Genomic DNA, 55,050 nt, shown 5'->3' on the forward strand with positions numbered 1-55,050 from the left:
TGGCGACAGCACCCTTCTACTCCATCGGTGGGGCGTAGTCGCTGAACTGGGCGGCTACCGCGCTGGGATGACATCGCTTTGAAGCAGCGGCAGGCGAGCCTTGGTCGCGGTGCAGGAATGTGCCTGGGGTGGCGTCAGTGGCGTCAGACAGGCGCACGGATGCCGAGGGCGTCGTGGCGCGTCCCGCGGCTGTGGTCGACTCGTCGGCTCGTTCGGCCGCCCTATTGGAAGGCATTGAGACACCGTGCTGCAGGCGAGCCCCACGACCGCCGGAGGCGTGCGCGGACGATTCCGCCCACCCCGATGACCGGACGCATCAGGATGGACCGTGCCGAATGGCACCTCCTGCGGTATGCATGGCGGCAGGCTGGGTACTGACGCGGGCGTGAACCGGGAGTGAGGTGGGGTTGGTGGATTCCCATGCCGACGCGGACGGCTGTGGGGCGATGCATGAGCATCTGATGCGTGCCGGCTACGCCCTGGACGGGGACGACGGGTGCATCGCTGATGCTCGCCACTACGCCATGGCTTTCCTCGACCAGGCCCACGATATCCATCAGCTGTCGGTGCCTGCACGTGCGAGGGACCTCGTTCAGCTGGTGGTCAGCGAGCTGGTCACCAACGCCCGCAAGTACGCACCCGGCCCGGCTCTGATGGAGCTGCGCATCAACGCCGCCAGCGTGGACGTCTTCGTATGGGACAGCGACCCCACCGTCCCTGCGGCCCGAGCCACCGATCCCGGCAGGATCGGCCAGCACGGTCTGGAGATCGTCAAGGCGGTCGCGGAGGCCCTCTTCATCGAGCAGGAGCCGGTCGGTAAGCACATCACCGCCCGCATCGCCCTGACCGACACAGACAAACAGGCACGCCACCACCCGCACCCGACGTAGCCGCCGGCTCCGGGCCGGCATCCGACCTGCGTTTCGGCGCTGCCCTCCTACCGCCTCAAGCGACGTACAGACGGCAGGCAACGGCACATAAACAACGACGCGTGGGCGCGGCGCGTAAACAACGACGCGTGGGCGGCGGCGCGTAAACAACGACACGCAAACGGTGTAACGGTCAGCGAGACCGTCCGGCCGTTTGGCGAATCGGGCCGCCCCCCATACAGCGCACTCGTAGAGCTGGAGCTCAGCGGTAGATCCTGACCTTGCTGGTGGGTCCGGCCCCAGTCAGCTGCCGCAAGTATCGCATGAAGATCATTTGCGGTCGTTGGCTGGAGAGGGCAGCCCCTGACGGGCGGCCAGCCGGTCCAGCAGGCCGGTGAGTACGGCGCTTTCCGACGCGGTGAGCTCTGCGGTGAATTCGGCGTCGGTGGACTGCGCCAGTTCTCCGCAGACCGCGAGCAGCTCCCGGCCGTGCTCGGTGAGCGTCAGTACCTGGCGTCGGCGGTCGGCCGGGTCCCTTACCCGCTCGATCGCACCGAGCTTCTGGAGGTGGTCGGCGAGTGCTACGACCAGGCTGGGCGCGACACCCATCACCCCGGCGACCTCAAGCTGCGAGGAAGCCGTCCCGGCGTCCAGCACGACCATCAATCCGACGTGTTTGGGCTTGAGTTCATGGGGCTCGATGCGGGCCGCGAAGAGATCGGTTGCCATCGCCCCGAGCACGCCGAGGCGGAAAACGACGCTGGAGTTCACCTTGCTGAGGGCCACGAAGGGCATGCTACATTAGGAGAATCATTCAGATCTTGAATGATTCGTTGTGTGACTGAAACCGAAAGGGCCCGCCATGCTCAGCCCTGCCACCGTCCAACTGCATCTCGCCGACCTCCAGGAAGGCATCGTCGAGCTCAGCAGCACGACTCCACCGGCCACGATCCGGCGATCCGTCAGCTTCCTGGCCGAGCTGACCCAACTGTTGGACATCCCGGTCACTCTCTCGGTGGCGCCGCGTCCCGGCGGCCCCGCAGTCATCGAGGAGGCGTCCATCGCCGCAGCGCCCGTCTTCGTCCGCAGCGGGCCGTGTGCCTGGGACGATGACCCCACGCGCCAGGCCATCACCACCCAGCTCCGGAAGAGCCTCGTTCTCTGCGGCGTGACCAGCGAGATCGTCGTACTGCACACGGCGCTGGACGCCATCGCGGCAGGCTTCGAGGTCACCGTGCTCCTGGACGCCTGCGGGGGACTCTCGCCGCGCACCGAGCAGGCCGCCTTCCGTCAGATCGAGGCAGCCGGAGGCCGGATCACCGGCGTCGCCAGCTTCGCCTCCGACCTCGTACGCGACTTCACCACCCCGACGGGCCGCCAGGTGATCGCGGCCCTGCATGGCCTGATCCAGCAGCCTGCGACCGACCCGGCACGGTAGCGGCCAGCGCGAGAGACGGCCTGGCAGAGTTCCTGGCGGTCGTGAGGATCTTCGGGGGCCGGTGGGAGGCGGGCGCGCCCGACCCCGCTACTCGGCACTCACGGCCAGTCCATCGCTCAAGCAGGCCGCCTCACCGCGCTGCGTGTGCTCGCTGCGGGCCTTGAAGTCATCGCCGACGCCAACAGCACAGTGTCGCGCCCTCGGCAGCTCAGACGCTCGGGCGTCGTAGCAGGTAGAGGTCCAACGCTCACGTCCCAACTACCACGCTCAAGGGCCAACGGGACCTGACTTTTCGATCACGTGGTGTCTGGCAGCGCCCCTGGCAACCGTCGACGTAGCAGGCTGGCATGCTGGGTCCATGAAGATCGCGACAGTCCAGTTCACCTGCGTTCCTGCGGATATTTCGGCGAACGTGCAGCAGATGGCTTCCCTCGCCGACGAGGCGCGTGTTCAGGGAGCCGAGCTGGTGGTCTTCCCTGAGCTGGCGCTGACCGGGTACGAGCTGGAAGCCGTGCTTGCCCATCGCGACCTTCGGGTGCAGGCGGACGATCCGCGCCTGGATGCGGTTCGGGCGTCTGGTGTCGCCAGCGTCGTCAATTGTGTTGCGCCCGCCGAGGGAGAGCGGCCTGCCATCGAGACGTTGGTCTTCGGCGCTGACGGCGAGCTGATTACCACGTATCGCAAACAGCACTTGTTCGAGCACGAGCAGGACGTGTTCCAAGCAGGACGGCGTGACGGGCGATTTGAGCTCGGAGGGCTTCGTTTCGCTCTGGCCACGTGCTTCGACAACCACTTCTCCGAACTGGTCTCCCGTGGCGCCGCCGATGGGTGTCAGGTCCATCTGGCCAGCTCGCTGTACGGCACGGGCGGCGGCGTGGAAGAGCTGGCGACGGTGTATCCAGGCATCGCCAAGAACTTCAATCTGTACGTGGTGATGGCCAACCATGTTGGCCCGGCCGGCGAGTGGACTGGCTGTGGCCGCACCGCGCTGTGGGCGCCGGGCGGCGCCCTGCTCGCACAGGCCGATGCTGAGACGCCCATGGTGGTCACCGCGGAGGTCGGGTAGAGCGGACCTTCAGCGCCACCAAAGCCATCCAGTCTGTGGTGGCCGGGCTGGCCTTCGACGACGGGCTGATCCAGCTGGTCCAACCCGTGTACCGCTCGGTCGGCCGCATCGGTAGTGCCGCCTACTACGACGGCACCCATGTGATCGGAGCCAGGTAATCGGAACGACCAGGCGGCCGTCGGCATCGCCCTCGACCCCTGGTGGAGTCCCGACGGAGCGGTGAAGCGGGGCGGCGAGGAAGCACGGGGACCGGAGAGGGCACTCGTCCTGGACCACATCCGGGAGGTGCTGCGGCAGCCTCCCTCGCCGGCCGGACTCAGTCGCATGTACGGGCCCGAGGCCAAGCATCTCTCCGCGCTGTCGGCCTTGGATGTCGTGGCAGCGTAAGAGCCGTCCCTGCTGGCCGAAGTCGTGGAGACCGCCGCGGGCGAGCGGGTTCGCGAGCGGGTTCTCGATGCGGTGGAAGCGGTGTTCAACGACGCGGAGGAGGTCGACCCGGAGTTGAGCGCGCGAACCGGCCCATGGAGGACGCGCCGTGGGAGGTTACGCGGGTGCGGGACATGCGCAACACCGCCAAGAAGGAGGCCGGCCGCGTGCGCGTGCGGGTAATGCCTGGCTGATGCCTCCGCATCCCGTTGCTGAACCTGTCGCGGGAGGAGGAGCTCCGGGGCGTGCGCGGCTCGGCTGTCACCGGGCAGGGCCTCCCCTCTCGGAGTCAGCGGTTCTCCCAGCGTACGAGGACGTCACGGCATGCCTTTGCGTGCTCCTCGGCGACGACCAGGACGAGGTTGCCGGCATGGTCGCTGTATTGGACCAATACGTTGACGCCTGCATCGCCCAACCGCCTCGCCAGTGCGCCGAGTTGTCCAGGCGTCTCCTGGTCCAGCCGGGTCATGGCGACATCCCGGACGGTCGCCGGGCCGAGCTGGGCCTCGTTGGCAGCCTGGAGCGCGAGCGGGCCGTTGTCGATGAGGTAGTGCGCGAGGGCCTGGCCGTCATGGGTGAACACCCCGCCGCCTTCCAGGCTGACTCCGGCGCGGCCGAGAGCTTGGCCCAGGTCGGCCAGTGCGCCCGGCCGGTCGGGCAGGTGGACCTCAAGGTCCTGCAGGTGGGCGGTCATGCGGCCACCACCGTGGTGGCCACTTCGACGGGCACCGAGAGCGAGTTGGCGATGTAGCACTCACGGTGAGCCTGTTCAGCCAGCTCCTGGACTGCGGCCGCGTCGGTCCCGGTGGCGACCCGGACGGTGACGGCCAGGTGGATGACGCCAAAGCGGGTGGGCTTGGCCGTGAGGTCAAGGTGACTGGTTGCTTCGTCTTCGTAGGCCAGCACGTCGATGCCGGCGCGGGCGGCGATGCCGAGGAAGGACAGCATCTGGCAGGAGGAGGCGGCCATGACGACGAGCTGTTCCGGGTTGAGCCGCTCAGGGCTGCCCCGGAAAGCCGGGTCCGCGCTCAATGCCACTTCCGTGGCGGCGGGTGGTGCGAGGGCGACGTGGTCGCGGGAGTAGGAGCGGATCCCGGCGGCAGTGGAGCCGTTCCAGCGCAGGTGGGCGGCGTAGGTGTGCGTACTCATGGTGGGACCGTAGGCTCGGGGTGTTTCGGCGGTCGCCGACATGTTGCTGCCGTACGGTCGTGGCCGGTGCAACACCCGGCGGCTCGCTCATCGCCGGCATGAGCAGGCTCTCGTACTGCTCGATCGCCGCACGGAACCCTCGTAGCAGCCGATGCAGCCGATGCAGCCGATGCAGCGGAGTAGTGCCGGTGCAGAGGAGCAATTAGTAGCCATGTACATAGTAGCCATGTACCGTATGGCAGATGAGTTCAGCAACTGAGCGCGCCACAGCAGGGTTCCTGGTCTGGCGCTTGTCGATGAAGTGGCGGGTGGCCGTCGACCGGGCGGTCGCGCCGTTGGGTCTGACCCATGCGCAGTACGCGCTGATGGCGTCGCTTCACGGCATGGGGCGCTCCGGGCTGCGACCCAGTCAGCGTCAGCTCGCCGACACCACAGGACTTGAACCGCTGTACGTTTCCAAGCTCGCCCGCGCCCTGGAGGCCGCCGGGCTCGTCGCCCGCACCCGGGATCCGAACGACCCGCGCGCCATGCAGCTGACGCTCACCGAGCAGGGGCGCGACGTCACACGCCGCGCGATCAAGGTGGTTCAGGGACTGCTGGACCAGTTGCTGGAGCCGCTCGGGGGACAGGACAGTCCGCGCGCACGGCAGTTCACCCGCGAACTGGCGGCCCTGCTCGACACACCTCTTGATCCGCACACAGACAACGACGAGGAGCAGTCATGACCACCACCGCACCCACAGTCAATGGCCGGGTCATAGCCCTGGCGCACTACGCCGGGCGCGCCCTCGTGGAGCGCGTAATGGCCCGCCACGGCGCCACGTTCCACCAGAGTGTCGCCCTCCGGGCCGTCGTCGTCGCGGGCGAGTCCATCGGCACGGACCAGCTCGTCGGCGACGTCACCGGCTCGCTGAAGATCGACGAGTCGGTCGTGCGCGGCGTAATCGAGGAACTCACGGCCACGAAGCTGCTGGAAGAGGACCCGGCGGAGGCGTCCCGGTTGCGGCTCACGGACGCCGGACGCGAGCTGTGCGAGAGCACCGCCGCTGAGACCGCCGAGATCTCCGCCCGGCTGTACGCCGATATTCCGGTCGAGGAACTGGCGCTCGCCGGCCGCGTATTGACACTGGTCACGGAGCGGGCGAACGCAGAGTTGGCCGGCGCCTGAGGTCTGTCCGGCCGCTCACGATCGGAGCTTTGTGCTCCTTCTTCTCCCCTCTCCGGGCCCACTTTCCTCGCCGCCCTCGCGTGAGGAGGTGGGGTGGGGGCCTCGCATCGCCGAAAGGTGTTGAGATGCTGCCGTGCGTTGGGGAGGATCTGCGGTCATGGAGTTCTTCTGCTACCACCGTGACCGGGCCGATTCCGGGGCGCTGCGCGACAAGCTGCTGGAGGAGCACTGGTCCTACATGGACCGGTATGCGAAGGAGATCATCGCGCGCGGCCCGACCTTCGCCGCCGACGGCGAAACGCCCACCGGCAGCGTGCACATCGTCGACCTGCCGGATCCTGCTGCGGCCCGTGCGTTCGCCTTCGACGAGCCCAACTACCAGGCAGGCGTGTACCGGGACGTGCTGTTGCGCCGGTGGCGCAACATGCTGGGGCGCACCATGTGGGATTTCCCCGGCGGCCGGACCGACGGCAATCGGTACCTGGTGCTTGGCCTCGGTCCGGAGCAGACCGCCGACGTTGCGGTGCCGCCCCACCAGGACGAGCTGATCGCGTTCGGGCCGCTGCTGTCCGACGACGGCACCAGGTGGCTGGGCACGGCAGCGCTGGTCCGGGCCCCGGACCCGGATACGGCACGGGCTGTCCTGTCCCCGAGCCGGTACGCGGACATCGAGGTCCATGACTGGGAGTTCGGCGGACGGCGGTGACGAAGCTCGCCGGAGAAATGCCGTGCGCCACCAGCGGGCCCGGGTGGCGCGCACTGTGCTTCGTCAGGTGTCGATGATGCGGCGGAGCACACCGCGGACGAGTTCGGCGGCGTCGATGCTCGGGTACTCGAAGCGCATCCTGTCGAAGCCGAAGTCCAGTCGGCCTCCCTCGGCATGGAGCGGCAGGAAGACGCCGAAGGTGAGGATCGACCCGTAGTCGAATGCGGCCAGTTTCCCTTTCCGCTGGTACAGCTCCACCGTGGTGAGCAGCAGATCGGCGGTGACGAGCCCGAACGCGTCGGCGGTGAAGCGGAAGACGGGCTGGGCCGACAGCCCTGCCTCGGCGTTCAGGACCAGGCCGCGCGACCGCGTCCAGAGCAGGTGGACGTCCGCGGTGAGTTGTCCGGCGAGGCCGAGTTGACCGCCGAGCTCGATGCCCGCGGTCGCGCTCACGACGGGGATGCCGGCGCCGATACCGCCCTGGACGAACAGTCGCAGCCCGGCATCGGCCGGGATCACCAGCCGGGTGTCGCCCATGACCTGGGTGGCGTGGCGTCATCCCGGTCCGGGTCGTAGCTGACCTCAATACCGGTGCCGCGGAGCTGTCCGGCCCCGATACCGGCGACCAGGTCCAGCCCGCCGCGGATGGTCGCGAAGATCCCGATCCGCTGGCCGGCGACCGCGACACCCACGAGGGGATGTCGATACCGAGGGAGAAGACCCGCCGGTTGAGTTCGCGGCGGGGGAGCAGCTCGAAGGTGTCGGGCAACGCGATCCGGCCGGCGACCGCGATGGTGCCGTTCGGCCGGACGGTGACCCGTGCGGTGCCGATCAGCCAGGGGCCGACAGGTCCTCCAGTATCAGCTGCACCCCCTCGTCCGACTCCCAGTCACCGGACGGATCCAGCAGCGGACCGGACAGCACGGCAACGTTCTGCAGCACCTGCCGCGTGCGCCCCACCGTCAGGTGCTCATGCTCAGGGTCGTCCGCCCAAGCGGTCAAGAGATAGTGCAGGTCCAGCGGGAGACAGCTGCGACCGTCCGCCGCACCGCGTGCCGACCAGCTCGCCCGCATGCTCTTGTCGAAGTCCACGCGGTAGAGCAGCAACGAGAGTGCCGGGAACTGGATCGCCGGAGTGCCTGCCGGATTCCTTCCGCTACGACCTGCTGCCGGACTGGCCGGACGACTGGGTGACGATCGAACGGGAGCGCTTCCGGCAGATCCGACTGCCACGCCCTGGAAGAGCTGTGCGGCCGACTGTCGGAACGCGGCGAGCACCGCTCCGCCATCGACCCCGGACTGAGCGCAGTGGCCGCCGACCCGCTGTGCGAAACCGCCCAACGCGTCCTGATCCAGGCGCACATGGCCGAGGGAAACGTCTCCGAGGCCGTACGCCAATACCGCACCTACGCCCGCCTTCTCCGTCACGAACTGGGCGTTGATCCCACCCCCACCCTCACGTCTCTTCTTCCTTCGCCCACGCTCGGTCAGCCTGCGGGGAGGCGCAGGGTGGCCTTGTGGTGGGCCCGGGCACCATCTGACGGATTGCCGGCAACACTCGGAGTGTTCGACAACTCCCCGTGCTCAGACCGCTGCGACGACACTGATGCAGTTGAACGTCGTGTGCCCCACGCCGAGATCATGGGCCAGGGTGACGGTCAGCCTGTACGACCCGGCAGGAAATGGTCCGACCGAGGGGTTCAACAGAGGCCCGGGCTGGCCGGACACCAGATCCGGCTCGGAAAAGTCGCTCGGGTCGCCGTTCTGATCACTGTCGAAAACAGTGTCGTGATCGACGTCGTCGGATCCGGGACAGCCTTCGGGAATGCTCTGGATCAGCAGGCGGTCGACGAATGCAGGGAAGTCCTGACTGCTGTTGTTGAGCGCAGACCATTGAACCCGGAACGATTCATTGTCATGGATGATGGCCTTGTCCGGGGTGATGGGGTTTCCGCCGTTGGCGAAGATGATGTCTGCCATGGCTCGGCTCCTGTGATGCGGCGTTCATCTGCTGCCGTTCAGGCGATCCACCTCCATTATCGCGGTGGGGGAGAAAACTCGCCAAACTACAGCAGTAGCAGACCAAGAGTGCTGGCTGATCTACCGCACCCGGCCGCACCCGGCCGCGCCCGGCTGCCCTGTTTGGACATGCAGCAATAGACGGGCACACAGACCGCACCGCACCGCACCGCGCTAATCGCCACGAGCCTGCTAGGCCCATCTTCCCTCCACCCGGAGGACGCGCTCGGGCTCACTGTCTCGGAGCGTGAAGCGCAGGAACAGCCGTCGGCCATCTACCGAAACCGTGGGCGATAGCGTTCAGCGATCTTCCGACCCGCTTCGGAGCGCCGGTGAGTGACCCATACTCTGCCGCCCCGGAACTCAATTCCTCTGCTTCGCCTACGCCGGCCATTCCGGTTCGATCTATGCGCTCTGGCGCGTCGACGATCGCGAGGAACTGGCCACCCTGCCCGTGGTGGTCGTCGGAGACGAGGGCGGAATATGCATCGTCGCCAGAAACCTCCGAGACCTGTTCCGGCAACTCGGATGCGACTGGCTGCAATGGCCTTCGTGGGAGGGAGCCCAATTCATGGAGCCCGACAGCGACGATGAACCCAGCCCGCGCTATTGCGGAATGACCGGCTGAACTCAGGCGAGCTTCCTTAAATAATCCAGCGGTGAATCGCGATCACGCTGGACTTGCGTCGGGCAGTCGGGGCCAGTGCGCCGGCCCCGACTACGCCTCCGCCGTGCCGTGTGCGGGTCGGCTCAGCCGAAGATGTGGAGGTTCTCGTCGACCCAGGTGCGCAAGGTCAGCGGCATGGTGCCGGTGATCTTCTCGACGGAGTCGGAGATCTTCCAGTCCCAGGCGGCCGATTGGCGCTTGAGCTCAAGCAGGGCCTCAAGTCGCGGGCCGCCCCAGCCGAGGCGGTCGAACTCCGCCTGGGCTTCGGCAGTGGTGCGTTCGACGACCTTGACGTCCTGGCCGAGGGCCGCACCGATGATCGCGCCCTGCCGCTGCGGGCTGAGGGCCTCGCTGCCGGTCAGGGTGTAGGCATGGCCTTCGTGGCCGGAGGTGGTGAGGACGTTGGCGGCGACGGACGCGATGTCGCGCGGGTGGATCATGGCGGAGACCGGGTCGCCCTCGGTGACGTACATGGTCCGCTCCTTGCGGATGGTGTCGGCATAGCCGTAGAGGTAAACCATGAAGGTGCCGGGACGCAGGATGGTCCACGCCAGGCCGGACTCCTTGATGACCTGCTCGCCGGCGCGGTGGCCGGAGGTGAGAGGGTCGGTGGCGCCGAAGGCGACGCCGCTGGTGGAGAGCTTGACCAGGTGTGTGACACCGGCCTTGTGGGCGGCGGCGACCAGGGTGGTTTCCTGGACCGGGCCCTCGGGGCCGTAGCCCGGCGGGACGACGAAGACGCGCTCCACCCCGGCGAGGGCGGCGGGCAGGGTGTCCGGCTTGTCGAAGTCGCCAGCGATGACCTCGACGCCGGCGGGGAAGTTCGCCTTCTCCGGCGAACGGGTCATGGCCCGCACGGGTACGCCTTCGGCGGCGAGCCGGGCGACGAGTTCGCTGCCGACATTGCCGGTGGCGCCAGTAACCAGAATCATGCGTGTTTCTCCTATGGGGGTGTTCTGCACGGCGGACACCGTGCGGGGAATCCACTCGTCGAGTCGAGTCGAGTGGTGAGTCAGGAATTGCCGTGAGCGGCCGAGCCGGAATCGGCGCTCTCGTCTGCGGATGAACTTTCCGGCTCGGTCGGCGTCTGCGCACCGGCGAGCTTGTCGTCCGTGAGGAAGAACGCGGCCACCAGTCCGATGAGGACGATGGGGATGACCGCGTAGAAGACGCCGCGGAGCGAGTCCGCGTAGACCCCGGTGACTTCGAGCCGGAGGGGAGCGGCCAGCTTGCCGATGACCTCGGGCGAGAGCGAGCCGTGCTTGTCGATGTCGACACCGGACGTGCCGAGGTGGTGGAGTCCGGTATTGAGCCGACTGGTCATGAGGGTGGCGAAGAAGGAGACCCCGAGCGTGGTTCCGAGCTGGCGCATGAGGGTCGCGGTGCCCTGGACGGCGCCGATGTCTTGTGTGCTTGCGGTGTTGCGGGCGGCGAGGCTGAGGGCCTGTGAGTTGAGGCCGCCGGCGATACCGAACAGCAGCATGTAGACGACGGCGAGCAGGATGCTCGTCGAGGGCCCTGCCGTGGAGAACAGCACCGCGGCGACCGCGAAGACGACCATGCTGAGGACCGGGAACCAGCGGTACGAGCCGGTGCGCCCGATGACCTTGGTGCTGACGTAGGAGGTCAGTACGACGGCGAGCATCATCGCGGTGAGGACGAAGCCGGATTGCTGGACGTCGAGGGTGAGTACGGTCTGCAGCCACAGCACCAGGTAGTTGATGAGGCCGAGGCCGACGAATCCCGAGAGGAAGCCGAGGATGATGACGAGGGTGAAGGTCTTGTTGGCGAACAGCCGGAGCGGGATCACGGGGTCGGTGGCGCGGCGCTGCGAGTGGATGAAGAGCGCCACGACGACGGCGCATCCGGCGGTGAGGCCGAGGATGACTGGGGAGCTCCAGTCGTAGGTGATGCCGGCCTGGCCGGTGAGCACATTGAGGCCGACGATCGCGAGGACGAGGAGGAGGATTCCGACGTAGTCGAGGTGGGCCTTCTGGCGGCGGGCAGGTAGGTCGAGCTTCGAGGAGACGATCAGCAGGACGACCGTGCCGATGGGCAGGTTGATGAAGAACACCCAGCGCCAGTTGGCGAGTTCGGTCAGGATGCCGCCGAGGGTGGGCCCGGCGAGGGAGGCGGCGCCGAAGGTGAGGGAGAACCAGCCGTAGTAGCGGGCGCCTTCGCGCGGGGAGAACAGCTCGCCGATGATCGCGAGCACGGAGATGAACAGGCCGCCGCTGCCGATGCCCTGGACCACACGGCAGGTGATCAGCTGAGCCATCGTCTGCGCGAGGCCGCAGAGGGCGGATCCGACGAGGAAGACGATGATGGAGGCCATGAAGACGCGTTTGCGTCCGAAGAGGTCGCCGAGCTTGCCGTACACGGGGGCGGCCGCGCTGCCGCCGATGAGGTAACCGGTGGTGACCCAGGCGAACTGGTCGAGTCCACCGACATCGCTGATCACACGGGGCAGCGCGGTGGCGACGATCTGGGAGTCCAGCAGGGAAAGGAAGACCGCCACCATCAAGGTGAGGACGACCGCGGTGGTCTTGGCCGGCGCGGCCGGTCCTGTGGAGGCGCCGACGGCAGGCTCGGATGAGCGGGAAAGCATGAGGGGTCCTTGTAATCGAGAAGCGATGCCACGGTGTGGAGCACCGCCCGCAGTGGGAGTACGCGTAACGAACTCGGTGAAGAACGCTGCTTGGTTAAGCAGCGGAGATGGGGTGGTCGGATCCTGTGTCCGACTCCGGCCTTCCTCGGCCCTCTCAACCGTCGATCCGTCCTCAACGGACGTGTCGATCGCGGTCCTTCGCAAGTCGCTTAGCTTCTCGCCACTCCTCTGCGTCGATTACAGATGTCGAACACGGTAACGGAAGGTCCGCGAACTGTGCAACCTTGATCGTGATGCCGATGCCAGCGTGTCTGGCAGCCAGGACGACCTTGCCGGTTGGGTGGTGAGCACGCTGGCCGTGCCCGTTGCCAGCCCATGTGAGCGGCCAAACGTGGTCGCGGTCCGCCACCACGCGCTGCCTGATGATTTGATGGGAAAGCGGGAGACGTCGCCCCCGGAGGTTGTTGGTTCTGTCGAACCGCTGCACCGCCAGGATGAGTACGGCGACTCACGCGACAGCGGCGCCCAGCGGCGAGGATGAGGGTCTGTATCGTTCAGGAAACCGGGGGACCGCTCATGCTCAGCCGCATCGCCGACGCTCTGGTGCCCGTCTTCGGTCGTCTGTCGGTGACGGCCGACCCCGGCGCCGACTTCGCGCCGGGCACCTTGATCGTCGCCAATCACACGTCGTTGGCGGATCCCGCGGTCGTGCTCGCCGCCCTGCACCGCCTGGGCGCCGAGCCGCTCATCATGGCGGCGGCGGGTCTGTGGCGCATCCCGCTGCTGGGCCGCACCCTGAGTCGTGAAGGGCACATTCCCGTCCATCGTGGCGACCTGCGCGCCGTTGAGGCGTTGGAAAACGCGGCAAAGGCACTGGAGCGAGGACGGTTGGTCCTGATCTACGCGGAAGGTGGTCTGCCGCGGCGGCGGGATGCCGCCGAGGCGGCTCCGGCGGCGTTCCGCAGTGGGCTGGCCAGGCTGGTGGAGCGCACCGGCGCACCGGTGGTGCCCGTGGGACAGGCCGGTGCGCGCCGACTGGTTTCGGGCAGTGCCGCCAAGCAGCTCGCCGGCCTGGCCACCGCGCCGCTGCGGCGACCCTCGATGCATGTCCATGTAGGGGCGCCCGTGGAGCTGATCGGTGACCGCCTCGCGCGCACGGCCGTGGCGCGTACCGCGGTGACGGCCGCGTGGCGCACGGCGGCCTCCCAACTCGGGGAGCCCGCCGCCCTCGCCGCGTAGACCGTCGGTGGGAAGGGCCCGACCCCGTGAGGCGGCCCCGTTCAACCGTCGCGTTCAACCTTCGCGTTCAACTTCCGCTTTCAGTCGTCGAGTTCGTGCAGGTGACGTACGTTCCGCAGGGGTGAGCAGAAGATGACGAGCCAGCTGGTGGCGATGAGGACGGCGCCGGTACAGATCGCGGCGCGGGGGCCGAGCCAGGCGCCGATCAGGCCGGCCAGCAGCGCGCCGACGGACAGGGCACCGGTGAGCAGGAACCGGTAGGTGGCGTTCATCCGGCCCAGCATGGCCGGCGGCGTCACGGTCTGGCGGGTGCTGACGGCGAGGACGTTGGCCAGGCCGGTCTGGACGATGGTGAGCATCCAGCCGACCGCGGCCACCCACAGCATGGGGCCTCGGGCCATGAACGGAGTGAGCAGGGCGAAGGGGCCCGTCAACATGCCGACGAGCCACAAGGCGCGGCCGTGCCCGAGGCGTCGGCCGGCAACGGGTGCGAGGAGTGCGCCAAGGAAGCCGCCGATGCCACCGGCCGACAGCACCAGCCCCAACACACCTGCTGACAGGCGCAGTTGCTGCGTGCACAGCACCACGAACGACACCTGGCACAGTTGGATGGCGAGGTTGGTCACGGCACCTTTGACGGCGAGCGCGCGCAGCACCCGGTGGCCGAGCACGAAGCGCAGCCCGGCGGCCGTCTCCCGCCACAGCCGGGGCCGGGCCGTACGGTGCGGGCTCGGCTCGGTGGCCCGGATCCGCGCGATCGACCACGCCGACCACAGGAAGCCCAGCGCGTCGACGACGACGGCCGCCGCCGGCCCGAGCAGCTGCACGACCAGGCCGCCGATGCCGCGTCCGGAGACGTCGGCCACCTGGTTCAGTCCGGTGAGGCTGGAGTTGGCGGCGACGAGCCGGTCCGCACCGACGAGGGAGGGCACGTACGACAGGTGGGCGATGTCGAAGAAGACCGTGGCCACCCCGATGAGGAACACGACCACGTACAGCTGCGCAAGGGTGAGCACTCCGCAGGCCCAGGCCACGGGCAGGGAAGTGACCAGTGCGACCCTGCTCAGGTTGGCGGCGAGGAGGAGGGTCCGCTTGGGCATGCGGTCGACCCACGTCCCTGCGGGCAGGCCGATGATCAGGAAGGCCATGGTGCCGAGCGCGGACAGTACGCCGATCTCACCCGCTCCTGCGTTCAGCACGGTCTGCGCGAGGACGGGGATCGCCAAGAAGCTGACTTGCGCGCCGAGCCTGCCGGCCGCGTCGGCCGTGTAGAGAAGCCGGAAGTTGCGGTCGGCGAGGACGCTGCGGTGCGGCCGGTCCGCGGCGGGTGCGGGTGCGGGTGCGGGTGCGATGAGTGTGCGGGTCATGGCGCCCGAGATTGGCGGTACCCCGCGACGACCCGCCATGAGTTCAGAAATACCTAAACTCAGTGGGTGCTTGAATTGGAGTTCACCACCGAGGACCTCGCGCTGACCCGCTTGGCGCTCTCCCCGCTGTGGGAGGCGATCGCGAGCCTGCGGGTACTGACCCGCCCAGACAGTCACACCCTGCACCAACCGTGGCTCGCGGCCGTACGACCTCGGCTTGCGCGGGCGCGGCTGGACCTGCGGCCGGTCACCGAACTCCTCACGCCGAAGGTCGCCGCATTCGTCGCGCCGGCTCCGATGACCTCCGCCCCGGACATCCAGCTCGAACTCGCGACGATCCGCGCCCAACCCGTGGAACGGATCCACGCCGATCTCGATGCTCTGGGACTGCCCCGATACCCGGATCCCGCCGCGGCGGTGGAGAAGGTGGCGACCACCATCGAGGCGTACTGGGAGTTGGCGGTGGCGCCGTATTGGCCGCGCATCCGCGCGGTCCTGGAAGCCGACATTCGCCACCGGGCGTATCTGCTGTCCACCGGCGGAGGCCGCCGGCTCTTCGCCGACCTGGATGCCAACCTCCGCTGGGAGGGCGGCAGGCTCGCAGTCAGGCTGCGCAACAACCGCTCCGGGACCGTCGAACTGAACGGGCGGGGCTTGGTCCTCGCCCCGTCCGCCTTCGCCTGGCCCCGGATCTCGCTGCTCACCACTCCTCCCTGGCAGCCGCTCCTGCGCTACCCGGCGCGCGGAACCGCGACCATCTGGGAGTCGCGCCCGGCCGCTCCCTCCACCGCGCTCACCCGCGTGATCGGCAGGCCCAAGGCGCACCTGCTCACCCTGCTCCACGAGCCGGCGACCACCACCCAACTCGCCGCGCTCGCCGGGCTCACGGTGGGCGGGGCGTCCCAACACCTCACCGCGCTCCGGGACGCCGGCCTGGTCCGCCCCACCCGGGTCGGCCGCAGCATCCTGTATGCCCGGACCGATACGGCGGAGACGCTGGTAGGGCGACGCAGCTGAGCGCTGAGTAGGGGCGGCAGCTTTGCCTGACATAAGCCGTTGAGTGGGGCATTTCGGGCGAACTGTGGGGGTTCAGGTCCGTCGGCGACGGGTGTGCTGCTCGATGTTCATACGTAAATGCAGGATTCCTGCCCGCTTTCGGGCAGGAATTGTGGACGCTCCAAGGCTGCCGCCCTAGGGTGATCACTCATGATCACCCTGGACCCAATAGGGACTTTCTCCCTGAAGTTGGGCCTCCTCATCCTTACCTCACCGGGCGCGAAAGGACATCCGTATGAGCTCGCTCCCCATCAACGCCGAGGCCGTGGTCTTCGACTGCGACGGCCTGCTGGTCAACACCGAAGTTTGCTGGACCGTTGCGGAAACGGCGATCTTCGCGGCGCACGGCCATCCCTTTGGTCCCGAGCAGAAGGCCCTGGTCATCGGCCGCAGCGTGGAGGCCGCTGGAGAGGCCATGGCCCAATATCTGGGCCGTCCCGACGCCGGTGCCGAACTCGCCGCCGAACTGCTCAGAAGAGTCCGCGAGGAGCTTTCCCGGGGCGCCGCAGCCCTCCCCGGTGCGGCGGAATTGGTGCGCGCCTGTCGGGCAGCCGTACCCATCGCCGTGGCCAGCAACAGCCCCCGCGAACTGCTGGATGTCGCACTGTGGTCGGCCGGCCTCACCGACTGCTTCGCCCACTCCTTCGCCGCCGACGAAGTACGCTCGCCCAAGCCCGCCCCAGAGCTCTACCTCACAGCATGCGAGACCCTCGGTGCGGACCCGAAGCATTCCGTCGCCTTCGAGGACTCGGCCACGGGCATCGCCTCGGCCCGGGCTGCCGGGCTCTACGTCGCGGTCGTACCGTCCCTCGCAGGAGCCGAACTGGACCACGACTGGCTGGGCGCCAGCCTGACCGACCCCGAAGTGCAGGACTGGGCCCGGGGGCTGGGAGCTGGGGCTGGGAGTTGGAAGGTGGGCACCGAGGCGTGACGCTGCCTGTTGCCCGCCCGACGGTGAGGGGCCTTCGGACGGTGAGGGGCCTTCGGGCGGTGAGGGGCCTTCGGACGGTGACGTGATTCGCCGTCGTCGAGGTGGGCGCTGCACATGCCTTCTCCCAGACACTCTCTCTCTCGCGGAGAGCCAACAGCTCAGTGCCCCAGCCTTCTCAGGGCCGATTCCGGGTAGCGCTCGCCCGCCACGGCCTCTTCCGGTACGGCCTTGCGCAGCAGATCGAGGTCGGCGTCGGTCAGGGCCAGTGACGCGGCAGTGGCGTTCTCCTCAAGGTAGCGCCGGCGCTTGGTGCCGGGGATGGGCACGATGTCCTCGCCCTGGGCGAGCAGCCAGGCCAGCGCGGCCTGGGCGGGCGAGCAGCCGATCCGCCCGGCGACATCCCGAACGGCCCGGACGAGTGCCAGGTTGCGCTCGATGTTCTCGTCGGCGAACCGAGGCCAGCGCCGGCGGTTGTCGTGCGGGGCGAGGTCGCCGCGGGCGGAGAGGGCACCGGTGAGCATGCCGCGCCCGAGAGGGGAGTAGGCCACGATGGCGATGCCCAATTCCCGGCAGGTGGCGAGGAGTTCACCCTCCACCACGCTGCGGGTGAAGAGGGAGTACTCCACCTGAACCGCGCTGACCGGGTGAACGCCGTGGGCCTTGCGGAGCGTCGCGGAACTGACCTCGCTCAGTCCGATGTGGCGTACCAGACCGGCCTGCACCAGCTGGGACATGGCACCGACAGTCTCCTCGATGGGAGTGGCCGGGTCGCGGCGATGGGCGTAGTAGAGGTCGATGTGATCGACACCCAGGCGGCGCAGCGAGGCGCGGCAGGCGTGGGGAACGTAGGCGGCCGAGGTGTCCACGTCGACGACCCGGCCCGTGGCCGCGTCGTGGCGGAGCCCGAACTTGGTCGCCACGACGACCCGGTCACGCTCCTGAGCATGTCTGCGCAACCAGCGGCCGACCAACTCCTCGTTGCTGCCTTGTCCGTAGGCGTCGGCGGTGTCCAGGAGAGTAATGCCCATGTCGAGGGCGCGGTCCAGGGTGCGTTGGGACTCCTCCTCGTCCGGGATCCCATAGGCGACGGACATACCCATGCAGCCCAAGCCGATCGCGGACACCTCGGGGCCTTCATTTCCCAGCCGGCGGTACTTCAACGCACCTCACCTTCCTCGCAGTGGGCCGAGCGGCCCGCGCCTCTCGCATCGATTCTCAGGTCATTCCCTTGTTCCGGTCGCGTTGGAACGTCCTCCCGTCGTCGCCGCGGTGATCTGACGGTCGATGAGTGAAGGTGACGCGCGCCGTGAGGTGCCCCTCCAGCGGGCGAACACGCCTCTCCGTCGACGAGGGGGGAGAGAGATTCAGCGGCACTGTCCGAATCTCGGGCCGATGGAAAGACGGATACGTCAGCTCGGTGTGCAAGCGCGAAAACGGCGAAGTAGCTCCCGTGCGGCAGTGCTCCCGGCGTCGAAAGTCTGGTTCTGCAGTGTGGCTGGAACGTCTGGGCCCCAGATGCGTGCTCCGTGGCAGCGGAAGCAGAAGGCGATCTCGAACAGTGGATGGGTGGAGCTGTGGGCCCGGATTCCCCAGCCAGGAAGGAAGCAGCGGTACATCTCGCTGCCTGGCAGGTCGTGAATCAGAGACAGGGCTTGCTGGGCTTGTTCGCCGTCCCAGATCGCGACAGCGTCGCCGTTGAGGTCCTGCGACATGAGGTGCCTGGCAGGATCGGTGATGCGGACGACTTCGATGAACTCGGACTTCGCAGCAGAGAGGGGCAGCAGCATGCTCCCCAGCCTCTCTGATCGTGACGCCGCTGGCCAGGCTGCCGGTCCCACACTTCTATGAGTCCTGGGGCAGGGGCAGGGGCAGGGGCAAGGGCAAGGGCAGGGGAAAGGGAAGGCGTAGGCGTCGGGCTGGTTGACTCTCCCACTGTGGGAGAGCCAAGGGTGGGGCACATGCACGTCGGAGACGCGGGGTTGTGGAGCATCGGGGAGATTGCGCGGAGGACCGGGCTGTCGGTGAAGCTCATCCGGCACTGGTCCGACATCGGCGTGGTACCGCCAGCCGGGCGCACCGCCGCCGGGTACCGCGTCTACGACTCCGAGTCCCTGGCCCGTCTGGAGCTGGCCTGGACCCTGCGGGACCTTGGACTGGGCTTGCCGCAGATCCGTGAGGTCCTCAACCGTGAGCACACCCTCGCGGAAGTGGCCGCGGCCCATGTCGACGCGCTGGAGGTGCAGATCCGCGCGCTGCGCACGCGGCAGGCGGTGCTGCGCTCCGTCACCCGCCGTTCCACCACAGCCGAAGGACTCGCCTTCATGTCCCGAACCGCCCGTTTGTCCGCCGCCGAACGCTGCACGCTCATCCATGACTTCCTGACCGAGACGCTCACGGGCCTGGACGCGCCGGCCTACCGCCGTGGCCTGCTGGCCGCAGCCCCGGACCTCCCCGACAACCCCACCGACGAGCAGGTCGACGCCTGGATCGAATTGAGCGAACTGGTAACGGATTCAGACTTACGTACGGGGATGCGACGCATGGCCCGGTACGCGGCAGAGCATGCCCCCGGCGACCACGACGACAGCACGCTTCGAGAAGCCCAGCGGCTCACCGACGAGTGGACGCAACTGGTGAACACCGCGATACGGTACGGGATCGCTGCGGACTCACCCGCGGCCGACCAGGTGGTCGCCGCCGTCGTCACCGCCTGGATCCCCACGCAGACGCGTACGAACAACGTCGTGCACGCCGACGGGGCACACTCCCGCCGCGTGCTGCTGGACCAGTTGGAGACCGTCAGCGACACCAAGGTCGAGCGGTACTGGCAGTTGATGTGCACCATCAACGGCTGGCCGGTACGACCCGACATGGCAGCGGCCGGTGACTGGCTGAAGACCGCGCTGCGCACCCATCCCGATCCCGGGGCCCGGGCCCGTGAACTGGACACCTTGTACGACACGGGGGCCGACGCATGGCAGCCCGGGGGAGTGCTCGACGCCTGCGACAGGGTCCTGACCACTGTGGAAGGCCTCGTCTGCGCCGTCGACCGGGACCAGTTCGACCTGCCAACCCCCTGCGCGCGGTGGGATGTGCGGGCCCTGCTCAACCACCTTGTCCGGGAGAACCGGATGTGGGCCGGCCTGGCCGACGGCACACCCTGCTCCGATACCAGCGCCGACCACCTCGGCGATGACCATGTCGAGGCATTTCATGCCGCCGCGCAGGGTTCGCGGGCCGCCTTCCACCGCCCTGGGATGCTCGATCAGCGGTACGGGCCTGCTCCGGGCCGGCGGATCGTCGAGCAACTGGTCATCGAGATGCTGGTGCACAGCTGGGACCTGGCCACGGCCATGGGATACCCGCGCGACCTCGTCCCGGACCTCGCCGAGTCGGCCCTGCCGGTGGTACGGGAGATCTACGGCAGCCTGCCGCGGACGCCCGGTGGCTCCTTCGCCCCACCCCAGGAGGTGCCCCACGACGCGACCGCGCTCGACCGCATCGCCGGCTACCTCGGCCGCGCCGTGGGCTCTTCCCAGGCCACCGAGCCAGGCAACCGGCGCTCATGAACCAAACAGTGGGGAACATGAGCAATATCCGGCGAACCAGGTGAGCTTGAAGTTTGAGCGGTGTCAGGTGCGGCCGCTGATGCTGTGGTCGATGAGTATTCGCGGCCGCGGGGTCAGCTGCGACGGTTCACTTCCGGCGGGGCACGGTGAAGTAGTTCTCCGCGGAGGGATTCCACCTGCCTCCGAGGCTGAAAGTCAGGAGGGTGCCGTATCGGGCCCGCGCAGCCGCCATGCTCATCGGGGTTTGCGGGACGGTCGAGCAGCGCTGGTAGATCCTTGTCTCGACTGGGGGGAACGGGTCGGGGTCTTCGACCTTGTTCGGGAGTGGGAGGTCCGGCCGGTCCCAGTCGATCTGGAGCCCCGGAGCTGTGAGCGTCGGGGCGGGCATCAGGCTGCCGTCCTGGTTCCGGCCGCGCTTACGGTGATAGTCGAGTGCGTAGGAAACCGTGCCGGCCGCGTGTGGCAGGTCCCGCCCCTTGCCGTCCTGTCGTCCCCAGGTCGCGATGCCGGCCGCGCGGATCCGGGGCAGCACGTCGGTGATGTCTCCCCGGACGCCGAAGTAGGCGACGGCCTTCATGTCACACGTAAGGACGTACGGAGACCGGTTGTTCTCGAAGACCGAGCGGTTGCCTGGCCTGGCACAGGAGTCAGTGAAACGTGTGAGTACGTGCTCCAGGCCCTCAACAGCGGTAAGGCGCTCAATCAGGGCGCGGATCTTGTGCTCCTCCTCCGCCCTGCGGGACTCCGCCAAGGGCGACGTGGCTTGCTTCCGCAGCTTCTTCTCCGACGGCTTGCGAGAGCACGCTTCCGTCAGCCCTACCAGGACGAACGCCAGCAAGAGTCCGCCCGCTTGGGCGCACCGCCCGCGGACTCGGCGCCACCGGCTAGCTAGGGTCTCTTTCATTCCCCGCACCTCCGGCCCCACCCTTCGGGGAGGCGGGGCCGGGCGCATGAGTACGCGTACTCAGATTCCGTGTTTGTCGTAGGGCGGGACAGAGGAGGTGTCCCGGGCGGCGGCTGCGGCCGCGGCTGTTGCGCGGAGTACGTCGGCGTCCGCGCGGTCCATGAGTGCAGCAGCCCATGGCGTGTCGGCCCTGAGCCGTTTCCATATCAGCAGGGCTCCGATGTCGGCTTTGCCGATGTCCCCGGTGGCACGTGCCCGTTGAGTCACCTATTGCAGAGTCTCGTCGTAGAGGACACTCCCGGGTCGCCCAGATCAGCACAAGGTCGCGGATGCCGATGCACGGGCGTCCCACTGTCTCGAACTGACTCGAACTGACTCGAGACAGTACGCCTCCTGGAGTGGGTGTGAGCGCGGTTTTTACGGAACGCGGCCAATGGCATGGGAGGCAACGGCTGCGTGAGTCTCACCTGTTGAACTTGCTGGAACGAACCCGGTTGCTGTTCACCGGCGCGGGTTTCGGCGAGCGGGGCCGGTGTTCATCCGCTCGTCCGTGGGGTTTGAGGCCGGTGGAGGTGGCCTGTGCGCGTGGGTTACTGGTAGCTGTGGCGAAGGTGTCCGGTTCGGGAGGGGAGCAGTGGTGATGTCGGTGAGACGACGGTGGACGGCTGGTCTGGTCGCGGTGGTTGCCGTCACGGCCACTGCTGTGGGGGCCGCCGCGGTCCCGGACCGCGTAGGGGTGTCTGCTTCAGACGAGGGACGAGTGGCGGTGTCCGCGGACGCGGACGCGGGAGGACGGTCCGCAGGCAACAACCGCCGTCCGCTGGTGATCGCCCACCGGGCCGGCACGGCGGACTTCCCGGAGAACACCGTGCGGGCCATCGACGGCGCGCTGGCGCACAAGGCAGACATGATGTGGCTCAGCGTGCAGGTCAGCCGGGACGGCGTCCCCGTTCTGTACCGGCCCGCCGACCTGTCCGCGCTCACCGATGGCACCGGCAACGTCGTAGACCACGACTCCGAGCAGCTCACCCGCCTGAACGCCGGCTACCAGTTCAAGGATGCTTCCGGAGGACACCCGTACCGCGAGCATCCCACGCTGCTGCCCACGCTGGAGGAGGCGCTGCGGCACCTTCCGCAGCCGATGGGGGTGCTGCTGGACATGAAGTCACCCGACACCCAGGCCCTGGTGCCCGCGATCGCCAAGACGTTGGATGCCTTGGAGGGCGAGGGTCGCAAGGAATGGGAGCGGGTGCGGTTCTACTCCACCGAGAAGCCCAATCTGGACGCCATCACGGCCTATCCCCACGCGCGGCTGATTGAGGATCGTGACACCACCCGCACGCGCCTGGTCGCCTCCCGCCTCACCGGCAACTGCCTCAACGCACCGCGAAGCGGGACCTGGGCCGCGTTCGAGTTGCGCCGTGATGTGACGGTGACCGAGAAGTTCACCCTCGGCGAGGGGCGCAGCCCGGTCAAGCAGGCTCTGATGTGGGACCTGGCCGCCGCGGCCTGCTTCCACACCCACCCCTCGGTCAGGACCGTTCTGATCGGTATCGAGACCAAGGACGACTACACCACCGCCAAGAAACTGGACGCTTACGCGGTCTTGACCGACTCTCCCAAGCACATGATGGAGGTGATGAACAAGGCGGCAGCGACAACTCGTTGACTGCCTCGTTCTCGTCGTCGTCCTCGTCCTCGTCTTCGTCCTCGGCGTCGTCGTCCTTGCTCTGTTGTGGTCTGGCGCCGGGTCATCGCAGAGGGCCGCTCCAGACGGCGCTTTCGTTGTGCAGGGTGGTCAGCCATGTGCGGTTGTCTGCGGCGCGGGCGAAGTCGACCCCCACCTCAAGGTGGCTGGCCGCGTCCAGGGGGAGGGCGAAGCGCTGGGTGATGACTTTCTGCATGCCGGGCAGCAGCAGGGTTTGGCCCAGTCCGCTGGAATGATCGTCGCCCTCGGAGAGGGGTTCGGCCGTGCGTCCGTGGGCGTCCTTCGCCCCGATGCTGTAGAGCTCCTTAGTATCTAGCATGCCGGTGGTTCCGTTGCGGATCGTGATCTGCACGGACACGATGCGCTTGCCCTGCGTGTTGCTGTCCTGCCGCTGCTGTTCTTCCTTGCTGGGGGCGTATGGCGTGGAGGGCGACGCGGTGACCTGCAGCCCGTCCTCGAAGCACCGCGTGGTGTCATAACGGAGCTGGCCGTCACCGGCCGTCGGGGCGGCGCAGGAGACCTGTGGGAAAGCGTTGGTGGTGACCATCGCGCCGTTGAGGAACCACGCGGTGGCCATGGCACCGAGGACCGCGCCGGTCACGGCCGTGGCGCGGTTGCCAGTGTGAGCCGGCTGTGCCCGCTGTGCTCTCCGGGCACCGACAACACCCAGGACACCCAGGACTGTTGCGGTCGCGGTCAGAGCCCCCGCCGCCCAGAACAGGGCCGGGAAGACCGGCCCGGCGATGAGGCCGATGATGCCAAGAAGAGTGAGGACGAGAGCGGCGATACCAAGACCGTTGCGGGGCGGCCGTACGCGGGGCGTGTGCGCCAACGGCGGCTCCGACACAGTCGAGGGCCCGCGACCGGAGTGGCCGGAGGAGCCGGAGACACCAGAAACATCAGAGACACCAGAAACATCAGAGACACCAGAAACATCAGAGACACCAGAAACATCAGAAACATCAGAGGCAGCTCCAGGGTGCCCGTTCCCACCATCCGATTCTGATTCCCCTTGCTGCGTACGGTCGTCTGTCATCTCAAATCCGTTCGTACGGCGGCCGGTTCGGTCAGGCTTGTCTCACGCCCACCTCACCAGCCTCTACCTCTACGGCCCAATGGGAAGGCGCGGGCCGGTGTTGTCATTTGCGCACGCCAAGGAGACGGCCCCCGGGCCGTGCGCGCAACGGTGCAGACTGGCAGGGCGCCCCCCCCAGTTCCGCGGGGAAAACCCCTGTGTGGCCCCGACCCTCCCTTTCCCGGGTCGAGGCCACGTCGTCGTATGGACTGCCGGTGGGGGCTAGATCACGCGCTTGAACCAGGTGATCGGGCTGGTGGTGTCGTGGGCTTGGACGTAGACGCGGGCCGGGACGGCGACCATCCGCTGCTCGTTGTCATTGTTCTGCCGGTAGACGATATAGCCGGTGTAATACCCGCCGTTGCCGCGGGGCTCCAGCCAGCCCTTCTTCTTCCCGTCGGGCACCGTCATCTCGACGTCGGTTTCCAGGGTGCTTTGCAGCTTCTTGGTGGAGGTGGACGAGTAGCTGTAGGTGAAATTCACCTCTCCGGGAAGCTCGTTCTTTCCGTCGCTGATCTTCGGTGTGATCTTTCCGCCGATTGACCAGCCTTCGGTCTCGCTCTTCTCGTCGGCCACCGAGCTGGAGATCTTGTAGGTCAGCTTCCCACCGCCGGCCAGGCCGTCTCCGGCGGAGCCTCGGAGGGGATACTTGTCGGTGAGCTTGCCGACGAAGGCGCAGGGCGGCTTCTGGCCGACGCGCGCCGGGTCGTGGTTCGGTCGATTGCAGAGCTGGTCGAGATTTTCCTGGGTCCACTCGTCCTTGTAGCCAGCCTTGCCGGTGAAGACGGGGGCGGTGTAGTTGGGCGATTCACTGAGTCCCGAGATGGGCTCATAGAGCCTCTTGGCGCTTTCGCGGGCAGGCTCCTTGGTGTTGGGGTCCTCGGCGAACGTCTTGGCCGCGGCCTGGGCGTCCTTGATGGCCTGATCGGGGCTGTAGTTGACCTGTCCGCCCTGTACGTCCGAGAGGTTGACCTGCTTGTCGTCGAGGCCGGTGGGCAGGCCCATCACGCTCTCGGAATCCTGGAGCGGCGACCACTTGGTCAGGTCCGCCATGACCTGGTCGTCGGATTCGTAGATGGTGTCGGGAACGGGGGACGAGCCCTCGGCGAAGGCCGGCGCCTGCGAACTGAGTACCGACGCACCGGAGAGAAGAGCGGTGGCGACGGCGATTGTCACGCGGCTGTTTCTGCGCTGACGTCGTACGGCAGCTGTGGATGCGGGCATGCGAATTCCCTTCGACCGGCACGCGCGCTTACCCCACTCGTTAGAGTGCGCATGACGGAACGGTGATGGAGATGGACGAGGAAACAACGCTGCATCACGCAGGACGCGTCTACCAAAGCGTCCGGGAATTCATGGTGTGAGGTTCCGGCGGCTTCGGCGCTTGGAGCCTTGTAGGGCTCTTTCGACCACAGAGATGGCATTCCTTGGCGTCCGGTTGCCCCGAACTGATCGGTAGCTTTCGGCGGTGTTCCCGTACGCCGGCCAAGAGGGCAGAGAAGGCGAAAGGGAACGCTCAGTAGGGATGCGGTGGCGGGGCGCGACCTGGAATTCGAGATCCTGGACGAGAACGAGAGACTGCCCGGTCAGGAGGGGGAGTTGCCCGCCTGGTCCGGCAGCCGAATGCCCTTCATGGTGGTGTCGAAGACGGGCCGGTAGCGGGTCCACTCTGCCTCTGGTGCGGAGAGGTAGACCGTGTACTGGGTGCTGTCCGTCCCGGAGAAGGCCATTTCGACGGCCCGGAATCCGCGCTGTGTGCCGTCGAAGGTGAACTCCCAGTAGCCGGCCCGGAGTCCGCGGAAGGTGGTGCGGCTCATCCGGACCCGTTCGTAGCCGGGGTTGTCCCGGCGGGTCTGGGCCTCTTCGGTCTCCTCCCAGTGCCGCAGCGGATCCGACCCGGCGAACTCCACGACGTCGACCCGCAGGCCCACCAGCCCGGTCGGGTCGATGTAGCGGATCTCCCCGTCGGGCGCGTCGTCGCGTTTCCAGCCGTCCTGGACGGGGAGCGAGAAGCCCTGTGCCACCTTGACCTGGTGGTACCCGGAGGGCAGTGGGGGAGGAGGAGTCGGGTTGGTGGAGGGGCGGTGCCGGGGGGAGTTGGTCGTGGAGGGATGAGTGCGCGCCGTTGTGCCGTCGCCCGGGGGCCACAGCAGTACGGCGCCCGTCACGCCGGCTCCGGCCACCACAGCCACCGCCGGCACCAGCCAACGCACCCGGCGGCGGCCGGCACGTCCCTGGCGCGCGGGGGCGACAGCATCCCGCACCGGCTCCCGCCGGGTGGCCGCCTCAACGGGAGGCACCTGAGCACCGGCCAACTTCCCCACGCGGGCCTCATCCGCACCGCCCAACTTCCCAACGCCGGCCTCCACCGAACCGGCCAACTTCCGCACGCCGGCCTCCTCTGTGCCGCCGGCCCCCTCGCTACCAGGGGCGCCGGCCGGGACGTGGGGCGCCTGCCCTCCAGCCACCTGCTCCAGGAGCCGACGGGCCTCGGAGCCGTCCATCCGCCGGGCGGGGTCCTTGACCAGCAGCCCCTCGATCACCGGGGCCAGGGCACCGGCGCCCCGGGGGCGCGGGTGGTCCGCGGTGGCGATGGCGTACGCCGTCTCGATCGCGGTGTCCCGGAGGAACGGCGGGCGCCCATCGACCGCCTGGTACAGCGTCGCTCCCAGGGACCAGAGGTCGCTGGCCGGGCCGGGCTCGCCCATCGAGCTGCGCAGGCGTTCCGGTGCGAGGTACTGGATCGAGCCGACCAACTCCCCGGTCCGCGTCAGAGAGGGCGTCCCCGACACCACGGCGATGCCGAAGTCGGTGAGGACGATCCGGCCGTCGTGCGCCAGCAGGACGTTGGCGGGTTTGACGTCGCGATGCAGTACTCCGGCGTCGTGCGCGGCCCGCAGGGCACCGGCCATCGCACTGCCGATCCGCGCCGCCTCCCGCGGCGGCAACGCACCCTGCCGCTTGAGCAGATCGCTCAGCGTGACGGAGGGGACGTACTCCATGACGATGCACGGCAGGCCCTCGTCGTCGACGACGTCGTGCACCACGATCACATGGGGGTGGGTGATCCGGGCGGCACTGCGCGCCTCGCGACGGGTCCGCTCGTGGAGGGTGTGTACCTCGTCGTCGTGCAGGTGCGGCGGTACGTGTAGCTTCTTCACGGCGACCTGGCGCCCGAGCACCTCGTCCTCGGCCCGCCAGACCGTACCCATGCCGCCCCGGCCCAGCCGTTCGATCAGCCGATACCGCCGGGCTATGAGCCGCCCCGATTCGGACACCGTCGGACCCCCTTCTCGGCTACTCGGCTTTCGGCCATGTCACGGCAACAGATCGTCACCCTAATACGGCGGCGTCGGTCGCCATGACACGGGAGCGAGCCGACGCCTCTCGGCCCCAGCTTCAGCAAAACCCTCGGTCAGGCTCAGCTTCCTGGGCCGTGACAGCTTTGATGGGTGATCGAGGCGCGGCTGATACATCACCTTGCGAGCGCTGCGGCACAGGGCTGGCTGAGTAGCCGGACAGGGGCGCTTTCCCGTGCCCGGCCATGTCCGCTCCCGACGGGACGCGGCGCGTGCGTAGCAGCCTTGGGAGGTCGCGCGTGCGTAGCAGCCTTGGGGACGCCGCGGGTACGTAGCAGCCTTGCAGGCGGGGCCGTTGTGCCTGTTTGTGGAGGCATTGGAAGCCGCTGTCAGGTGCGCCTTGCCGAGGCCGGACGGTACCGGCCCATCATCGGGCCGTACCGTCCGGCACCGTGGCCGACGTGTGCGTGGTTGGTGTCTTCGGAGCGTCCGGGCTGGCCGGGCTGGCCTGGCTGGTGGGGAGTCGGTGGGCTGTGACGCATGCGGTGGCCAGGATGCAGGCGAGGACGGCGTAGACCGCCTGGTAGCCACCGGTGGCATCGGCGAGGTGTCCGGTCACCCAGGGGCCGGCGAAGCCGGCGAGGTTGCTGAGTGCGTTGGTCGCGGCGATGGCGGTGGCGGAGTGGCGGCCGGCCAGTGAGCTGGTGCAGCGGCTCCAGAGGGCGGGCACGGCTGCCATGTTCGCCGCGACGGTCACGGTCAGCGCGGCCAGGGTGACCAGGGGCAGGTCGCACAGTGCGGCTCCGGTGGCGGCGAGCGCGGCGACGGCGATGGGCACGGTGACCAGCGAGGCCCGCTGTCCTGCGTGGTCACCGTGGCGGCTCCAGAGGAGCATGGTCGGGGCCGCGACGAGGTAGGGGAGGGCGGCGAGCGCGCAGACACTGGAGGCGTGCACGCCGGGGAAGAGGGCGGTGAGGGCCTGCGGAAGGAAGAACTGCAGCGAGTAGGCCGCGAAGCACACGCCCGCCTGCACCAGCGCGAAGTGCACGACCCGCCCCAACACGGTACGGCTGGTGGTGGTCGGCGGTGTGTTCTTGGCCAACTCCCTTGCCAGTGCCGCACGTTGGGTGGCGGTCAGCCAGGCGGCCCGGCGCGGCGAGTCCGGCAGCAGGCGCAGCGCCGCGGCTCCCAGGACGATGGCGGGCGCGGCCTCGATCAGGAACATCGACCGCCAACCACTGAGACCGAAGACGCCGGCATGCTCGACCAGCAGGCCGGAGGTGGGCAGGCCGGCTGCGGTCGCCACCGGAATGGCCAGCAGAAAAGCCGCCAGCGCACGGGTGCGCCGCTGGGCGGGGAACCAGGTGGTCAGATAGGCGACGACACCGGGGAAGAACCCGGCCTCGGCGAGCCCGAGGAGGAAGCGCGCCAGGTACAGGCCGCGGGCGTCGGTAACGAAGGCGGTGGCGGCCGAGCACAACCCCCAGGCAGTGACCACGCCCGCCAGCCAGCGCCGGGCACCGAACCGCTTCAAGCCCACGGCAGCCGGCACCTGGAAGAGCACATAGCCCACGAAGAACATCCCGGCGGCGGTTCCATAGTCGGTCGCGCTCAGGTGCAATTCGGTATTCATGGCCAACGCGGCCACGCCGATGTTGGCGCGGTCAAGGAAGTTGACCACATACAGCACGAACAGCAACGGCAACAACCTCCGCGCCACCGCACGCACCGCGCCCTGGCCAGCCACCCCATCCTCCCCGTCCTGCGCCGCCCCGCTCGCGCTCGCCTCTGCTACCGCCATCGCTCGCCGCCTCCGCTACTCGTTCACCCGGTGCCGTCTGCCGTCTGCCGTCTGCCATCTGCTTTTGCTGAAGTGACAACGACTCAGGTGGTCTCAGGTGTGCGGTATGAGCTCCTGTGGGCGAGGGCTATCTGTGGGCGCCCGGGCCCCTTGCCGCTGCTGGTGGCAGCGGGTACTCCTCCCAGAGCTCCGACTCCGCACCACGCCGGCCGGTCGGAAACCGGGTGCGGACCGTCGGTGCGGTGGTGTGTGATCGGGCGTATGGCGATGGTGTTGGGCAAGCCGGGAGTCGACGCGCTGCGCGAGGCTGTGGGTGTGCTGCGGGAGTGGCAGTACGACGGGGCGCCGATGCAACTGCATCCGGGGGACCTGGGTTGGTTCTGGCGGTCAGGTGCGGAAGCGACCGCCGCGGCGGTCCGCACGTGGAACCGGGACGGACGGATTCTCGCCGTCGGGCTGCTGGACGGTCCCGGGCTGTTGCGGCTGACGATCGCGCCGGACGCTCACCGGGACGAGGAGCTGGCGCAGCAGTTGGTTGAAGACGTGAGCGAGCCCGGGCGCGGCGTGCTGCCCGCGGGGCGGGTGAACATCGAGGCGCCGATGGGTGCACTGGTCCAAGACCTGCTGGCCGAGGGCGGCTGGCACGTCGACGAGCCGTGGGCGCCACTGCGCCGCGACCTCACGGAGCCGGTGCAGGACCCAGGCGTGCGGATCGACGTGGCCGGGCCGGAGCAGGCGCATGTGGTCGCCGCCGTACATCGGGCAGCGTTCGACGGGTCGAGGTTCACGGACGAGGGCTGGCACGCGATGGCGGCCGGATCGCCGTACGCCGACGCCCGGTCTCTGATCGCGTACGACGACCGGGGCAACGCGGTGGCGACGGTGGCGGTGTGGTCGGCCGGTCCGGGCAGGCCCGGGTTGCTCGAACCGATGGGCGTGCACCGGGACCATCGCCGGCACGGCTACGGCCAGGCGATCACCGTCGCAGCGGCCGCCACACTCCGGGAGCTGGGCTCGTCGAGCGCGATCGTCTGCACCCCGAGCTCCAACGTCGGCGCCGTCGCCACCTACAAGTCGGCCGGTTTCCAGCAATGCCCCGAGGTCCGGGACCGATACCGGGACGCCTAACGCCTTGTCTCCTCGATCACGAGCGGAGCCAGACTTGGCGTGCGGCGTGCGGCAGCGGTGACGGTGCCGAGGAAGACGTATCCGGAGGTGGTGTCGCCCCTCCTTCAGATGGCCTCGCGGATGGCCCGCTCGAAGCCCTCGACGTGACCGCGGGCGAGCTGCGCCGCCTGGTCAGGGTCACCGGCGACGATCGCCTCGATCAACGGTCCGTGCTCTTCGACATGGCCGGCCATGTCTGACATGCGCTCGACGAACAGGCACCAGATGCGGGTGGCCAGGTTGTCGTGGCGGACGAGGGTGTCCTCCAGGTACGGGTTGTGGGTGGCGGCGTAGATGGCGCGGTGGACCTGAAGGTCCAGGCGCATGAGCTCGTCGGCGTCGCGCCGACGGGAATCCACGCCCTCCAGCTCCCGCCGTACGGCCGTCAGGGTCGCGCGGTCCGCAGCTGTGGCGCGCCGCGCGGCCTGGGCGGCGGCCAGCGGCTCCAGCTCCAGGCGGACCTCGGAGATGTGGGCCAGGTCGGTGATGTTGACATCGGTGGCGAAGGTGCCGCGCCGGGGATAGGTGGTGATCAGCCGCTCGTACTGGAGCCGCTTGAGCGCTTCGCGCACCGGGGTCCGCCCGACGCCCAGGGCCTGTGCCAGCTGGTCCTCGTTGATCGGCGCGCCCGGGCGGATCTCGAGCATGACGAGCCGGTCGCGGATGGCGCGGTAGGCGCGCTCGGCGAGGGAGAGCTCCTCGCCCCCGGGCTCGGTCGCCACGTGCTGCATGAGGCCCCCTTGACGTGTTCAGCAAGCTCCCATACCTTAACGCACAGGCTGATATATCAGTTGCTCTTTAGTTGGCTCCCAGAATGGTGTGCAGATGGCAACGAACCCGTCGATCGCCACGGTCGCCTCTCCCCTCACCCTCCCGCTGAGCAGGATCGACCCGGAGATCGCCGCCGCGGTGGACGCAGAGCTCCACCGTCAGCAGTCGACCCTGGAGATGATCGCCTCGGAGAACTTCGCCCCGGCCGCCGTCATGGAGGCCCAGGGCTCGGTCCTGACCAACAAGTACGCCGAGGGCTACCCGGGCCGCCGCTACTACGGCGGCTGTGAGCACGTCGACGTCATCGAGAAGCTGGCCATCGAGCGGGTGACGGAACTGTTCGGCGCGGAGGCCGCGAACGTGCAGCCGCACTCGGGCGCCCAGGCCAACGCGGCCGCGATGTTCGCGCTGCTCAAGCCCGGTGACACGATCCTCGGCCTCGACCTCGCGCACGGCGGTCACCTGACCCACGGCATGCGGCTCAACTACTCCGGCAAGCTGTACAACGTCGTGCCGTACCACGTGCGCGAGTCCGACATGCGCATCGACATGGACGAGGTCGAGCAGCTCGCCCTCGCCCACCGGCCCAAGATGATCGTCGCCGGGTGGTCGGCCTACCCCCGCCGCCTGGACTTCGCCGGGTTCCGGCGGATCGCCGACGCAGTGGGCGCGTACCTGATGGTGGACATGGCGCACTTCGCCGGTCTGGTGGCCGCGGGTCTCCACCCGAGCCCGGTGCCGTACGCCGACGTCGTGACCACCACTACGCACAAGACCCTCGGCGGCCCCCGCGGCGGTGTCATCCTCAGCCGCGCCGAGCTCGCCAAGAAGATCAACTCGGCGGTCTTCCCGGGCCAGCAGGGCGGTCCGCTGGAGCACGTCATCGCGGCAAAAGCGGTGGCCTTCAAGGTGGCGGCGGGCGAGGCGTTCAAGGAGCGCCAGCAGCGCACCCTCGACGGCGCCCGGATCCTGGCCGGACGGCTGCTGGCCGACGACGTGGCCGAGGCCGGGATCACCGTGCTGACCGGCGGCACCGAGGTCCACCTGGTCCTCGTCGACCTGCGGAACTCCGCTCTCGACGGGCAACAGGCCGAGGACCGGCTGCACCGCATCGGCATCACCGTCAACCGCAACGCGGTGCCGTTCGACCCCCGCCCGCCGATGGTCTCCTCCGGGCTGCGGATCGGAACCCCGGCCCTGGCCACCCGGGGCTTCGGGACCGCGGAGTTCCGCGAGGTCGCCGACATCGTCGCGCTCGCCCTCAAGGCGGAACGCGCCGACGAGCACACCGCTGAGCTGCGCAGCCGCGTCACCACGCTCGCCGGGAAGTTCCCCCTGTACGCCGACCGGAACGGATTCGCCGGATGACCACCACATCCCTCCCGGAGCACCCCGACTGGCTCTGGCGCAACCCCGAGCCGCGCTCCTCGTACGACGTCGTCATCGTCGGCGCCGGCGGTCACGGCCTGGCCACCGCCTACTACCTCGCCAAGCACCACGGCATCACCAATGTCGCCGTCCTGGAGAAGGGCTGGCTGGCCGGCGGCAACATGGCGCGGAACACCACGATCATCCGCTCCAACTACCTGTGGGACGCGAGCGCCGCGATCTACGAGCGGGCGCTCAAGCTGTGGGAGCAGCTGCCGGAAGAGCTGGACTACGACTTCCTGTTCAGCCAGCGCGGCGTGCTCAACCTCGCGCACACCCTGCAGGACGTCCGCGAAGGCGTACGCCGGGTCAACGCCAACCGCCTCAACGGAGTCGACGCCGAATGGCTCGAACCGGACGAGGTCGCCAAGGTCTGCCCGATCCTCAACGTCTCGGCCGACACCCGGTACCCGGTCCTCGGTGGGACGTACCAACCGCGGGCCGGCATCGCCAAGCACGACCACGTTGCCTGGGCACTCGCCCGCCGGGCCGACGACATGGGCGTCGACCTGATCCAGGGATGCGAGGTCACCGGCTTCCTCAAGGACGGTGACCGGGTCGTCGGCGTGGAGACCAGCCGCGGCCGCATCCGCGCCGGCCGGGTCGGCCTCGCGGCCGCCGGGCACAGCAGCGTGCTGGCCGAGCGGGCGGGATTCCGGCTGCCGGTGCAGTCCCACCCCCTCCAGGCGCTGGTCTCCGAACTGCACGAGCCGGTGCACCCCACCGTGGTGATGTCCAACCACGTGCACGTCTACGTCTCGCAGGCGCACAAGGGCGAGCTGGTGATGGGCGCGGGCGTCGACGCGTACAACGGGTACGGCCAGCGCGGCTCCTTCCATGTGATCGAGCAGCAGATGGCGGCCGCCGTCGAACTCTTCCCGGTCTTCGCCCGCGCGCATGTGCTGCGCACCTGGGGCGGCATCGTCGACGTCACCCCCGACGCGTCCCCCGTCATCGGCACCACGCCGATCGAGAACCTCTACGTCAACTGCGGCTGGGGCACCGGCGGTTTCAAGGCCACCCCGGCCGCCGGCCTGACCTTCGCCCACACCATCGCCACCGGCGAACCCCATCCGCTCAACGCCCCCTTCGCCCTTGACCGCTTTACCACGGGCGCACTGGTCGACGAACACGGCGCCGCAGCCGTGGCCCACTGAAACGCCGCTGAGAGAAGGACACCGTGCTGCTGATCAGCTGCCCCTGGTGCGGTCCGCGCGACGAGACCGAGTACCACTACGGCGGACAGGCCCATGTCCCCTACCCCGAAACCCCCGCGGACCTCACCGACGAGCAGTGGGCCCAGTACGTCTTCTACCGCGACAACCCCAAGGGCCCCTTCGCCGAGCGGTGGATGCACAGCCTCGGCTGCCGCCGTTGGTTCAACGTCCTGCGCGACACCGTCAGTTACGACGTTCTCGCCGTCTACCGGCTCGACGAACCCCGCCCCGAACTGCCCCAGGCCGGAGGGAACCGATGACCGACCAGCACTTCCGGCTCCGGCACGGCGGCCGGGTCGACCGTGGCACCGTCCTGCGGTTCACCGTCGACGGCCGCGAACTGACCGGCCACCCCGGTGACACCGTCGCCTCCGCGATGCTGGCCAACGGCCTCATCGAGGTCGCGCCGTCCCTCTACCGCGGCCGCCCGCGCGGCATCGTCGCCACTGGTGTCGAGGAGCCCAACGCCCTTCTGCAGCTGGGTAGTTCATGCTCGGAGGGCATGCTCCCGGCGACGACTGTCGAGCTGTACGAAGGCCTGTCGGCCACCACCCTGTCCGGCATGGGTCGGCTCGACCCGGCCCCCGACCCCGCCGGCTACGACAAGAAGTACCTCCACACCGACGTCCTGGTCGTCGGCGCCGGGCCGGCCGGGCTCGCGGCCGCCGCCGCTGCCGCAGACTCCGGCGCCCGGGTGACCCTCCTCGACGACCAGCCCGAACCCGGCGGTGCGCTGCTCTCCGGACGCACCGAGACCATCGGCGCGCAGCCCGCCCTCGCATGGGTCGCCGACATCCGCGCCGCGCTCGACGCCGCTCCTGAGGTCACCGTCCTGCCGCGCACCACGGCGTTCGGTTCGTACGACGACAACTACGTGCTGGCCCTGCAGGCACGCACCGACCATCTCGGCGCAGCAACGGCCCCGGAGGGCGTTTCGCGCCAGCGGTTGTGGCACCTCCGCGCCCGCCAGGTGGTCCTGGCGACCGGCGCGCACGAACGTCCGCTGGTCTTCGCCGGCAACGACCGGCCAGGAGTCATGCTCGCCGCGGCCGTGCGCTCGTACCTCAACCGGTACGGCGTGGCTCCGGGCTCGCGGGCCGTGGTGAGCACGACCAACGACAGCGCCTATGACACGGTCGCCGATCTCCACGCCGCCGGGATCGACATCGCCGCCGTCGTGGACGCGCGTCCGGAGCTGTCCCACCGTGCCGCCGAGGTCGCCGAGGCGACGGGGCTACGGGTGCTGACGGGCAGCACGGTGGTCGACACCGCGGGCGAGGGCCGGCTCACCGGAGTCACCGTCCAGTCACTCGACGCCGACTGCCAACTCACCGGTGCGCCGCAGAGGTTCGACTGCGATCTGCTCGCGGTCTCGGGCGGCTGGAGCCCGGTCGTGCACCTGCACAGCCAGCGCCAGGGCCGGCTGCGCTGGGACGAGGACCTGGTCGCCTTCGTGCCCGATGGCTACGTACGGGATCAGCAGGTGGTCGGTGCGGCGCGCGGGACGTACGACCTCGACGGCTGTCTGGCCGAAGGGGCGCGGGCCGGTGCGCAGGCGGCGACGGACGCCGCGTTCTCGATCGCCGTTCCATCGCCCGGCGATGCCCGGCCCGCAGGCCCGACGCGTGCCGTGTGGCTGGTGCCCGCCCCCGACGGCGAGCCCGGTGTCTGGGACACCCACTTCGTCGATCTACAGCGCGACGTCACCGTCGCCGACGTCTGGCGGTCGACCGGAGCCGGTATGCGCAGCGTCGAGCACGTGAAGCGCTACACCTCGCTCGGCACGGCCAACGACCAGGGCAAGACATCCGGCGTCAATGCGATCGGGGTGATCGCCGAGGCCCTCGGCGCGGGCGCGTCACCCGGGGAGATCGGCACCACGGCCTACCGTGCGCCCTACACGCCGGTGGCCTTCGCCGCCCTCGCCGGGCGGGAGCGTGGCGAGCTGTTCGACCCGGAGCGCACCACCTCCATCCACGGCTGGCATGTGGCGCACGGCGCGGAGTTCGAGGACGTCGGGCAGTGGAAGCGCCCCCGCTACTACCCCCTGCCCGGTGAGGACATGGACACGGCCGTGGCCCGCGAGTGCCGCGCGGCCCGTGGGGGAGTGGCGTTCATGGACGCCTCCACCCTCGGCAAGATCGAGATCTGGGGCGCGGACGCCGGCGAGTTCCTCAACCGCATCTACACCAACGCCTTCAAGAAGCTCAAGCCCGGCATGGCCCGCTACGGCGTCATGTGCAAGCCCGACGGCATGATCTTCGACGACGGCGTGACGCTGCGCCTCGACGACCACCGCTACTTCATGACCACCACGACCGGCGGCGCCGCCGGGGTCCTGGACTGGCTGGAGGAGTGGCTGCAGACCGAGTGGCCCGGACTCGACGTCCACTGCACGTCGGTGACCGAGCAGTGGACGACGATCGCCGTCGTCGGCCCCCGCTCCCGCGAGGTCGTCGCCCAACTCGCGCCCGACGTCGACCTGTCCGCCGAAGCGTTCCCGTTCATGGCCTTCCGCGAGACCACCCTGGCCTCCGGTGTCCCGGCCCGCATCTGCCGGATCTCCTTCTCCGGCGAACTCGCCTACGAAATCAACGTCTCCGCGTGGTACGGCCTGGCGGTCTGGGAGGAGGTCGATGCGATCGGCCGCCCGTACGACATCACGCCGTACGGCACCGAGACCATGCACGTCCTGCGGGCCGAGAAGGGCTACATCATCGTCGGCCAGGACACCGACGGCACCGTCACACCACAGGACGCGGGCATGTCCTGGGTGGTCTCGAAGCAGAAGGACTTCGTCGGCAAGCGGTCCTACTCCCGGGCCGACACCTCCCGCACCGACCGAAAGCAGTTGGTCGGCCTGCTACCGAGCGACCGCACGACCCGGCTGCCCGAGGGCACCCAGCTCATCGCGCCCGACGCGCCCCTCACCCCGGAAGCCGGGCCGGTGCCGATGCTCGGCCACGTCACCTCCAGCTACCACAGCGAGGCGCTGGGCCGCCCGTTCGCCCTCGCACTGGTCGCCGCCGGCCGGGACCGCGTCGGCGACACCCTCTTCGCCCCCGTCGGCGACGACCTCGTACCCGTCCAGGTCACCGAACCCGTCCTCTACGACCCCGAAGGGACCAAGCGAGATGGCTGAGCCGACAATCCACCCAGGCGCAGGCGCAGGCGCAGGCACAGACGCAGGCCCCGTCGCACTGCGCAGAAGCCCGCTGGCGCATCTGGACGAGCGGATCCGCGCCGCCGCCGTCACCGGCGCCCGCGGCGTCACGCTGACCGAATGGCCGTTCCTCACCATGGTGAACCTGCGCGTCGCCCCCGCTTCCGAAGCGGCCACCCGCATCGAGAAGACCCTGGGCGCATCCCTCCCGCGGCAGTGCGGCCGGACGTCCGCCTCCGGCCCCCACACGGTCTGCTGGCTCGGCCCCGACGAGTGGCTCGTCCTGTCCCAGGCCGAATCGACCGCGGTAACTGCCGAGTTGCGCGAGGCACTCGCCGAAGCCCCGGGCTCGGTCGTGGACGTCTCGGCCAACCGCACCACGCTGGAGCTGAGCGGCCCGGCCGCCCGGCAGGTGCTGGAGAAGGGCTGTCCACTGGACCTGCACCCCCGGTCCTTCGCGCCCGGCCAGGCCGTGTCGACCACGGTGGGCCCCGTCGCGGTCCTGCTCTGGCAGGTCGACGACCGGCCCACCTACCGGCTGTTCCCACGCTCCTCGTTCGCCGACTATCTGGCGCGCTGGCTCATCGATGCGATGCGCGAGTACCGCGGACCCGAGGTCCCCTGATGGCACTCAGCGCGTCCGACCGCCACTCGGTCGGCATCGGCCCCCTCCTCAACGTAATCGAGTGCTGACACCATGACTGATCTCGCAGCTTCCGCCACGGCGCCGCCCGTCGAGCACATCCTCACCGTCGACTGCCCCGAGGCTCCCGGCATCGTCCATGCCGTCTCTCGGTTCCTTCTCGAGCACGGCAGCGACATCATCGACAACCAGCAGTTCGGTGACCGCCGCGACGGCCATTTCTTCATGCGGGTCCACTTCGCCACCTCCGGCAGCGAGAACACCACCGAGGCCCTCCGCCGGGACTTCGCCACCGTGGCCGCCCCCTTCGCGATGCGGTGGCACCTCGAACCGGCCGGCACCCGGCGCCGCGTGCTCGTCATGGTGTCCCGCCACGGCCACTGCCTCAACGACCTGCTCTTCCGCACCCGTAGTGGTGACCTGCCCGTCGACGTGGTCGCCGTGGTCTCCAACCACCCCGACCACGAGGCACTCGTCGGCTGGCACGGCATCCCGTTCTTCCACGTGCCGGTCACCGCCTCGACCAAGTCCGAGGCCGAAGCCCAACTCCTGCGGTTCGTCGACGAGTTCGACGTCGACCTGGTCGTGCTGGCCCGCTACATGCAGGTCCTCTCCAACGACCTGTGCACCCGCCTGGCCGGCCGGACGATCAACATCCACCACTCGTTCCTGCCGAGCTTCAAGGGCGCCAAGCCCTACCACCAGGCACACGACCGCGGCGTCAAGCTCGTCGGCGCGACAGCCCACTACGTCACCGCCGACCTGGACGAAGGCCCGATCATCGCCCAGGAGGTCATCAGCGTCGACCACAGCCACACCCCTGACGACCTGGCCGCCATCGGCCGCGACGCAGAGTCGGCAGCCCTGGCCCGAGCGGTCCGGTGGCACTGTGAGGGCCGCGTATTCGTCCAGGGCCGACGCACGGTGGTTCTCCGCTGACGCCCGGACGGCTCCCTCGCACCCGCGGGCCGTGGGTTCCGCGGGTGCGCAACGGGATGCTCTGCAGGTTCAAGTTCCCCTTTTTTGGGGCCTCGTCATCGTATGCCGTCTGTCAGATCACCACGGCCCACAAGACCTGATCATCCACGACTAAGATCTACTGTTCGCAACAGGCAATCAGGTGCGTCAGTGCCCGCGATCACACTGCCGAAGTGACCGGAGTGCGAGGCTGCCAATAAAAGAGAAGCCGGGCGGCGGTCGGGTTCCCTATATTCGTGGTCATGCCCGAAATGCAGCTGCTCCGTCCAGGCCATGCCTCCGCGTTGCTCACCTTCGAGCAGGAGAACCGGGCTTACTTCGCCGCGTCTGTGCCCGACCGAGGTGATGACTACTTCGCTCGGTTCGACGAGCGGCTGCGTGGCCTGCTGGCCGAGCAGGAGGCTGGTGTCTGCTACTTCCACGTGCTGATTGACGCCGACGGCGAGGTGCTGGGACGTATCAACCTCGTGGATGTGGCGGATGGCGGTGCCGAGCTCGGGTACCGGATCGCGGAGCGTGCCGCAGGCCAGGGGCTGGCCACCAGAGCCTTGCGTAAGCTGTGCGACCTGGCTGCCAACAGCTACGGGCTGACCTTCTTGCAGGCTGCGGCCACGCTCGACAATGCCGCGTCGCGGGCCGTGCTGGCTCGCTCAGGGTTCGCGGTCGTCGGCGAGAGGCAACTCTCTGGTCGCCCCGGCCTGTCATACCTCCGCAGTCTTGAGGATTTCCGGACTCGGCCCGGTGCGCTGACCGACGGTTAATCCAAGGTGAGTTGACGCCTGTGGTGAGGAGGCAGGGCCTCACCAGCCGTCTTACGGCGGGCTCACGCCCAGGGCGCTGCTGCCGTCCCGCTAGGCCGCGTCCGCAAAGTGGTTGTTTCGTTGGGCCGTACGTGGTGCGCCGACATGAACTGACCGATGAATCATGGGCGGTGATCGAGCCGTTGCTGGCTCCGCCGCGAATGGGCCGCCCGGTGCGAGATCGCCGCCAGGTCGTCAACGGCATCCTGTGGAAGCTGCCCACCGGGGCTGCCTGGCGGGACCTGCCCGAACGGTACGGGCCGTGGAAGAGTTGGCCGGACCGGTCCGACGCGGCTCGATGGGGCCCGATGCGGCCCGAGGGGGCTCGATGGGGACCGCTGCGGTCCGATGGGGACCTGATGCGGTCCGGTGGGGGCCCGATGCGGTCCGATGACGGGCTGGCCCCTTCCCTTTCCCTCGTGGCGACTTGACCGCCTCAGTGGCTTTTCACTTTGATGCGGGATCCGCCCGGTCCGGTTGCTTTGTCATGGATTGGTAAAGGTGCCGGGTAGGGCGCAACGGGCGGGGCGGCCGGCTCATCTGGGTAGTCAGCGAGGCGCACCAGGCGCCTACGCGAACGGGTGGGTCTCACCATGTGCGGGAGACCCAGGGGAGGGAAGTCCATGACCAGGACGAAGAAGACCGGGATGAGGGCGCGGAGCGGTCGTGTGGCCGTGGTCGGCGCGCTGGGTCTGGCCTCGGTGGCGCTGGCCGCCGTGCCGGCGTTCGCCAAGGGCAGTGTGGAGATCACGGCGCCGCACACGGCGCACGTCGGCAAGGCCTTCACAGTCATTGCGCGCGGGGATGACGATGCTGCCAGCTACCTGCGGATATGCCTGGAGGGCCGCAGCGGCGGGCAGGCGTGGCACCGGGTGACCTGCGGCGCCGTGGTCGACACGGGCACCGACGCGCGGGCCACCGCACACGTCAAGGCCGCGCACCGCGGCACCCAGCAATACCGAGCGGTTCTGTACGGCCTGACCAGCCCGAACGACCATCACCCGGTACGCGAGAGGACCTCTGCGGTGGCGAAGGTCGCGGTTCGCTAAGCCCAGCGAGGTGGCCATGGGCAGTCAGCACAGCCGTTGATGACACGGCGGTGCCCCGGACCCCACGGTCGACGGTCGCTGTGGGCACATCCGCGGGCGCGAGTGACGGCGGCCTGTACGACCCCGTTGGGGCCCCGGGCGGTCAGATGCTCGCTCTCGCGCGACGGGCAGCGCTCGACAAGAAGACGATGCCGAGCATCGCTGCCGCGCTCAGGAGCACGAATGCCGGTGGCATACCGGCCGGGGATCCGTTGCCGGTCCGGATCGCGCCCATGAAGTCGACCGGCGCGATGCCGTTCACCGTGCCGTACCACAGGGGCAGATAGGCGAACTGGAAGAGGCGGTGGGTCCGGCTGAGCGTGCCCAGCACCAGGGCGAAGGAGGGGATGAAGAGCGCTCCGCACAACCAGTGGACCAGGCCCTGGGCGTCAGCTCCGGTGCACATGCGCAGCGCCGGTCCGATGCCCGCGACGGCCGTGAGGACAAAGCCCGCTGCCCATTCCGCGGCCAACCGAATGCGCGCCGCGGGGTAGGCGCCGAGGATGGCTTCGACACCGAATTCGTGGCGTTGGGTGCCCAGTCGGGACCAGATGAGCACCGGCCAGATCCAGGCCAACGGCAACAGAATCCGTGTCACGCCGGTGGCCGGCGTGACCATCTGGGCGACGACGGTGAGGAGGAGAACACCGGCCCACCACCACCGGGGCGTGCCTTGGACGAGGATGCGGACTTCTCCCAGGAGCAGACGCAGTGCGGGATTGCCGTAGCGCACCGAGGCCTGGGGCATGGTGGTGAATCCGGCGGACCCGGCCTGCGTACTCGTACGGTCGTTCCACATGACCGGCGCGGGTGTCGCGGTGCCCTCCGGTGTGCTACCGGGGTCCGTTCCGGAGGTCGCGAGGGCGCCCGCTCGCGCCGGGTCGAACCGGGGGAACCACAGGGCGGGGAGCAGCGCGAGTGCCAGGGCGATGACCACCAGTGCGCACCGGCCGAGGAGGAATCCGGGGCTCAGGTCGAAGCCGTGCCAGAGGAAGGTCTTCAGGGGCTTGTCCACCACCGTGAGTCCCAGGCTGAATTCCCCGACGTGATGGGGATCGATGCCCTGCGCCTTCATGTCCGCGGCCAGTGACCGGACGACGCTGGATACTCCGATCCCGCCGAGCGGGGCGTGGGGGGACTGCCCGCCGAGGGCGATGAACGCCCAGATGAAGAACCACAGGACGTTGCCCAGGCCGGCCCTCAGCAGCGGAATCGCCTCGAAGAGAAGCGCCGCGGCGGCGGTGAACGCCATCAGCGGCAGGGCGATCAGGAGGAAGGGGCTGAGCAGCTGAACGGGGTCGACGGTCATGGACTCGGCGCGCGCCAGTTGCATGACGGCCGCGGTGACCGCGAGGACACCCAGCATGGAGGACAGCACCAGCACACTGCTGAGGAACTTGGCGAGCAGATAGGCCCACGTCCGCAGCGGCGTCGCCGCCAGGAGCCGGCCCACGCCGGTGCTCTCGTCCCGTGAGATGGCGTTGCGTACGACGTAGAAGCCGCCGAGGGAGAGCCAGACCGTTGCGGCCAGCGCGACGACCATGCCGATGTAGGCGCTGTTGTAGGTGCCGCGGTAGGTGCCGATCTGCACGACCACCCAGCCGGCCTCCTTGGCCGGTGTGGCGACGTAGCCCAGCCCGACCGCGGCGATCAGGATGACGGCGTACGCCGGCCGTCGCACGCGGTCCCAGAAGTCTCCGAGGGCGAGCCTGATGAGGGTCTGCAACATCACTGCCATCCCGTCTGCTCGGCGGGAGCGGTCGGCACCACGGCTTGCGTCGCGTGGTTCACGATGGCCAGGTAGGCGTCCTCAAGGTCGGGCTCGACCCGTTGCGCGGTGGCGTACGGCGGCGCGTGGGTCAGCAGTCGTACGCGCACCCCGCTCGACGTGCGGATCAACCTGCTGACGATCTGCCCCTGCTGAATGGCGGGAAGGTCCGCCGGGTCGACGAGGACTTCCCATACGCAGCCCTCGACCACGGCCAGCAGCTCCTCCGGCGACCCCCGCCGCAGCAGTCGTCCCCCGGCCACCACCGCGATGTCGGAGGCCACGGACTCGACGTCGGAGACGATGTGCGTGGAGAGCATCACGACGCGGTTCGCCGCGAGGTCGCTCAGCAGGTTGCGGAAGCGGACCCGCTCCTCGGGGTCGAGGCCGGCGGTGGGTTCGTCCACGATGATCACCTTCGGGTCGGCAAGCAGCGCCTGGGCGATGCCCACCCGTCGCAGCATGCCGCCCGAGTACTTCCCGAGCGGGCGCCTGACCGCCTCGGTGAGGTTGACCAGTTCCAGCAGTTCGTCGATGCGGGCCCGGGCGGAGCGGGCCGAGAGGCCCCTGGCGGCGGCGAGGTAGGAGAGGAATTCACGAGAGGTGAGGTTGGGGTAGACCCCGAAGTCCTGCGGGAGGTAACCGAGGGTGCGGCGCAGCACGTCGGGCTTGGCCACCACGTCCGTACCGTGGAACAGGACCTGGCCGCTGGTCGGCCGGGTCACGGTCGCGGCGATCCGCATGAGCGAGGACTTGCCGGCCCCGTTGGGACCGAGCAGCCCCAGCATCCCGGTTTCCAGCCGCATCGTCATACCGTCCACGGCCCGTTTGCCGCCCCGGTAGACCTTGGTGATGTCAACGAGTTCGAGCATGCTGTGTCCTCCTACGCCCCGTGGGCCTGGGCCCGCACACCGGAAAGCGGCGCGGAAGCGGGCGTATGCGTGCCAGTCAGATGCGCGTCCTTCAGGTGCGTGCTCTTGAGCTGCGTGGCCTTGAGCTGCGTGCCCTTGAGGTGCGTGGCACGGCCGTTGCGCAGGACCTTCACCGGCTTCGGCACCTCGACGCGGAAGCGCACATCACAGTTGGCGAACCGGGAGCACCCGGCATTCAGGTCCAGGGTTTTGCCCTTGAGCTCCCAGCTGGAGTGCGGCTCGGCGCCGGTCCCCACGTCGAACCAGCGGGTGACTTTGACGTCCTTGCGGTGCGTTGCGACGAGGTCGGTGGGGACACCATGGGCCCGCACATCGAGCGTGGAGCCGGCGAGCGAGAAGCGCTTCGTCTCGGGTGTCGCCTCCTTGGCGTCGGCGCAGCCCGAGACGGCGGCCAGCGAGGTCAGGGCGACAGCGGCCAGGATGCTCCTGGACACACTGCGCATCGACGAACCAGGGCTGAGCACGTGGACCTCCGGAAAGCTTGGTAGATGGCTCCCAGCATGGTTTTTCCGAGGTCCAAAGACATCTGCCGTTCGGCAGATATCCGGTGACCGGTCCGCGTGCCTGCGCCTGCTCTGGCGGGTGACGGGGCGGCTTCGGCGGCCCAGGCACTGATGAGGTGCGCTTGGATCGGGTCGGTGCCAGCCATCCAAGTCGCCCCGTTGACAACGGCGTTGAGATTTCCCGACGGGGGATGGGCAGCGGATCAGAGGCTCAGCTCTTCACCCCGGCCCGGGGCGGGGACTTCGTACGGCTCGCCGGTGGCCGCGTCGAGGAAGCGGGCGAGTTCGTCGGGCCGGGTGGTGTAGAAGCCCTCGGCATGGAAGCCGTCGTCGTGGATCGGTATCGCGGTTCTCGCCTGGAGGAGGCGGGCGGCGACAGCGGCGTGCCGGGCGTCGAGGGCGGAGGGGTAGGGGCTCGGCGGCTGGCAGTGCGGGAAGCAGACGGTCGGCCCGTTGATGGGGGTGAGGACGGCATCGAAGGGGCCGTAGCGGTGAGCGGCCCGCCACCAGTAGCCGTGGTGCATCGTGTCGCCCAGGTGGATCACGCGGGTGCCGTCGGCTTCGACGGTCCAGGAGACCTGGGGGTCACCGAGGGCGTCCACGGCGGGAACGGCCGCGATGGTGAACGGCCCGATGGTCGTGGTCTCCCACAGGCCCATGGCCCGGCGGGGGAGGCCGTGGGCGGTGAGCTCGGCCGCGGTATCGGTGAGGCCTCGGCCGAGCACCTGGCCGGGCTCGGCGCCCGTGTCGTCGTCCTGGCGCGGCGTGCCGAGCGGCTGGACGACCTGGTCGCCCGGATCGAGAAGAACGGCGGCGAGGCGCTGGCCCTCGCGGTCGACGTGACCGACGCCGCGGCCGTACAGGCGGCCGCGGACCGGGTGGCGTCCCAGCTCGGCGGTGCCGACCTGCTGTTCAACAACGCGGGTGTCATGCTTCCGGCCCCGGTCGAGGAGCTGGCCACCGATCAGTGGCAGCGGCAGATCGACCTGAACATCACCGGCCTGATGAACGTCATCGGTGCGTTCACGCCGCAGCTGGTGGCGGCCGCCGGGGAGCGAGGTGTGGCCGACCTGGTCAACACGTCGTCGATCGCCGCGCAGAACATCTTCCCGACCTTCGCCGTCTACTCCGCGACCAAGGCATACGTCACCCATCTCTCCCGGCACCTGCGAGCCGAGCTGGGTGTGAAGAACGTCCGGGTCTCGGCGCTCGAACCGGGCATCGTGGGCACCGAGCTGCAGAGCCATGTCACCGACGCGGGGGCGTTGGAATGGCTGGAGGGCTCCAAGCAGACCATGGAGTGGCTCACGCCCCAGGACATCGCAGAGACCGTCGGCTTCGTCGCGAGCCTTCCGCCGCGGGTCAACCTCCAGCAGGTCACCATCATGCCCACCGGCCAGCTCAGCTGAGTGGCAAGCACGGTTCCCCACCCTCGGTCGAGGGGGCTTCTCCCCTTGGCCGGGCGGCCCTGCGGACGGTGGCCAGCTCCGGCATGGCCCCCGTTGGTGTCATGGTTGGGCCATTGGGCTCGCCGGACGCGCGTGCCGGGCGATGGCAAGCTCGATGTGGTGGGACCATCGCCTTGTTTCGCCTCACAGGGCCAGGGTGTCATGAAAACTTTCGCAGATCTGTTGAGTGCACTTTCCACTCTGGCATGGCCACTCCTCGCCGGCCTGGTGATCTGGCGACTCTTCCCCACCATCAAGAAAATCATTGACTCCCGGGGATTCACCGTGAAGGTCGGATCGGCGGAGCTGACGGTTCAGGAGGTCTCCGAAAAGGTCTTGAAGACCACGGCTGATATTCAGGGGAAGCTGGCGTCGGTCAGTGCCTCTCCCGAATACGCCGGGCTGGAGAACAGAAGTGTTCTCCGCCCCCTGCGAAGAGTCCTGTGGGTGGACGACCACCCGTCGAACAACGCCTACGAGGCCGCTCAGTTGCAGGCCCTGGGCGTGGACGTGGTGCAGGTCGAGTCGACGGATAAGGGAATCGATGCCCTGTCGGCGGCGGCGCCGCCATTCGACGCGGTCATCTCGAACATGGCACGGAAAGAGGACGGCAGTCTTCACCCGGATGCTGGTACGGAGCTTGCCCGGGAGATTCGGGCGCGTGGCTACGACGTCCCGGTATTCATCTACGCTTCAGGCCAGGCAATTGCCAAGCGTGCCGAGATCCTGGCAGCTGGTGTCAATGACATCACCACCTCACCCACTCACCTCTTCACACTGTTGCGCAAGGTGGGGGAGTTCCCGCATGAGTACGCGACCGGCCAGTAGGCCGGTGCCACTTCGTGATCGCGTCGTGGCGTCAGTCGCGCCGAGTGAACGTCGTGGGATCAGCGGGGACCCGTCAGGGTGGCCAGGTAGTCGTCAAGTAGCTCGATCTGCCGCTGCGGCGGGAACTCCGCCGGCGCGAACAGCGCCTGGACCACCAGGCCGAGAGTGAAGGCCTGGGCGCCGGCCGCGATGTGTTCGGGGTTGCCTGGGGGGAGTTCGCCGGTTGCCTGGGCTGCGGCCACCCGCTCGCTCAGCCGGTCGCGGCTTTGGGCGTACTTGCGGGCGTAGTCGGTGCTCAGCGCGGGGTCGGAGAGTGCGGCGTCCCAGGAGGAGACCCAGATTCGGTTGCTGTCGGTGGCCTCAGGGGTCAGCGGCAGGATGTCCAGCAGTGCGTCCCTGACGGCGGCCAGGCCCTCGCCCGCTTGGCGGCGGGGACGGGAGAGGGTGCGCTGTTCGAGGAGGTCAAGGGCGTACTCCACCAATGCCTGTTTGGTGGGGAAGTAGTGCGTGAGCAGGCCGGTGGTCGCTCCGAGTTGGGCGGCGACGGCGCGCAGCGTCAGGCCGGCGAAACCGCGTGTCGCCATGACCTGCCAAACCGCCTCGGAGACGTCGCGTCGGCGGGCCTCGTGATCTCCCTTGGTGCGTGGCATGCTCCCACGGTACATTGCCGTAACGTTTGTTATGTGAATGGGGAGGTCCTCATGTTCTCACTGCCGCTGTGCGACGGTGCTCGCCTCGGTCCGCTGGAGGTCTGGCATGCCGAGGAGTTCGCCGACCATCTGGATCGGGCTCGCGAACACATTCGTCCCTGTGTAGGGCCCGCGTTCGTCACCGACGATGTGGACGGAGCGCGAGCCACGCTCCGGCGCTATGCCGAACGCCAGGCCGGCGACGGCGCCCGCCTCTACGGCATCTGGCGGGGTGGAATGTTGGTCGGCGGGGTCATGTTCACCGATTTCCATGCCGCTGCCGGCATATGTGAGATCGGCTGCTGGTTGGAGCCGTCCGCCGAGGGCCACGGCCTGATCACGCAGGCGTGCAGCATGTTGCTGGACTGGGCGTTCACCTCCCGGGGACTGCACCGTGCCGAGTGGCATTGCCGGGCCGACAACGACCGCAGCTCAGCCGTGGCCAAGCGGCTCGGCATGACCCTGGAGGGCGTACGACGCGAGGCATGGCCGTACGAGGGCGTCCGCCACGACAAGCAGATCTGGGCGGTCCTTGCTCCCGAATGGCGAGCCCGGGGTGGTCACTGACCGGCGACGGCTCGGTCAGCCAGATCCGCCGCCCCGATGGCTGGCCCGCGCTCGCGTGGATCATGATGCGGGAATGACCAAGAACTCAAATTTCCCGGGCTCCCCGGACTCTGTGGGCTCCCCGGACTCTGCGGACTCTCCGAACTGCCCGGGCTCTCCGAACTGCCCGGATGCTCCGAACTCTTCGGACTCTCCGGCGCCTCCCGCCATACGCCTGGACCGCTATACGCGAGCCGAGCAGAACGAAATCCTTGGCGACACCGGTGATCCGTTCAGCGTTGCGGAGACCGGCCTCACGTGGCGCGGCAAGGACGAGCACTTCGGCATCCGCCACGGCGCACGACTTGTCGCGCACGCAGGTCTGGTGCGACTTCCGCTCACGATCGACGACACGCTGACCGAGGTCGTGGGTGCCGGCGGGGTGGCGGTGGCCGCTGATGTACGCGGCGGTGGCCTCGCCCGCCAAGTCATCGCCGCGGCCTTGGAACACGCCCGCACGATGGGCCCGCGCCATGCCCTCCTGTTCTGCCGACCACCCCTGGAAGCGCTGTATCGCCGGCTCGGCTGGCGCCGCCTCGACGGCGAGGTCCTCGTGGAGCAGCCCGAGTCCCGCCTGGTAGTGATGCCACTGCGCACGATGGTCATCTCACTGCACGATGATGAGCCGTGGCCGTCGGGACGCGTACGACTGTTGTCCTTGCCCATGTGACGGGTTTGTGGAGGCGCCCTGTGTCAGCGTCAGTTGTCAAGTCAAGATCGGCAATTCTGCGAGGGTGAGAGGGCTTGGTAGGACGGGGTGGTCTCGTCGTCTCGGGGGCGGAGACGTTGGGGAGACGCCGACCGCTGGCGCCGGGGCGGTCACCTGCCCGGCGCCAGCGGCCGACACTCCACACGCCAGTAGTCCTGCATGACGCTTCGGTAGCTGCACGTACTCGTCATGTGTCACCGAAACGCATCCGACGCCAGTTGAATCTGTAGGTGCCAGGCTCACCCGGGAGAGCCGCTCTGGACGTGCGGCTCACCCGGGCGCCTCGGCTGGGCCGCCGCTATGGAAGGACGGTCGTCTTGACCCATTCCTCGACGGTGACGACGTCCGCCCACTGCGGGAACAGTCGCTCGATGAGGACCCGGTGCACCTCCGGGTCGGTGTCCAGACAGGCGTCGGAGACGACGGTGAGGCCGAAGTCCAGGTCGTTCGCCTGGCACAGGGTGGACAGCACCACCGCGCTGGTGGCGATGCCGGTGAGCACGAGACTGTCGATACCGCGTGCCCTCAACACCACATCGAGATCGCTGCCCGAGAACGCGCTCGCCCGCCTCTTGGTGACCACCACGTCGCCCGGCCGGGGCGCGACCTCCGGGTGGATCTCCGTGCCCGGGGCGCCCTCGACGTAGAGTCCAGCCTGTGCGATGGCGGCCAGCGGCCTGTTGCGCGTGCCGACTTCCGGGAAGCCGGGCCGTAGCGCGATGACCACGTAGATCACGGGAATGTTCGCCGCCCGGGCCCCGTCGATCGCCCTGCGCAGGCGTGGCAGGTATCCGGAGCCGTCGTCGACGAGGTCCACGATCGCCTGTTGGACGTCCATCACGAGAAGGGCGCTGCTCATGTCGTCTCCAGGAAGGCAGTTCGTTGGTGGTGGTGCGGCTGTTGGGCAAGGTGGGACACAGGCCTGGGCAGGGCGAGCCGGTGTGGGCGCGGTCAGTACGTGACGGTGATCCGACGTTCTGGTCCGTCAATCCTGACCGTGCCGCCGATGGGAATCACCACCTGCGGGTCGGTGTGGCCGAGATCGACGTCGAATACCGCCGGCATGTCCGGGGCGTACTCGGACAGCGCCCGCAGCACCGCCTTGCGCTGGGCGCTCCGGTACTCGGCGCGCTGATCCGCACTGTGGGGATTCTGGAACGACCAGGCCTTGGCACGCCCCACCAACAGCGCGGAGAACTGCCGGAGCAGCCCGCGTTCGCCCATGTTGCGCAGGATCCGGTAGACCGTCTCGTCCCGCGGCATCTCCTCCGAGGTCTCCACGAACAGCACGCGCCCGGCGTACTGATCCGCCGGAAGGATCTCGCGGTCGGCCATCATCAGCCACGACAGGATCTCCAGTTCCCCTCCCCAGGCACGGCCCTCGACGACCCGGTCAGCGTTGTGCCACGTCCAGGCGTCCGCCGGCTCCATGGCGGGTTCGGTCTCGAACGTGGCCGGGTCCTGCCACGGCTTGTCCTCGGTCCGGGTCTCCTTCGGCTCCGTGAGCTCGAACGGTCCGGAGGTGAACAGTGCGGCGCGCAGCGACGCCTCAGTCAGCGGGTGCATCGCTCCGGGGCGCCCCAGCTCGACCATGACGGTGCCGCCGTGGTAGGCGACGATGCCACAGTTGGCGAGGTAGACCAGCAGGTTGGTGTTGTCGCTGTATCCGAAGAACGGCTTGGGGTGGGCGCGCAGCAGGTCGCGGTCGAGGTGCGGCAGGAGCGTGATCTGATCGTCCCCGCCGATGCTCGTGATGACCGCCTTGACCTCTGGGTCGGCGAACGCCGCGTGCACATCGGCCGCGCGCTCCTGCGGGGTGCTGTTCATCTTCCGGGTGGTCGGGTATTCCACGACTTTCAGGCCGAAGTCCTCGCGCAGCCGCCGCAGGCCCCATTCGAAGGGCAGCGGCAGGATGCCGGCGAGTCCGCTGGACGGTGAGACGACGGCGACTGTGTCACCTGGTTCGGGCTTCGCGGGGTACAGAGGCGCTGTCATGGCGCGACACTACAGAAGGGCCCCACGGAGTGGCCGTGAATTTCCCAGCGTGCAGGGCGGCGTGAGAGGGGGACGCCGTGGCCGGGATCTCCAGCGGTGGATTCAGGCTGTGGTGAGGCGCTTGACGTCGCGGAGGATGGGAGCGGTCTTGAGGGCGTCGATGGGCAGGGGGCCGAGCTGTTGCTCTGTGCCGCAGGCGAAGACTGTGGGGTGCGACAGGTGCCAGGTTGGCCAGTCGCCGAGTTTCCAGCCGGGGAGGCGGGTGATGCAGTCACCGCCGTCGCCGGTCTCGCGGACCAGGTCCTCAAGCCGCGGGCGGAGTTCTGCCGGCACCTCCTCACGGAAAGGAGAGTCGGTCACGTGCTCGGCGGTGAGGGCACACGCCTGCGGCAGGTAGCCGTCCTCCTCGTACCGTGAGGGCGGCGGCGGGGTCGTCCATGGGCTGATCACGTCAGCGGCCCGACGCCATCGCACCTCAAGCACAGGGCTGACGTCGGCCTGCTGGGCCGGCGGATCCCAGTGTTCATTGGGACACCTATGGATCTGCAAGAGGTCGATGCCGGCGGGCCACCAGGGTCCCGGCACGTCGCGACGCAAGATCTGCGCGACCGACACCATGGCCGTGGCAGGCACGCCGGCAGGGCTGTTCTCGTCGGGCAGGAAGCATTCGGGCCACGGTTCGTCACTCGGCCACAGCAGTGGTCCGCCAAGAGAACTGTCCCGGCAGTCCGGCTCTGCGCGCTGGGGATGGAATATGACCGTGTCGCGCGCGTGGGGCTTACCTGACTAAGGTCAGAGAATGCTGACGGATCAGGTAGAGCAGGTGGGGCAGGTACGGCGCTTCAACCGGACGGTCGCCGAGCGTGTGGGAGTGCTGCACGATCACTATCTGGGCGGTGCACGCCCCTACGGGCAGGCCCGGCTGCTCTGGGAGATCGGCGACGAGGGCACGCACGACGTCCGCAGCGTACGGGCCCGGCTCGGCCTCGACTCCGGCTATGTGAGCCGGCTGCTCCGGGCGCTTGAGCACGACGGCCTCGTCGCCGTCGAGCCCCATCCCCACGACCGGCGGGTACGGACCGTTCGGCTGACCGAGGCCGGGCGGGAGGAGCGCGCTCTTCTCGACGATCGCAGCGACGCACTCGCCGCATCGCTCCTCGACCCACTCGACGCTCGGCAGCGGGACCAGCTGACCTCGGCCATGGCAGAGGTCGAGCGACTGCTGACCGCTTCGGTGGTCTCCTTGGAAGGGCTCGACCCCGACCACCCGGACGCCGTGTACTGCCTGCGGTCCTACGCCACCGAACTGCAGGAGCTCTTCGACGGCGGCTTCGACCCCGCAAACAGCCTGCTGCCCGACCCGGGCGAACTGCGCGCACCCCGCGGCCTGTTCCTCATCGCCCGGCTGCACGGCGAGCCGGTGGGCTGCGGCGGGCTCAAGCTGCCGGCCGGAGCCCCCGCGGAGATCAAGCGGTTGTGGGTCTGCCCCCGTACCCGAGGGCTCGGCCTGGCCCGGCGCCTCCTCTCCGAACTTGAGGAACGCGCCGCCCGGCACGGAAGCGATCTCGTACGGCTCGACACCAACAAAGCCCTGGAAGCAGCCACCCGCCTCTACCGCAACAACGGGTACACCGAGGTCCCCGCCTTCAACGACGAGCCCTACGCCCACCACTGGTTCGAAAAGCGCCTCACCCGAAACGAAGACCGTCCGAGTCGGTGAGGCGGCGGTAGCAGCCGGGCGTACGCGTTCCAGAGCGCCGACCATGTCAACTTCATTGCGTGCCATGGGCCGTCGCGCGGCGTGACGGGTCAGCGCCGCGCAGGGCAGGTGCGTCAAGGTCCGTCGACGAGCGTCTCCTGGGAACCGTTCGCGGCGGAGCGTTCGAGGGTGGCCAGCAGGCGGTGATAGCGGGTGGGACGCCTGGAGCAGTTGGACGACCTGCCCGCCGGAGCCGACCCGGCAACCCTGACCCGGCTGCTGCACACCATCACCGACGGCATCACCGTCCAGGCCGCCGCCTCCGGCGTCCCGCGCGCCGAACTCCAAAACGTCGCGGAAACAGCGCTGCGACTCGTCCTCGGGGACGGCACCTCGTACCGCGGCGCCGACCAACGCGCGCCCGAAGGAACCTGACGGCCACTGCCGCTGGTGCTGCCACTGCCGCTGTTACTGCCGCTGCTGCGCAGCGTGCTTGCGCTTGCGGTATGCCATGACCAAGGCGGCCATCGCCGGACTGGTGCGTGGTCTGGTCAGGACCTGAGCCCGCGTGGCATCAGCGTGTACAACATCCCACCCTGCCGCACCGCCAACGACCGCATGCCGGCCGACGGCCCGGCCGCGGACTCCATGCTCCGGAGCACAAAGCGTGCCGAGAAGTCGCTGCTTGACGGGACGTCACCGAACGAGGTCCAGCAGGTCGGCGACGTCCGCGAAGAGCCTTTCTCCCGCCTGCGCGGCGGCGGGAGAAAGGGTGTCAAGGGTGAGGAATCCGTGGACCACCCCGGCCTCGCAGCGGTGCCTGACGGGAACGTTCGCGTCGGCAAGCCGGGCGGCATAGGCGTCGCCCTCATCCCGAAGCGGGTCGTGTTCCGCGGTGACGACAACGGCGGGCGGCAGCCCACCGAGGTCTGCGGCGTACAGCGGACTGACCCTGGGGTCAGCGCGCCGGGACGGCTCCGGGACCCATTGCTCGGCGCCCCACGCGACATCGTCGACCGTCAGGCCCCAACCCGTGGCTTTCGACCGCGCGCTGGGGCAGGACAGGGTCAGATCGGTGTTGGGATACGCCAGGACCTGGGCGGTCGGCAGCGGTCCGCCTTCATCGCGCAGACGCAGACAGGCGAGCGCGGCGAGGTTCCCACCGGAACTGTCACCCATGACGACGATCGGACCGTCGACGCCGACCCGGGAATCGCCACCGGCCGCTGCCCACCGGAGGACATCCACACAGTCATCGACGGCAGCCGGCCACGGGTGCTCCGGAGCCCGGCGGAAGTCGACGCTGAGCACAGCCGCGCCGGTCCGGAGTGCCAATCGACGGCAAACGCGGTCGTGCGACTCCAGATCGCCGATCGTCCACATCCCGCCATGAAGGAACACCACCAGCGGCCCGCACACCACCGAAGGCCGGTAGAGGCGGGCCCCCACGGCAGCCGAGCCGACCGTGAGGTCCTCGACATGGTCGATCTCGGGGCCCGGCGGCCGGGCTTCAGCGCGTAGTCGTTGCGCGCGCCGCAACTCCACCGCGCCCACGGCACGGGCGGGAGGTCCAGGGTCGTGCCGAACGGCCTCGATGAAGGCGGTCAGTTCGGCATCCGCGAACGCGGGGTCCATCGGTTCGGCCATGCAGGCCAGGATGCCACCTCGATCCGAACGACCTGCCCGGGGCCAGTCTTCTGCTCAGGAACCTTTTCTTGGACCAGAGGACGCTTGACTCCGGTCATGCCGTGGCCGCCGCGTGCGTCACGGCCGCGGCGGCCAGGCCGCGGATGAGGGGATGCGGGCGGCTGCCGTCACCGGCGAGTTCCGGTTGGAAGAGGGTGGCGAGGAAGAACGGGTGGCCGGGCAGTTCCGCGATGCGTACCTCGCCTTCGGAATCGGCGCCGGTGAACTGCAGCCCTTGGTCGCGCAGCAGCTTTACGTAATGGGGACTGGCGCCGAAGTTGCAGTGGTAGCGCTCGATGGACCGCTCGGCTCCTATCAGTTGCTCGGCGAGCGAGCCCACGACCAGCTCGATCGTGCCCTCGTGGCCGACGAGCGAGCAGGCGAGCGGCACCACCACAGCGTCCTCCACCGGCGTGTCCGGCGAGTTTTCGGCATGCGTCGCCGTCGACCGGCCACACACGTTGCGGGCGTATTCGAGCAGAACGTGTTGGAAGCCGGCGCAGGTACCGAGAAGGGGAATGCGGTGTTCGCGGGCGGTGCGGATGGCTGCCAGCGCGCCGGACTCGCTGCGGTACGGGCTGCCCGGCAGCATCCACACCGCATCGAACGCGGCCAGCGCCGTGGCGTCCGTCGCATCCTCGGTGGGGATCCAGTAGGCGTCCAGGTCCAGGCCGTCACGCTCGCGCAACGCGTCGAGCAGGCCCGGGATACGGGTGTGGGAACGGACGTGGGGCGAGCGGTCGCCGACCAGGGCGATGCGGGCGGTGTGGGTCATGCCGCCATCCTGAGCCGCCGAGCTGCATCGCGTCCAACGATGATCTCTGCACTCGGTATCAGCAATACTGATACTCATGGACCCGCAGCAGCTTCGCACCTTCGTCGCCGTGGTCGACCACCGCTCCTTCTCCGCCGCAGCCCGGGGCCTGGGCTACACCCAGTCCGCCGTCTCGCAGCACATCGCCGCCCTCGAAGCCGACCTGGACGCGCCGCTGGTCACCCGCCGCCCAGTCACCCCCACCGAGGCGGGCGAGCGGTTGTTGGAACACGCCCGAACGCTGTTGCTGCGCCTGGAGGCGGCACGGGCGGATATCGCCCGACTGAGCAAGACGCATCCCGCACGACTCGCAGTGGCGTGCGCCCCCGGTGCCCTGACGCCCGTCGTCGCGGACGCATTGGTACGCGCCCGGACCGCGGCCCCACAGCTGGCGGTCTCGGTACAGGTGGGCGCCCGCAGTCAGGCAGTCCAGGCAGTGCTGGCCGGAGCGGCCGATCTCGCCCTGGTCGATGGCGCGGCAGCGCCCAGTGACCCCCTTCCGCTGCCCGACGCAGGCCCCCTCACCGCCTTCGCGATCGCCCAGGAGCCTCTCGCAGTCCTGCTGCCCGCCACCCACCCGTTGGCCGGACGTTCCGCACTGCGGCTGCCGGACCTCGCCGCCGCTCGCTGGATCGACGCCCCCGACGCAGCCGTGCCCCTGGCCCAGCTACGGGCCGCAGCCCAGAGCGACGGCTTCGGCCCCCAACTCACCTACACCGGAAGCGATATCAAGGCACTCGGCGCCCTGGTGGCCGCCAATGCCGGACTCGCGACCGTAGCCCTACCCATGGCCGCCGGCATGCCAGGCGTCGCGGCCGTACCCATCACCGAACCTCGACTCGTGCACCGCACCGAACTCCTCCACCCCCGTAACCCGAGTGCCCCGGCCGCCGAACTTGCCGAGACCCTGTGCCTGCCGTAACAGCATCCGCGTCCCCGGTGGCCTGGCTGATGAGTTCGGCGTGAGTGCAATGCAGGGCGTCGCAGCGGTGGCCGGTTCCAAGCTCCGAGCATCTGCCGCACAACAGGGGCTTCCGGAAGTCCCCGTGCGAC

General features: G+C 68.8%; 55 protein-coding genes and 2 pseudogenes. 29 read left to right on the forward strand and 28 right to left on the reverse strand.

Annotated features, from left to right (window positions below; genetic code table 11):
- The first annotated feature begins 410 nt into the window (after positions 1 to 410).
- Complete coding sequence (locus AB0E02_RS00815; protein ID WP_362134493.1) at positions 411 to 890, forward strand: ATP-binding protein; 480 nt, start codon at positions 411 to 413, stop codon at positions 888 to 890.
- A gap of 309 nt (positions 891 to 1,199) precedes the next feature.
- Here the strand turns inward: AB0E02_RS00815 and AB0E02_RS00820 are convergent, their stop codons facing one another.
- Positions 1,200 to 1,655: a MarR family winged helix-turn-helix transcriptional regulator gene (locus AB0E02_RS00820; RefSeq protein ID WP_362134495.1), complete on the reverse strand. Its 456-nt coding sequence runs from the start codon at positions 1,653 to 1,655 to the stop codon at positions 1,200 to 1,202.
- Positions 1,656 to 1,731: 76 nt separating this feature from the next.
- On the opposite strand from AB0E02_RS00820, the gene AB0E02_RS00825 reads away from it, so the two are divergent.
- A complete protein-coding gene (locus AB0E02_RS00825) occupies positions 1,732 to 2,307 on the forward strand; it encodes an isochorismatase family protein (protein ID WP_362134497.1) in 576 nt (191 codons plus the stop codon).
- A 358-nt stretch (positions 2,308 to 2,665) separates the two neighbouring features.
- Positions 2,666 to 3,373, forward strand: coding sequence for a carbon-nitrogen hydrolase family protein (locus tag AB0E02_RS00830; protein ID WP_362134499.1), 708 nt, complete (start codon positions 2,666 to 2,668; stop codon positions 3,371 to 3,373).
- 715 nt (positions 3,374 to 4,088) lie between these two features.
- On the opposite strand, the gene AB0E02_RS00835 is transcribed toward AB0E02_RS00830, so the two are convergent.
- The gene (locus tag AB0E02_RS00835; protein ID WP_362134501.1) at positions 4,089 to 4,493 is read right to left on the reverse strand and encodes an ACT domain-containing protein; all 405 of its coding nucleotides are present in this window, start codon (positions 4,491 to 4,493) and stop codon (positions 4,089 to 4,091) included.
- Positions 4,490 to 4,948 carry an OsmC family protein gene (locus tag AB0E02_RS00840; protein WP_362134503.1) on the reverse strand — a complete coding sequence of 153 codons (459 nt, stop codon included), beginning with the start codon at positions 4,946 to 4,948 and terminating at the stop codon, positions 4,490 to 4,492. The genes AB0E02_RS00835 and AB0E02_RS00840 overlap by 4 nt, the downstream gene beginning before the upstream one ends.
- A 242-nt stretch (positions 4,949 to 5,190) precedes the next feature.
- Here AB0E02_RS00840 and AB0E02_RS00845 point away from each other — a divergent pair, with 242 nt between their 5' ends.
- From AB0E02_RS00845 to AB0E02_RS00855, 3 genes are all read left to right on the forward strand, one after another.
- A complete protein-coding gene (locus AB0E02_RS00845) occupies positions 5,191 to 5,673 on the forward strand; it encodes a MarR family transcriptional regulator (RefSeq protein WP_362134505.1) in 483 nt (160 codons plus the stop codon).
- On the forward strand, positions 5,670 to 6,116 hold the full coding sequence (locus AB0E02_RS00850) for a MarR family transcriptional regulator (protein WP_362134507.1): 447 nt from the start codon (positions 5,670 to 5,672) through the stop codon (positions 6,114 to 6,116). Before AB0E02_RS00845 ends, AB0E02_RS00850 begins: the two co-directional genes overlap by 4 nt.
- A gap of 157 nt (positions 6,117 to 6,273) precedes the next feature.
- Positions 6,274 to 6,822 carry a YciI family protein gene (locus tag AB0E02_RS00855; protein WP_362134509.1) on the forward strand — a complete coding sequence of 183 codons (549 nt, stop codon included), beginning with the start codon at positions 6,274 to 6,276 and terminating at the stop codon, positions 6,820 to 6,822.
- A 63-nt stretch (positions 6,823 to 6,885) separates the two neighbouring features.
- On the opposite strand, the gene AB0E02_RS00860 is transcribed toward AB0E02_RS00855, so the two are convergent.
- The 3 genes from AB0E02_RS00860 to AB0E02_RS00870 form a co-directional block, all read right to left on the reverse strand.
- Complete coding sequence (locus tag AB0E02_RS00860) at positions 6,886 to 7,359, reverse strand: hypothetical protein (protein WP_362134511.1); 474 nt, start codon at positions 7,357 to 7,359, stop codon at positions 6,886 to 6,888.
- On the reverse strand, positions 7,338 to 7,514 hold the full coding sequence (locus AB0E02_RS00865) for a hypothetical protein (RefSeq protein WP_362134513.1): 177 nt from the start codon (positions 7,512 to 7,514) through the stop codon (positions 7,338 to 7,340). The genes AB0E02_RS00860 and AB0E02_RS00865 overlap by 22 nt, the downstream gene beginning before the upstream one ends.
- Before the next feature lie 139 nt (positions 7,515 to 7,653).
- On the reverse strand, positions 7,654 to 8,100 hold the full coding sequence (locus AB0E02_RS00870; protein ID WP_362135530.1) for a Pvc16 family protein: 447 nt from the start codon (positions 8,098 to 8,100) through the stop codon (positions 7,654 to 7,656).
- Between AB0E02_RS00870 and AB0E02_RS00875 the strand changes: the two are divergent.
- Positions 8,080 to 8,229, forward strand: a pseudogene (locus AB0E02_RS00875) (bacterial transcriptional activator domain-containing protein); the annotation flags it as partial. The gene AB0E02_RS00870 and the pseudogene AB0E02_RS00875 sit on opposite strands and share 21 nt — an antisense overlap.
- A gap of 177 nt (positions 8,230 to 8,406) precedes the next feature.
- Here AB0E02_RS00875 and AB0E02_RS00880 read toward each other — a convergent pair.
- The 3 genes from AB0E02_RS00880 to AB0E02_RS00890 all read right to left on the reverse strand — a co-directional run bounded on the left by AB0E02_RS00880 (position 8,407) and on the right by AB0E02_RS00890 (position 12,116).
- Positions 8,407 to 8,802, reverse strand: a complete 396-nt coding sequence (locus tag AB0E02_RS00880) for a hypothetical protein (protein WP_362134515.1) — start codon at positions 8,800 to 8,802, stop codon at positions 8,407 to 8,409.
- A gap of 789 nt (positions 8,803 to 9,591) precedes the next feature.
- Positions 9,592 to 10,440 (reverse strand): SDR family oxidoreductase, encoded by an 849-nt coding sequence (locus AB0E02_RS00885; RefSeq protein ID WP_362134517.1) that lies wholly within the window; start codon positions 10,438 to 10,440, stop codon positions 9,592 to 9,594.
- A gap of 80 nt (positions 10,441 to 10,520) precedes the next feature.
- Positions 10,521 to 12,116, reverse strand: a complete 1,596-nt coding sequence (locus AB0E02_RS00890; protein WP_362134519.1) for an MDR family MFS transporter — start codon at positions 12,114 to 12,116, stop codon at positions 10,521 to 10,523.
- Between the two features lie 576 nt (positions 12,117 to 12,692).
- Here AB0E02_RS00890 and AB0E02_RS00895 point away from each other — a divergent pair.
- Positions 12,693 to 13,355, forward strand: a complete 663-nt coding sequence (locus AB0E02_RS00895) for a lysophospholipid acyltransferase family protein (RefSeq protein ID WP_362134521.1) — start codon at positions 12,693 to 12,695, stop codon at positions 13,353 to 13,355.
- Positions 13,356 to 13,435: 80 nt separating this feature from the next.
- Here the strand turns inward: AB0E02_RS00895 and AB0E02_RS00900 are convergent, their stop codons facing one another.
- Complete coding sequence (locus AB0E02_RS00900) at positions 13,436 to 14,722, reverse strand: MFS transporter (protein WP_362134523.1); 1,287 nt, start codon at positions 14,720 to 14,722, stop codon at positions 13,436 to 13,438.
- Positions 14,723 to 14,788: 66 nt separating this feature from the next.
- On the opposite strand from AB0E02_RS00900, the gene AB0E02_RS00905 reads away from it, so the two are divergent.
- Together AB0E02_RS00905 and AB0E02_RS00910 are read left to right on the forward strand one after the other, a co-directional pair.
- A complete protein-coding gene (locus tag AB0E02_RS00905) occupies positions 14,789 to 15,739 on the forward strand; it encodes a DUF5937 family protein (RefSeq protein ID WP_362134525.1) in 951 nt (316 codons plus the stop codon).
- Between the two features lie 274 nt (positions 15,740 to 16,013).
- On the forward strand, positions 16,014 to 16,709 hold the full coding sequence (locus AB0E02_RS00910) for an HAD family phosphatase (RefSeq protein ID WP_362134527.1): 696 nt from the start codon (positions 16,014 to 16,016) through the stop codon (positions 16,707 to 16,709).
- A gap of 158 nt (positions 16,710 to 16,867) precedes the next feature.
- On the opposite strand, the gene AB0E02_RS00915 is transcribed toward AB0E02_RS00910, so the two are convergent.
- Both AB0E02_RS00915 and AB0E02_RS00920 read right to left on the reverse strand, forming a co-directional pair.
- The gene (locus tag AB0E02_RS00915; protein WP_362134529.1) at positions 16,868 to 17,869 is read right to left on the reverse strand and encodes an aldo/keto reductase; all 1,002 of its coding nucleotides are present in this window, start codon (positions 17,867 to 17,869) and stop codon (positions 16,868 to 16,870) included.
- 249 nt (positions 17,870 to 18,118) lie between these two features.
- Positions 18,119 to 18,496 carry a hypothetical protein gene (locus AB0E02_RS00920; protein ID WP_362134531.1) on the reverse strand — a complete coding sequence of 126 codons (378 nt, stop codon included), beginning with the start codon at positions 18,494 to 18,496 and terminating at the stop codon, positions 18,119 to 18,121.
- A gap of 171 nt (positions 18,497 to 18,667) precedes the next feature.
- Between AB0E02_RS00920 and AB0E02_RS00925 the strand changes: the two genes are divergently transcribed.
- Positions 18,668 to 20,278 (forward strand): TIGR03086 family metal-binding protein, encoded by a 1,611-nt coding sequence (locus AB0E02_RS00925; RefSeq protein WP_362134533.1) that lies wholly within the window; start codon positions 18,668 to 18,670, stop codon positions 20,276 to 20,278.
- A 127-nt stretch (positions 20,279 to 20,405) separates the two neighbouring features.
- Here the strand turns inward: AB0E02_RS00925 and AB0E02_RS00930 are convergent, their stop codons facing one another.
- Complete coding sequence (locus AB0E02_RS00930) at positions 20,406 to 21,182, reverse strand: hypothetical protein (protein WP_362134534.1); 777 nt, start codon at positions 21,180 to 21,182, stop codon at positions 20,406 to 20,408.
- A gap of 766 nt (positions 21,183 to 21,948) precedes the next feature.
- On the opposite strand from AB0E02_RS00930, the gene AB0E02_RS00935 reads away from it, so the two are divergent.
- Positions 21,949 to 22,851, forward strand: a complete 903-nt coding sequence (locus AB0E02_RS00935) for a glycerophosphodiester phosphodiesterase family protein (RefSeq protein ID WP_362134536.1) — start codon at positions 21,949 to 21,951, stop codon at positions 22,849 to 22,851.
- A gap of 82 nt (positions 22,852 to 22,933) precedes the next feature.
- On the opposite strand, the gene AB0E02_RS00940 is transcribed toward AB0E02_RS00935, so the two are convergent.
- The 4 genes from AB0E02_RS00940 to AB0E02_RS00955 all read right to left on the reverse strand — a co-directional run bounded on the left by AB0E02_RS00940 (position 22,934) and on the right by AB0E02_RS00955 (position 29,011).
- On the reverse strand, positions 22,934 to 23,722 hold the full coding sequence (locus AB0E02_RS00940) for a hypothetical protein (RefSeq protein ID WP_362134538.1): 789 nt from the start codon (positions 23,720 to 23,722) through the stop codon (positions 22,934 to 22,936).
- Between the two features lie 465 nt (positions 23,723 to 24,187).
- Positions 24,188 to 25,141, reverse strand: a complete 954-nt coding sequence (locus tag AB0E02_RS00945; RefSeq protein WP_362134540.1) for a hypothetical protein — start codon at positions 25,139 to 25,141, stop codon at positions 24,188 to 24,190.
- Positions 25,142 to 25,551: 410 nt separating this feature from the next.
- Positions 25,552 to 27,243 (reverse strand): serine/threonine-protein kinase, encoded by a 1,692-nt coding sequence (locus AB0E02_RS00950; protein WP_362134542.1) that lies wholly within the window; start codon positions 27,241 to 27,243, stop codon positions 25,552 to 25,554.
- A 448-nt stretch (positions 27,244 to 27,691) separates the two neighbouring features.
- Positions 27,692 to 29,011, reverse strand: coding sequence for an MFS transporter (locus AB0E02_RS00955; protein WP_362134545.1), 1,320 nt, complete (start codon positions 29,009 to 29,011; stop codon positions 27,692 to 27,694).
- 315 nt (positions 29,012 to 29,326) lie between these two features.
- Here AB0E02_RS00955 and AB0E02_RS00960 point away from each other — a divergent pair, with 315 nt between their 5' ends.
- Entirely contained in the window at positions 29,327 to 30,193 is an 867-nt protein-coding gene (locus AB0E02_RS00960; RefSeq protein WP_362134547.1) for a GNAT family N-acetyltransferase, read from the forward strand.
- 104 nt (positions 30,194 to 30,297) lie between these two features.
- On the opposite strand, the gene AB0E02_RS00965 is transcribed toward AB0E02_RS00960, so the two are convergent.
- Positions 30,298 to 30,963, reverse strand: a complete 666-nt coding sequence (locus AB0E02_RS00965) for a GntR family transcriptional regulator (protein WP_362134549.1) — start codon at positions 30,961 to 30,963, stop codon at positions 30,298 to 30,300.
- A gap of 94 nt (positions 30,964 to 31,057) precedes the next feature.
- On the opposite strand from AB0E02_RS00965, the gene glyA reads away from it, so the two are divergent.
- From glyA to AB0E02_RS01010, 9 genes and pseudogenes are all read left to right on the forward strand, one after another.
- Complete coding sequence (gene glyA, locus AB0E02_RS00970) at positions 31,058 to 32,371, forward strand: serine hydroxymethyltransferase (protein WP_362134551.1); 1,314 nt, start codon at positions 31,058 to 31,060, stop codon at positions 32,369 to 32,371.
- Positions 32,368 to 33,588, forward strand: coding sequence for a sarcosine oxidase subunit beta family protein (locus AB0E02_RS00975; protein WP_362134553.1), 1,221 nt, complete (start codon positions 32,368 to 32,370; stop codon positions 33,586 to 33,588). Before glyA ends, AB0E02_RS00975 begins: the two co-directional genes overlap by 4 nt.
- A gap of 23 nt (positions 33,589 to 33,611) precedes the next feature.
- Positions 33,612 to 33,908, forward strand: coding sequence for a sarcosine oxidase subunit delta (locus AB0E02_RS00980; protein WP_362134555.1), 297 nt, complete (start codon positions 33,612 to 33,614; stop codon positions 33,906 to 33,908).
- The gene (locus tag AB0E02_RS00985; RefSeq protein WP_362134557.1) at positions 33,905 to 36,790 is read left to right on the forward strand and encodes a sarcosine oxidase subunit alpha family protein; all 2,886 of its coding nucleotides are present in this window, start codon (positions 33,905 to 33,907) and stop codon (positions 36,788 to 36,790) included. The genes AB0E02_RS00980 and AB0E02_RS00985 overlap by 4 nt, the downstream gene beginning before the upstream one ends.
- Positions 36,783 to 37,436: a sarcosine oxidase subunit gamma family protein gene (gene soxG, locus AB0E02_RS00990; protein ID WP_362134559.1), complete on the forward strand. Its 654-nt coding sequence runs from the start codon at positions 36,783 to 36,785 to the stop codon at positions 37,434 to 37,436. Before AB0E02_RS00985 ends, soxG begins: the two co-directional genes overlap by 8 nt.
- A 72-nt stretch (positions 37,437 to 37,508) precedes the next feature.
- Positions 37,509 to 38,393, forward strand: coding sequence for a formyltetrahydrofolate deformylase (purU, locus tag AB0E02_RS00995; RefSeq protein ID WP_362134561.1), 885 nt, complete (start codon positions 37,509 to 37,511; stop codon positions 38,391 to 38,393).
- Between the two features lie 281 nt (positions 38,394 to 38,674).
- Positions 38,675 to 39,193, forward strand: a complete 519-nt coding sequence (locus AB0E02_RS01000; RefSeq protein WP_362134563.1) for a GNAT family N-acetyltransferase — start codon at positions 38,675 to 38,677, stop codon at positions 39,191 to 39,193.
- Between the two features lie 134 nt (positions 39,194 to 39,327).
- Positions 39,328 to 39,504 (forward strand): annotated as a pseudogene (locus AB0E02_RS01005) (transposase); the annotation flags it as partial.
- A 351-nt stretch (positions 39,505 to 39,855) separates the two neighbouring features.
- Entirely contained in the window at positions 39,856 to 40,281 is a 426-nt protein-coding gene (locus tag AB0E02_RS01010; RefSeq protein WP_362134565.1) for a hypothetical protein, read from the forward strand.
- 142 nt (positions 40,282 to 40,423) lie between these two features.
- On the opposite strand, the gene AB0E02_RS01015 is transcribed toward AB0E02_RS01010, so the two are convergent.
- The 4 genes from AB0E02_RS01015 to AB0E02_RS01030 form a co-directional block, all read right to left on the reverse strand.
- Positions 40,424 to 42,049 (reverse strand): hypothetical protein, encoded by a 1,626-nt coding sequence (locus tag AB0E02_RS01015; RefSeq protein ID WP_362134567.1) that lies wholly within the window; start codon positions 42,047 to 42,049, stop codon positions 40,424 to 40,426.
- Positions 42,049 to 42,960, reverse strand: a complete 912-nt coding sequence (locus AB0E02_RS01020; protein WP_362134569.1) for an ABC transporter ATP-binding protein — start codon at positions 42,958 to 42,960, stop codon at positions 42,049 to 42,051. The genes AB0E02_RS01015 and AB0E02_RS01020 overlap by 1 nt, the downstream gene beginning before the upstream one ends.
- A gap of 11 nt (positions 42,961 to 42,971) precedes the next feature.
- Positions 42,972 to 43,463, reverse strand: coding sequence for a hypothetical protein (locus tag AB0E02_RS01025; RefSeq protein ID WP_362134571.1), 492 nt, complete (start codon positions 43,461 to 43,463; stop codon positions 42,972 to 42,974).
- Between the two features lie 263 nt (positions 43,464 to 43,726).
- Positions 43,727 to 44,248: an MBL fold metallo-hydrolase gene (locus AB0E02_RS01030; RefSeq protein ID WP_362134573.1), complete on the reverse strand. Its 522-nt coding sequence runs from the start codon at positions 44,246 to 44,248 to the stop codon at positions 43,727 to 43,729.
- On the opposite strand from AB0E02_RS01030, the gene AB0E02_RS01035 reads away from it, so the two are divergent.
- Positions 44,201 to 44,932 carry an SDR family oxidoreductase gene (locus AB0E02_RS01035; protein WP_362134575.1) on the forward strand — a complete coding sequence of 244 codons (732 nt, stop codon included), beginning with the start codon at positions 44,201 to 44,203 and terminating at the stop codon, positions 44,930 to 44,932. The two genes, AB0E02_RS01030 and AB0E02_RS01035, sit on opposite strands and share 48 nt — an antisense overlap.
- A 201-nt stretch (positions 44,933 to 45,133) precedes the next feature.
- Positions 45,134 to 45,799 (forward strand): response regulator, encoded by a 666-nt coding sequence (locus AB0E02_RS01040; RefSeq protein ID WP_362134577.1) that lies wholly within the window; start codon positions 45,134 to 45,136, stop codon positions 45,797 to 45,799.
- A 59-nt stretch (positions 45,800 to 45,858) separates the two neighbouring features.
- Here the strand turns inward: AB0E02_RS01040 and AB0E02_RS01045 are convergent, their stop codons facing one another.
- Positions 45,859 to 46,449: a TetR/AcrR family transcriptional regulator gene (locus tag AB0E02_RS01045; RefSeq protein WP_362134579.1), complete on the reverse strand. Its 591-nt coding sequence runs from the start codon at positions 46,447 to 46,449 to the stop codon at positions 45,859 to 45,861.
- Positions 46,450 to 46,500: 51 nt separating this feature from the next.
- On the opposite strand from AB0E02_RS01045, the gene AB0E02_RS01050 reads away from it, so the two are divergent.
- Both AB0E02_RS01050 and AB0E02_RS01055 read left to right on the forward strand, forming a co-directional pair.
- The gene (locus AB0E02_RS01050) at positions 46,501 to 47,055 is read left to right on the forward strand and encodes a GNAT family protein (RefSeq protein WP_362134581.1); all 555 of its coding nucleotides are present in this window, start codon (positions 46,501 to 46,503) and stop codon (positions 47,053 to 47,055) included.
- Positions 47,056 to 47,128: 73 nt separating this feature from the next.
- The gene (locus tag AB0E02_RS01055; RefSeq protein WP_362134583.1) at positions 47,129 to 47,764 is read left to right on the forward strand and encodes a GNAT family N-acetyltransferase; all 636 of its coding nucleotides are present in this window, start codon (positions 47,129 to 47,131) and stop codon (positions 47,762 to 47,764) included.
- 337 nt (positions 47,765 to 48,101) lie between these two features.
- Here AB0E02_RS01055 and AB0E02_RS01060 read toward each other — a convergent pair whose 3' ends face one another.
- The 3 genes from AB0E02_RS01060 to AB0E02_RS01070 form a co-directional block, all read right to left on the reverse strand.
- Complete coding sequence (locus AB0E02_RS01060) at positions 48,102 to 48,662, reverse strand: isochorismatase family cysteine hydrolase (RefSeq protein WP_362134585.1); 561 nt, start codon at positions 48,660 to 48,662, stop codon at positions 48,102 to 48,104.
- 92 nt (positions 48,663 to 48,754) lie between these two features.
- Positions 48,755 to 49,798 (reverse strand): S66 peptidase family protein, encoded by a 1,044-nt coding sequence (locus tag AB0E02_RS01065; protein ID WP_362134587.1) that lies wholly within the window; start codon positions 49,796 to 49,798, stop codon positions 48,755 to 48,757.
- A 102-nt stretch (positions 49,799 to 49,900) separates the two neighbouring features.
- Positions 49,901 to 50,431: a hypothetical protein gene (locus AB0E02_RS01070; RefSeq protein ID WP_362134589.1), complete on the reverse strand. Its 531-nt coding sequence runs from the start codon at positions 50,429 to 50,431 to the stop codon at positions 49,901 to 49,903.
- 166 nt (positions 50,432 to 50,597) lie between these two features.
- Between AB0E02_RS01070 and AB0E02_RS01075 the strand changes: the two genes are divergently transcribed.
- Positions 50,598 to 51,518 (forward strand): helix-turn-helix domain-containing GNAT family N-acetyltransferase, encoded by a 921-nt coding sequence (locus tag AB0E02_RS01075; RefSeq protein ID WP_362134591.1) that lies wholly within the window; start codon positions 50,598 to 50,600, stop codon positions 51,516 to 51,518.
- A 192-nt stretch (positions 51,519 to 51,710) separates the two neighbouring features.
- The gene (locus AB0E02_RS01080; protein ID WP_362134593.1) at positions 51,711 to 51,932 is read left to right on the forward strand and encodes a hypothetical protein; all 222 of its coding nucleotides are present in this window, start codon (positions 51,711 to 51,713) and stop codon (positions 51,930 to 51,932) included.
- 261 nt (positions 51,933 to 52,193) lie between these two features.
- Here the strand turns inward: AB0E02_RS01080 and AB0E02_RS01085 are convergent, their stop codons facing one another.
- Positions 52,194 to 53,144, reverse strand: a complete 951-nt coding sequence (locus AB0E02_RS01085) for an alpha/beta hydrolase (protein WP_362134595.1) — start codon at positions 53,142 to 53,144, stop codon at positions 52,194 to 52,196.
- 94 nt (positions 53,145 to 53,238) lie between these two features.
- A complete protein-coding gene (locus AB0E02_RS01090; protein WP_362134597.1) occupies positions 53,239 to 53,958 on the reverse strand; it encodes a hypothetical protein in 720 nt (239 codons plus the stop codon).
- Positions 53,959 to 54,034: 76 nt separating this feature from the next.
- Here AB0E02_RS01090 and AB0E02_RS01095 point away from each other — a divergent pair, with 76 nt between their 5' ends.
- The gene (locus tag AB0E02_RS01095; protein WP_362134599.1) at positions 54,035 to 54,919 is read left to right on the forward strand and encodes a LysR family transcriptional regulator; all 885 of its coding nucleotides are present in this window, start codon (positions 54,035 to 54,037) and stop codon (positions 54,917 to 54,919) included.
- The last annotated feature ends 131 nt before the right edge of the window (positions 54,920 to 55,050 follow it).

This window comes from Streptomyces sp. NPDC048196 (assembly GCF_040652715.1).
GTDB lineage: Bacteria > Actinomycetota > Actinomycetes > Streptomycetales > Streptomycetaceae > Streptomyces > Streptomyces siderophoricus.

Coding starts and splice junctions, on each gene's coding strand:
- AB0E02_RS00825 (WP_362134497.1), top strand. CDS start 1,732: ATGCTCAGCCCTGCCACCGTCCAACTGCATCTCGCCGACCTCCAGGAA.
- AB0E02_RS00830 (WP_362134499.1), top strand. CDS start 2,666: ATGAAGATCGCGACAGTCCAGTTCACCTGCGTTCCTGCGGATATTTCG.
- AB0E02_RS00835 (WP_362134501.1), bottom strand. CDS start 4,493: ATGACCGCCCACCTGCAGGACCTTGAGGTCCACCTGCCCGACCGGCCG.
- AB0E02_RS00840 (WP_362134503.1), bottom strand. CDS start 4,948: ATGAGTACGCACACCTACGCCGCCCACCTGCGCTGGAACGGCTCCACT.
- AB0E02_RS00845 (WP_362134505.1), top strand. CDS start 5,191: ATGAGTTCAGCAACTGAGCGCGCCACAGCAGGGTTCCTGGTCTGGCGC.
- AB0E02_RS00850 (WP_362134507.1), top strand. CDS start 5,670: ATGACCACCACCGCACCCACAGTCAATGGCCGGGTCATAGCCCTGGCG.
- AB0E02_RS00855 (WP_362134509.1), top strand. CDS start 6,274: ATGGAGTTCTTCTGCTACCACCGTGACCGGGCCGATTCCGGGGCGCTG.
- AB0E02_RS00860 (WP_362134511.1), bottom strand. CDS start 7,359: ATGGGCGACACCCGGCTGGTGATCCCGGCCGATGCCGGGCTGCGACTG.
- AB0E02_RS00880 (WP_362134515.1), bottom strand. CDS start 8,802: ATGGCAGACATCATCTTCGCCAACGGCGGAAACCCCATCACCCCGGAC.
- AB0E02_RS00885 (WP_362134517.1), bottom strand. CDS start 10,440: ATGATTCTGGTTACTGGCGCCACCGGCAATGTCGGCAGCGAACTCGTC.
- AB0E02_RS00890 (WP_362134519.1), bottom strand. CDS start 12,116: ATGCTTTCCCGCTCATCCGAGCCTGCCGTCGGCGCCTCCACAGGACCG.
- AB0E02_RS00895 (WP_362134521.1), top strand. CDS start 12,693: ATGCTCAGCCGCATCGCCGACGCTCTGGTGCCCGTCTTCGGTCGTCTG.
- AB0E02_RS00900 (WP_362134523.1), bottom strand. CDS start 14,722: ATGACCCGCACACTCATCGCACCCGCACCCGCACCCGCACCCGCCGCG.
- AB0E02_RS00910 (WP_362134527.1), top strand. CDS start 16,014: ATGAGCTCGCTCCCCATCAACGCCGAGGCCGTGGTCTTCGACTGCGAC.
- AB0E02_RS00920 (WP_362134531.1), bottom strand. CDS start 18,496: ATGCTGCTGCCCCTCTCTGCTGCGAAGTCCGAGTTCATCGAAGTCGTC.
- AB0E02_RS00925 (WP_362134533.1), top strand. CDS start 18,668: ATGCACGTCGGAGACGCGGGGTTGTGGAGCATCGGGGAGATTGCGCGG.
- AB0E02_RS00930 (WP_362134534.1), bottom strand. CDS start 21,182: ATGAAAGAGACCCTAGCTAGCCGGTGGCGCCGAGTCCGCGGGCGGTGC.
- AB0E02_RS00960 (WP_362134547.1), top strand. CDS start 29,327: ATGGCGATGGTGTTGGGCAAGCCGGGAGTCGACGCGCTGCGCGAGGCT.
- AB0E02_RS00965 (WP_362134549.1), bottom strand. CDS start 30,963: ATGCAGCACGTGGCGACCGAGCCCGGGGGCGAGGAGCTCTCCCTCGCC.
- glyA (WP_362134551.1), top strand. CDS start 31,058: ATGGCAACGAACCCGTCGATCGCCACGGTCGCCTCTCCCCTCACCCTC.
- AB0E02_RS00975 (WP_362134553.1), top strand. CDS start 32,368: ATGACCACCACATCCCTCCCGGAGCACCCCGACTGGCTCTGGCGCAAC.
- AB0E02_RS00985 (WP_362134557.1), top strand. CDS start 33,905: ATGACCGACCAGCACTTCCGGCTCCGGCACGGCGGCCGGGTCGACCGT.
- soxG (WP_362134559.1), top strand. CDS start 36,783: ATGGCTGAGCCGACAATCCACCCAGGCGCAGGCGCAGGCGCAGGCACA.
- purU (WP_362134561.1), top strand. CDS start 37,509: ATGACTGATCTCGCAGCTTCCGCCACGGCGCCGCCCGTCGAGCACATC.
- AB0E02_RS01000 (WP_362134563.1), top strand. CDS start 38,675: ATGCCCGAAATGCAGCTGCTCCGTCCAGGCCATGCCTCCGCGTTGCTC.
- AB0E02_RS01010 (WP_362134565.1), top strand. CDS start 39,856: ATGACCAGGACGAAGAAGACCGGGATGAGGGCGCGGAGCGGTCGTGTG.
- AB0E02_RS01015 (WP_362134567.1), bottom strand. CDS start 42,049: ATGTTGCAGACCCTCATCAGGCTCGCCCTCGGAGACTTCTGGGACCGC.
- AB0E02_RS01020 (WP_362134569.1), bottom strand. CDS start 42,960: ATGCTCGAACTCGTTGACATCACCAAGGTCTACCGGGGCGGCAAACGG.
- AB0E02_RS01025 (WP_362134571.1), bottom strand. CDS start 43,463: ATGCGCAGTGTGTCCAGGAGCATCCTGGCCGCTGTCGCCCTGACCTCG.
- AB0E02_RS01040 (WP_362134577.1), top strand. CDS start 45,134: ATGAAAACTTTCGCAGATCTGTTGAGTGCACTTTCCACTCTGGCATGG.
- AB0E02_RS01045 (WP_362134579.1), bottom strand. CDS start 46,449: ATGCCACGCACCAAGGGAGATCACGAGGCCCGCCGACGCGACGTCTCC.
- AB0E02_RS01050 (WP_362134581.1), top strand. CDS start 46,501: ATGTTCTCACTGCCGCTGTGCGACGGTGCTCGCCTCGGTCCGCTGGAG.
- AB0E02_RS01055 (WP_362134583.1), top strand. CDS start 47,129: ATGACCAAGAACTCAAATTTCCCGGGCTCCCCGGACTCTGTGGGCTCC.
- AB0E02_RS01060 (WP_362134585.1), bottom strand. CDS start 48,662: ATGAGCAGCGCCCTTCTCGTGATGGACGTCCAACAGGCGATCGTGGAC.
- AB0E02_RS01065 (WP_362134587.1), bottom strand. CDS start 49,798: ATGACAGCGCCTCTGTACCCCGCGAAGCCCGAACCAGGTGACACAGTC.
- AB0E02_RS01075 (WP_362134591.1), top strand. CDS start 50,598: ATGCTGACGGATCAGGTAGAGCAGGTGGGGCAGGTACGGCGCTTCAAC.
- AB0E02_RS01085 (WP_362134595.1), bottom strand. CDS start 53,144: ATGGCCGAACCGATGGACCCCGCGTTCGCGGATGCCGAACTGACCGCC.
- AB0E02_RS01090 (WP_362134597.1), bottom strand. CDS start 53,958: ATGACCCACACCGCCCGCATCGCCCTGGTCGGCGACCGCTCGCCCCAC.
- AB0E02_RS01095 (WP_362134599.1), top strand. CDS start 54,035: ATGGACCCGCAGCAGCTTCGCACCTTCGTCGCCGTGGTCGACCACCGC.